This is a genomic window from [Pseudopropionibacterium] massiliense, assembly GCF_900607225.1.
In the GTDB taxonomy this organism is placed as follows: domain Bacteria; phylum Actinomycetota; class Actinomycetes; order Propionibacteriales; family Propionibacteriaceae; genus Arachnia; species Arachnia massiliensis.
In genome coordinates this window covers 3,099,773-3,149,129 of sequence record NZ_LR027842.1, presented here as the reverse complement: position 1 = coordinate 3,149,129, position 49,357 = coordinate 3,099,773, and the positions used below count along the sequence as shown (strand labels likewise).

At 64.3% G+C, this 49,357-nt stretch carries 35 protein-coding genes and 1 pseudogene; 30 read left to right on the top strand and 6 right to left on the bottom strand.

Annotated features, from left to right (window positions below; genetic code table 11):
- The first annotated feature begins 116 nt into the window (after nt 1–116).
- The 13 genes from E0E39_RS14050 to E0E39_RS13990 all read left to right on the top strand — a co-directional run bounded on the left by E0E39_RS14050 (nt 117) and on the right by E0E39_RS13990 (nt 17,149).
- Entirely contained in the window at nt 117–1,613 is a 1,497-nt protein-coding gene (locus E0E39_RS14050) for an IS1634 family transposase (protein WP_425470697.1), read from the top strand.
- A 19-nt stretch (nt 1,614–1,632) separates the two neighbouring features.
- Nucleotides 1,633–3,189: a sugar ABC transporter ATP-binding protein gene (locus E0E39_RS14045; protein WP_130875310.1), complete on the top strand. Its 1,557-nt coding sequence runs from the start codon at nt 1,633–1,635 to the stop codon at nt 3,187–3,189.
- Nucleotides 3,189–4,196 carry an ABC transporter permease gene (locus tag E0E39_RS14040; protein WP_130875309.1) on the top strand — a complete coding sequence of 336 codons (1,008 nt, stop codon included), beginning with the start codon at nt 3,189–3,191 and terminating at the stop codon, nt 4,194–4,196. The genes E0E39_RS14045 and E0E39_RS14040 overlap by 1 nt, the downstream gene beginning before the upstream one ends.
- 59 nt (nt 4,197–4,255) lie before the next feature.
- Nucleotides 4,256–5,221 (top strand): ABC transporter substrate-binding protein, encoded by a 966-nt coding sequence (locus tag E0E39_RS14035; protein ID WP_130875308.1) that lies wholly within the window; start codon nt 4,256–4,258, stop codon nt 5,219–5,221.
- 129 nt (nt 5,222–5,350) lie between these two features.
- Nucleotides 5,351–6,619 (top strand): ATP-binding protein, encoded by a 1,269-nt coding sequence (locus E0E39_RS14030; RefSeq protein WP_130875307.1) that lies wholly within the window; start codon nt 5,351–5,353, stop codon nt 6,617–6,619.
- Between the two features lie 688 nt (nt 6,620–7,307).
- A complete protein-coding gene (locus tag E0E39_RS14025) occupies nt 7,308–8,051 on the top strand; it encodes an ABC transporter ATP-binding protein (protein WP_130875306.1) in 744 nt (247 codons plus the stop codon).
- The gene (locus E0E39_RS14020; protein ID WP_130875305.1) at nt 8,044–9,405 is read left to right on the top strand and encodes an FtsX-like permease family protein; all 1,362 of its coding nucleotides are present in this window, start codon (nt 8,044–8,046) and stop codon (nt 9,403–9,405) included. Before E0E39_RS14025 ends, E0E39_RS14020 begins: the two co-directional genes overlap by 8 nt.
- A gap of 8 nt (nt 9,406–9,413) precedes the next feature.
- Nucleotides 9,414–10,601 (top strand): prolyl oligopeptidase family protein, encoded by a 1,188-nt coding sequence (locus E0E39_RS14015; RefSeq protein WP_130875304.1) that lies wholly within the window; start codon nt 9,414–9,416, stop codon nt 10,599–10,601.
- A gap of 13 nt (nt 10,602–10,614) precedes the next feature.
- Nucleotides 10,615–11,232 (top strand): prolyl oligopeptidase family serine peptidase, encoded by a 618-nt coding sequence (locus E0E39_RS14010; protein WP_130875303.1) that lies wholly within the window; start codon nt 10,615–10,617, stop codon nt 11,230–11,232.
- A gap of 8 nt (nt 11,233–11,240) precedes the next feature.
- Nucleotides 11,241–13,814 (top strand): class III lanthionine synthetase LanKC, encoded by a 2,574-nt coding sequence (gene lanKC / locus E0E39_RS14005; protein ID WP_130875302.1) that lies wholly within the window; start codon nt 11,241–11,243, stop codon nt 13,812–13,814.
- Nucleotides 13,811–15,136, top strand: coding sequence for an MFS transporter (locus tag E0E39_RS14000; protein ID WP_130875301.1), 1,326 nt, complete (start codon nt 13,811–13,813; stop codon nt 15,134–15,136). The genes lanKC (E0E39_RS14005) and E0E39_RS14000 overlap by 4 nt, the downstream gene beginning before the upstream one ends.
- 117 nt (nt 15,137–15,253) lie before the next feature.
- Nucleotides 15,254–15,910, top strand: coding sequence for a response regulator (locus E0E39_RS13995; protein ID WP_130875300.1), 657 nt, complete (start codon nt 15,254–15,256; stop codon nt 15,908–15,910).
- Between the two features lie 306 nt (nt 15,911–16,216).
- The gene (locus E0E39_RS13990; RefSeq protein ID WP_165444817.1) at nt 16,217–17,149 is read left to right on the top strand and encodes a sensor histidine kinase; all 933 of its coding nucleotides are present in this window, start codon (nt 16,217–16,219) and stop codon (nt 17,147–17,149) included.
- 314 nt (nt 17,150–17,463) lie between these two features.
- On the opposite strand, the gene yaaA is transcribed toward E0E39_RS13990, so the two are convergent.
- Entirely contained in the window at nt 17,464–18,234 is a 771-nt protein-coding gene (gene yaaA, locus E0E39_RS13985; RefSeq protein ID WP_130875298.1) for a peroxide stress protein YaaA, read from the bottom strand.
- 305 nt (nt 18,235–18,539) lie between these two features.
- On the opposite strand from yaaA, the gene E0E39_RS13980 reads away from it, so the two are divergent.
- From E0E39_RS13980 to lanKC (E0E39_RS13935), 10 genes are all read left to right on the top strand, one after another.
- Nucleotides 18,540–19,727 carry a glycosyltransferase family protein gene (locus E0E39_RS13980; protein ID WP_130875297.1) on the top strand — a complete coding sequence of 396 codons (1,188 nt, stop codon included), beginning with the start codon at nt 18,540–18,542 and terminating at the stop codon, nt 19,725–19,727.
- On the top strand, nt 19,724–20,917 hold the full coding sequence (locus E0E39_RS13975) for a glycosyltransferase (protein ID WP_130875296.1): 1,194 nt from the start codon (nt 19,724–19,726) through the stop codon (nt 20,915–20,917). The genes E0E39_RS13980 and E0E39_RS13975 overlap by 4 nt, the downstream gene beginning before the upstream one ends.
- A complete protein-coding gene (locus tag E0E39_RS13970; RefSeq protein WP_130875295.1) occupies nt 20,914–22,044 on the top strand; it encodes a glycosyltransferase family 4 protein in 1,131 nt (376 codons plus the stop codon). Before E0E39_RS13975 ends, E0E39_RS13970 begins: the two co-directional genes overlap by 4 nt.
- Entirely contained in the window at nt 22,037–23,839 is a 1,803-nt protein-coding gene (locus E0E39_RS13965; RefSeq protein ID WP_207302513.1) for an ABC transporter ATP-binding protein, read from the top strand. Before E0E39_RS13970 ends, E0E39_RS13965 begins: the two co-directional genes overlap by 8 nt.
- A complete protein-coding gene (locus E0E39_RS13960) occupies nt 23,836–25,080 on the top strand; it encodes a phosphotransferase family protein (RefSeq protein WP_130875294.1) in 1,245 nt (414 codons plus the stop codon). The genes E0E39_RS13965 and E0E39_RS13960 overlap by 4 nt, the downstream gene beginning before the upstream one ends.
- On the top strand, nt 25,077–26,081 hold the full coding sequence (locus tag E0E39_RS13955; RefSeq protein WP_130875293.1) for a phosphotransferase family protein: 1,005 nt from the start codon (nt 25,077–25,079) through the stop codon (nt 26,079–26,081). The genes E0E39_RS13960 and E0E39_RS13955 overlap by 4 nt, the downstream gene beginning before the upstream one ends.
- A gap of 13 nt (nt 26,082–26,094) precedes the next feature.
- Entirely contained in the window at nt 26,095–27,402 is a 1,308-nt protein-coding gene (locus tag E0E39_RS13950) for a UDP-glucose dehydrogenase family protein (protein ID WP_130875292.1), read from the top strand.
- A gap of 114 nt (nt 27,403–27,516) precedes the next feature.
- Entirely contained in the window at nt 27,517–29,004 is a 1,488-nt protein-coding gene (locus E0E39_RS13945; RefSeq protein WP_245988343.1) for a sensor histidine kinase, read from the top strand.
- Entirely contained in the window at nt 29,001–29,666 is a 666-nt protein-coding gene (locus E0E39_RS13940) for a response regulator transcription factor (RefSeq protein ID WP_130875290.1), read from the top strand. The genes E0E39_RS13945 and E0E39_RS13940 overlap by 4 nt, the downstream gene beginning before the upstream one ends.
- Before the next feature lie 904 nt (nt 29,667–30,570).
- Nucleotides 30,571–33,360 carry a class III lanthionine synthetase LanKC gene (gene lanKC, locus E0E39_RS13935; RefSeq protein ID WP_130875289.1) on the top strand — a complete coding sequence of 930 codons (2,790 nt, stop codon included), beginning with the start codon at nt 30,571–30,573 and terminating at the stop codon, nt 33,358–33,360.
- Nucleotides 33,361–33,560: 200 nt separating this feature from the next.
- On the opposite strand, the gene E0E39_RS13930 is transcribed toward lanKC (E0E39_RS13935), so the two are convergent.
- Together E0E39_RS13930 and E0E39_RS13925 are read right to left on the bottom strand one after the other, a co-directional pair.
- A complete protein-coding gene (locus tag E0E39_RS13930; RefSeq protein ID WP_130875288.1) occupies nt 33,561–33,755 on the bottom strand; it encodes a hypothetical protein in 195 nt (64 codons plus the stop codon).
- 210 nt (nt 33,756–33,965) lie between these two features.
- Nucleotides 33,966–34,160 carry a hypothetical protein gene (locus E0E39_RS13925; protein ID WP_130875288.1) on the bottom strand — a complete coding sequence of 65 codons (195 nt, stop codon included), beginning with the start codon at nt 34,158–34,160 and terminating at the stop codon, nt 33,966–33,968.
- 313 nt (nt 34,161–34,473) lie between these two features.
- Between E0E39_RS13925 and E0E39_RS13920 the strand changes: the two genes are divergently transcribed.
- The 3 genes from E0E39_RS13920 (at nt 34,474) to E0E39_RS13910 (ending at nt 40,187) form a co-directional block, all read left to right on the top strand.
- Nucleotides 34,474–36,462, top strand: a complete 1,989-nt coding sequence (locus E0E39_RS13920; RefSeq protein ID WP_130875287.1) for an ABC transporter ATP-binding protein — start codon at nt 34,474–34,476, stop codon at nt 36,460–36,462.
- A 158-nt stretch (nt 36,463–36,620) separates the two neighbouring features.
- Nucleotides 36,621–38,549 carry a prolyl oligopeptidase family serine peptidase gene (locus E0E39_RS13915; RefSeq protein WP_165444816.1) on the top strand — a complete coding sequence of 643 codons (1,929 nt, stop codon included), beginning with the start codon at nt 36,621–36,623 and terminating at the stop codon, nt 38,547–38,549.
- 225 nt (nt 38,550–38,774) lie between these two features.
- Complete coding sequence (locus E0E39_RS13910) at nt 38,775–40,187, top strand: DUF222 domain-containing protein (RefSeq protein ID WP_130875285.1); 1,413 nt, start codon at nt 38,775–38,777, stop codon at nt 40,185–40,187.
- 104 nt (nt 40,188–40,291) lie between these two features.
- Here E0E39_RS13910 and E0E39_RS13905 read toward each other — a convergent pair whose 3' ends face one another.
- On the bottom strand, nt 40,292–41,944 hold the full coding sequence (locus tag E0E39_RS13905; protein ID WP_130875284.1) for a hypothetical protein: 1,653 nt from the start codon (nt 41,942–41,944) through the stop codon (nt 40,292–40,294).
- A gap of 486 nt (nt 41,945–42,430) precedes the next feature.
- The gene (locus E0E39_RS13900) at nt 42,431–42,889 is read right to left on the bottom strand and encodes a hypothetical protein (protein WP_130875283.1); all 459 of its coding nucleotides are present in this window, start codon (nt 42,887–42,889) and stop codon (nt 42,431–42,433) included.
- Nucleotides 42,890–43,234: 345 nt separating this feature from the next.
- Between E0E39_RS13900 and E0E39_RS13895 the strand changes: the two are divergent.
- From E0E39_RS13895 to E0E39_RS13880, 4 genes and pseudogenes are all read left to right on the top strand, one after another.
- Nucleotides 43,235–44,729 (top strand): annotated as a pseudogene (locus E0E39_RS13895) (CoA-acylating methylmalonate-semialdehyde dehydrogenase).
- Nucleotides 44,730–44,925: 196 nt separating this feature from the next.
- Complete coding sequence (locus E0E39_RS13890; RefSeq protein ID WP_130875282.1) at nt 44,926–45,450, top strand: glycohydrolase toxin TNT-related protein; 525 nt, start codon at nt 44,926–44,928, stop codon at nt 45,448–45,450.
- The gene (locus tag E0E39_RS13885) at nt 45,443–46,822 is read left to right on the top strand and encodes a glycohydrolase toxin TNT-related protein (RefSeq protein ID WP_130875281.1); all 1,380 of its coding nucleotides are present in this window, start codon (nt 45,443–45,445) and stop codon (nt 46,820–46,822) included. The genes E0E39_RS13890 and E0E39_RS13885 overlap by 8 nt, the downstream gene beginning before the upstream one ends.
- Nucleotides 46,822–47,358 (top strand): Imm61 family immunity protein, encoded by a 537-nt coding sequence (locus E0E39_RS13880; RefSeq protein WP_130875280.1) that lies wholly within the window; start codon nt 46,822–46,824, stop codon nt 47,356–47,358. Before E0E39_RS13885 ends, E0E39_RS13880 begins: the two co-directional genes overlap by 1 nt.
- A 385-nt stretch (nt 47,359–47,743) precedes the next feature.
- On the opposite strand, the gene E0E39_RS13875 is transcribed toward E0E39_RS13880, so the two are convergent.
- Nucleotides 47,744–49,240, bottom strand: coding sequence for an IS1634 family transposase (locus E0E39_RS13875; RefSeq protein ID WP_425470697.1), 1,497 nt, complete (start codon nt 49,238–49,240; stop codon nt 47,744–47,746).
- Nucleotides 49,241–49,357: the final 117 nt, after the last annotated feature.

Genomic DNA, 49,357 nt, shown 5'->3' with positions numbered 1-49,357 from the left:
CCTGACTTGGCTCATGTTTGGTGTTTTTGGGGTTGGAGGGGGTGTTGGCTAGGGGTTTTGGTTGGTGTGGTGTGCACTAATCGGGGGTGTTCTAGCCTGTTGGGGTGAGTCCGTATGTGAGGACGGTGAAGACCGCGTCGGGGGCGACGGCGGTTCAGGTGGTGTGGTCGTCGTCTCGTGGATCGCGGTCGATGGATCACATCGGGTCGGCACACACGCCGGAGGATGTTGAGGTGTTGAAAGCGGTGGCGCGGCAGCGCATGATCGCCGCTGGTCAGGACGAACTCGATTTCGGGGACGGGCAGCCACGACGGCGGGCGCTACCGATCCGGCGGTCGCGGGCAGAGCACTTGTGGAATGCCTTGTCGGTCGGGTTTGAACGACTCGGGTTCGATACCGCCAGTGGTGGTGACGAGGTTTTCAAGCAGTTGGTGCTGGGCCGGTTGATCGAGCCGGCCAGCAAGTTGGAGACCTTGCGGGTGCTCGAAGAGATCGGGGTTCGGCCTTGCGGCTACGCGACGGTGAAGCGTCGGCTCGCCGTGTATGCCGAGCCGGCGTGGCGGCAGCAGATAGCGTCCGCGTGCGCTTGTCACGTCGGGTTGGGGCCTGCCACTTTGGTGTTGTACGACGTGAGCACGCTCTACTTTGAGACTGATGTTGGGGACGGGTTCCGGGAACCCGGATACAGCAAGGAACGCCGCTTGGAACCCCAGATCACCATCGGGTTGTTGACCGACGCGCGGGGGTTCCCGTTGATGGTGGAGGCGTTCGAGGGTAACCGTGCGGAGACGACCACGATCATCCCGTCGCTCCAGGCGTTCCAGGCCGCTCACGCCCTGCCGGAGGTGACGGTGGTGGCTGATGCGGGCATGTTGTCTGACGGGAACCTGCGGGCGTTGTCCGGGGCGGGGTTGCGGTTCATCGTGGGCCAGAAGATCCCCGAGGTCCCCTACATCGTGCGGGAGTGGCTGAAGACCCATTCCGGTCAGCAGCCCCCTGACGGGCTGACCCTGACTCAACCCTGGTCGAGGGGCCCGGCCGGGGCAGCAGTGACAGAGACGATCTACTACCAGTACCGGGCCGACCGAGCACGCCGTACCCTACGCGGTATCAGCGAGCAGGTCAGCAAGGCCGAACGCGTGGTCGCAGGGAAGATCCCGGTGAAACGGAACCGGTTCATCACCCTCACCGGCGCACAGAAATCGGTGAACCGGGACTTGGAGGCCAAAGCCAAAGCGCTGGCTGGCTGGAAGGGATACATCACGAACCTGGCTGACCCGAGGCCGGAGTACGTGATCGGCGCCTACCACCAGTTGTGGCAGATCGAGAAGTCGTTCCGGATGAGCAAATCCGATCTGAAAGCCCGCCCGATCCACCACCACTTGAAAGACTCGATCGAGGCCCACCTCACCATCGTGTTCGCCGCCCTCGCCGTCGCTCGCTGGTTGGAGGCCACCACCAAAGTCAGCTTGAAGACCCTGGTCAAAACACTACGCCGCTACCGAACCATCGACATCCAAGCCGGCGACGCCATCGTCACCGCTGAAGACCCCATCCCCAACAACATCCAAACCTGGCTCGACGCCATCCACAACACCCGGGAACGACACTAAATGAGCCAAGTCAGGATACATGACCACCACCGAATCTGGTCCCGAGGCCAGTTCCCGTCTCGGGGAGGTCCTGCTCGAGGCCCGGGGCGTCAGCAAGTTCTTCCCGGGGGTCCGGGCGCTGGAGGGCGTCGACTTCACCCTGCGCACCGGGGAGGTGCACGCCCTCGTCGGCGAGAACGGCGCCGGCAAGTCGACGCTGATGAAGGTCCTCTCGGGGCTCTACCAGCCCGACGAGGGCGAGGTCCTGATGCGGGGCGAACCCATCACCCTGCCGACCCCGCTCGCCGCCCAGCAGGCGGGCATCAGCGTCATCCACCAAGAGTTCTTCCTGATGAACCACCTCACCGCGGCGCAGAACATGTTCATCGGCCGCGAACCCCGGCTGCCCGGCGGCCTCCTCGACCACAAGAAGCTCAACAACGACGCCGCCGAACTCCTGGAGCGGCTCGGGGTCAGGATCGACCCGCGCATCCAGGTGGGGAAACTGACCGTCGCCTCCCAACAGCTGCTGGAGATCGCCAAGGCTCTCTCGTTCAACTCCAAGGTCCTGATCATGGACGAGCCGACGGCCGCCCTCAACGACGCCGAGGTGGAGACGCTGTTCCGGATCATGGACGGCTTCATCGGGGACGACACCGGCATCGTCTACATCTCCCACCGCATGGAGGAGATCCGCCGCAAGTCCACCCGGATCACCGTCCTGCGCGACGGGAAGTTCGTGGCCAGCCGCCCGAGCTCCGAGGTCACCATCCCGGAGATCATCCAGCTCATGGTCGGCCGCAAACTGGCCTCCGACGTGCGACCCGAACCGCGCGAGAACACCGAGACGGTCCTCGACGTGAAGAACCTGTCCACCGCAGAGCTGCTCAAGGACGTCAGCTTCCACCTGGAGAAGGGCGAGATCCTCGGTTTCGCGGGGCTGATGGGCGCGGGCCGCACCGAGGTGGCGCGGGCCCTCATAGGCGCCGATCCCCGCACCGGCGGCGTCGTCACGGTCGGTGGCGAACAGGTGGACATCCACAGCCCGAAGGACGCCGTCAGGATCGGCATCGGCTACCTCTCCGAGGACCGCAAACGCTACGGCCTGGTGCTGCAGCAGGACGTCGCGGCCAACACCGTGCTGCCGTCGCTGAAGAAGTTCTCCACGGGCGGGCTGCTGCAGGACGGCAGGATGCGCCAGGCCGCCGAGAAATGGGTGAAGACCCTCGCCACGAAGACCCCCAGCGTGCGCCAGCAGGCCCGCAACCTCTCCGGCGGCAACCAGCAGAAGGTGGTGCTCGCCAAGTGGCTGGAGCGCGACTGCGACATCCTCATCTTCGACGAACCTACCCGCGGCATCGACGTCGGCGCCAAACAGGAGATCTACGACCTCCTCGACGAACTGACCGACCAGGGCAAGTCGATCATCATGATCTCCTCCGAGATGGAGGAGGTGCTGCGCATGTCCGACCGGATAGCGGTGATGTGCAACGGCCGTATCACCGGATTCCTCCCGAATGCCGAGGCCACCCAGGAGAAAATCATGGAGTTGGCCACCCAGTTCACGACAACCGAGACCACGAGCGAGGCCAACTGATGTCCACCGCCACCGCCGCCCCCACCACCGTCCGGTCCAGGGGTATTCCCGAGCAGTACAAGGCGATCCTCCAGCAGATCCTGGTGGTGGCCGTCCTGATCCTCCTGTCCGTCTTCTTCACCATCATGAAACCGGCGTTCGCGGACTGGAGCAACATCTCGTCGCTGCTGCTGGCCTCCGTCGTGACGGGCGTGCAGGCGCTCGGCCTGTCGTTCGTGATCGCCACCGGCGGCATCGACCTGACCCCCGGGCTCGGCATGGCTGCGACGTCGGTGTTCGCGGGGGTGCTGATCGCCAAGTCGGGCGGTTTCGGCCTGCCCATGTGGGTCGGGGTCCTCGGTGGCCTGGCGGCGGGCGCCCTGCTGGGGCTCATCAACGGGGTGCTGGTGGCCTACATCAAGATGCAGCCCATGATCGCGACGCTGGCCATGATGATGGTCTGCTGGGGCGCGGCCCTGGTGATGGCGGGCGGCAAGAACATCTCGCTGCGCAACGTCGAGGGCTACAGCGGAATCGCGGTCGGTGAGATCATCCCCGGCGTCTACAACAGCATCCTGATCCTCATCCTGCTGGCCGTGGTCGCGGGCGTGCTGATGAACCACACCGTCGTCGGGCGCTACTCCCTGTCCATCGGCTCCAACGAGGAGGCCACCCGCATCTCCGGCGTCGACACCCACCGCTGGAAGGTGTTGGCCTACGTGATCTGCGGCCTGTTCACCGGTATCTCCGGCATCCTGATGTCGTCGCGGCTGTCCGCCGCCCAGCCGACCCTCGGGCAGGGCTACGAGATGTACGCCATCGCGGCGGCCGTCATCGGCGGCACGTCGCTGCGAGGCGGCCGCGCCTCGATCTTCGGCGCCGTGATCGGCGCCGTGACCATCCAGACCATCTTCAACGGCCTGACCATCATGGGCGTCCAGGACCAGTGGCAGAAGGTGGTCCTCGGGGTCGTCGTCCTCATCGCAGTGGTCGTCGACATCGTGCGCAGGGGCGGCAAGGAGGAGTGATCCTCGCCCTCCCATCCCACAACGTGCAGTGCAGCACAACCCCTGAATAGGAGAAAACAATGAAGAAACTGCTCATTGCCGGGCTCAGCGCAGCACTGGTCGTCGGGTTCAGCGCATGCTCGAACCAGTCGACGAACTCGGGCGGGAGCTCGGGGGGCGGCCGCGTGGCGCTGGTCGCGAAGGCGAACTCGGCCGAGTACTGGGTGAAGGTGAAGGAAGGGGCCGAGGCCGCCGGCAAGGAACTCGGGGTCGACGTCAGCTTCAACGGACCCGACACCGAGTCCGAGGGCGACAAGCAGCTCAACCAGCTGCAGAGCGCCATCAACGACAAGCCGCTGGGCATCGGGTTCGCGCCCCAGGACGGCGCCCAGGACGGCGCTCCGGCGCTGATGGACCGGGCGAAGGAGTCCGGGGTGCCCGTGGTCATCTTCGACACCCCGCTCAGCGGGTCCGACGTGCCGGTTGCCACCGTCGCCTCCGACAACAAGGGCATGGGCGCCCAGGCCGCCGAGAAACTGGTCGCCCTGACCGGCGGCACGGGCAAGGTCGCGATCATCGCCCACGGTGAGGTCGGCACCGCCGCGGCCCGTCGCGACGGTTTCAAGGAGTACCTGGCCAAGAACGTGCCCGAGTTGCAGGTCGTCGACGTGCAGAACGGCGAATCCGACCCGGCGAAGTCGCGCGACAAGGCGCAGGGCATCCTGCAGGCGCACCCGGATCTGGTCGGTTTCTTCGGCACCGACGACGACTCGACGATCGCCATCGCCGACGAGGTGTCCGCGAAGAACCTGCCGACGAAGGTGGTCGGCGTCGACTCCTCGCCCGACGTCATTTCCCTGTTGGAGCAGGGCAAGATCAGCGGCGTCGTGGTGCAGAACCCCTACGGCATGGGCAAGAAGACGGTCGAGCTGATCGTCGCCGCGTCGAAGGGCGAGAACCCCGCGGAGAAGAACGTGGTCTCCGAATCGGTGTGGGTGACCACCGACAACCTCAAGGACCCGGACATCCAGCAGATCGTCAACTGACTGGTCCCCGGCGTGGTGAGGGGCGGTCCCGATCGGGGCCGCCCCTTCCGGCATCCGACCTGCGAATCTGTAGCGTTTTGATCTGCGAATCTGTAGCGTTTTGACCTGCGAATCTGTAGCATTGGCGCGATGGAATACTCGGAAAGGGCGATTGACAAGGAGCTGGATGAGCTGCTGCCTGAGCTGCCCGCCATCGCCCTGGACGGCCCGAAAGGGGTGGGCAAGACCGAGACCTGTCGACGACGTGCCGGCGGCGTTGTGGCCCTGGACCGCGACCGGGACCGGGAGGTCTTCGTGGCGGATCCCGAGCGCATCACGAGAATCACCCCGCCCGTGCTCGTCGACGAATGGCAGCTCGCTCCGAGCTCCTGGGACGTCGTGCGGAGAGCCGTCGATGACGGCGCCCCTGCCGGTTCCTTCCTGTTGACCGGCAGTAGTACCCCGCTGGCGAAGGGTCCCGGACACAGCGGGGCGGGACGCATCGTGTCGCTGCGCATGCGCCCCATGTCCTTCCCGGAACGAAACCTGGAAAATTCCACGGTTGGCCTGGGAGAGCTCCTCGGGGGAGGCGCCCGGATAGCGGGGGAATCCGGGCTGGGACTGGTCGACTACGCGGAGGAGATCACCCGTTCGGGATTGCCGGGAATCCGTGGCCTGGGGGAACGGGCCAGGCGTCTTCAGCTCGACGGGTATCTGGCCCGCATCACACGCCGGGTCCTGGACGGTGACGGCGAGGGCATGGCTCCCCGAGGCGAATCGCTGGGGAACTGGCTGCGGTCCTACGCAGCCGCAACCTCGACCACCGCGGCCTTCGAGGCCATCCGGGACGCGGCCACCCCGGGGGATGCCGACACCATGGCCCGCACCACCGCCATCCGGTACCGCGACTGGCTGGACGCGCTGTGGCTGCTCGATCCGGTGCCCGCCTGGCGGGCACCCGGTTCCGTTCTGCGTCGCCTGTCCGCCGGACCCAAACACCACCTGGCGGATCCGGCACTCGCGGCGCGAGCCCTCGACGTGGACGTGGACCTGCTCCTCGACGGACAGGGCCGGGTGATCTCCGGGCACGGGACCCTCCTCGGAGCCCTGTTCGAATCCCTGGTGACGCTGACGGTGCGGGTACTGGCCCAGGGTCTGGAGGCGCGCGTCTGGCACCTGCGGACACACCGGGGAGAACACGAGATCGACCTGCTGGTCGAGGGACGTGGCGGTGTGCTGGTGGGGGTCGAGGTGAAACTGTCGGCGTCGGTCACGGATCGGGACGTCAAACACCTCCTCTGGCTCCGCGACCAGCTCGGCGACAAGGTCAAGGACCTCGTCGTCGTGAGCACCGGCCCTACGGCCTACCGTCGCGGGGACGGGGTGGCGGTGGTGCCCCTGGCGCTGCTGGGGCCGTGACGCCGGGGCCGGGGCTCCGCGATCCAGCCCTGTGATCCGCCGCAGCGAGCATCCCTCCCGCTGCCCCCTTTCGCGACCACCACCCGGTTCTGCAACCGTGCAGCACACGCCGCACCAACAACCCCCTCCCTGACAAGCACTGTTGCCACGACCCCATGACACCGCCGAGTGACCGGCCGTAGCGGATGGAGGCCGAGGGGTCCTTGACGGATCGACGACTCGGAGACTGGCCAATTGGACAGTCCCATTTCGTCCGCACGACGGTATTGCGCCTCCTGAGATCCACGTAGATTTATTCCTGTCAAGACGACCTGACGAGAAACATCAACGAAGGAGGCGAAAAAATGATCAACCTGCTGGACTTCCAGGAACTCGATGCTGGACAGACCAACGAGGCCGAAGTTGCTTGGAGCATCTTCTCCATCGTCTGCTGACTCAACCCAATCACCAATCAACAACCAACACAAAAAGGAGTAAAACCATGACCGACGTCCTCGCCTACCAGGATCTCAACACCCAGAACACCAACGAGGCCGAAGTCGCCTGGAGCATCTTCTCCATCTTCTGCTGACCCGGCATAACGAACACATGATGAGAATTGACGTGACGCCCGCGTCAGTGGGTATCCATATCCGAAATTCACGCCGGGCGTCACGTCTATTCTACCGAAAGTCCATAGGAGAACAGCATGTCCCCCACCTCCGGTTTTGTTTGCGAATGTCGCAACCTCTACGTTTCACACAACCCTCAAGCCGAGAATCCCAACATGGTACTGCAGGATGTAAATCTCGCGGTCGCTCCTGGTGAAATGGTGTCGATCGTGGGGCCGTCCGGTGGCGGCAAGTCAACTCTCCTGTACACCTTGGCGGGATTCACCCGCCCCTACCATGGGACGACGGAGCTGCTTGGGAGGTGCACCACAAAAGCAAACCAGCGGCAAATCTCCGCTATTCATCGAGCTGGCGTGGGATTCGTTTTTCAGCAGTACAACCTGATCCCATCGCTGCCGACAATTGACAATGTCACCCTGCCCCGTAGATTCGCCGGTCAACGCATTGACAAGAAGTACGCGTCACTCCTTCTGGAGCAGATGGGCCTTGGCGCCGAGATCACAAAGCGAACTGGCGACCTCTCTGGCGGACAGCAGCAACGCGTGGCAGTCGCGCGTGTCATATACTCCCAACCGTCGCTCGTCTTCGCCGACGAGCCGACGGGCGCCTTGGATTCCCACAACGGATCGATCATTCTCGACGCACTGAAGTCCCTGACACAAGCCGGCAGCGCCGTCCTCTTGGTGACCCACGATCTTCAAGCGGCTGCCCGCGCTGATAGGGCCATCACGCTCCGCGACGGACAAGTGCAGCGAATATTCGTTAACCCGACGGCGGATGAGCTGTTCGCCGGAAGCCTGTTAGGTGGCCAACATGTTTGATCTCGCAATCCGCGATACCGTGGAACACCGAAACGTCTGGGCCGGGGCTTTCCTGGTCACAGCCGTGACCGCCATGTTCACGGCTTCGTGCAGCTATGCAATTCTCCTGGGGATGCTTGGCCCTGACAGCGCCTTCCTCACTCCCACGGCGCGCGACGCCCTGCAAGAGGCATCCGCAAACCTGATGGTGCTGTCTGGAATCCCTTCCGTCCTGGTGCTTGGCTGGGTGCTGAACACGCTTGTGTCACAGACTCGTCACACACACAGCTTGTGGCGCCTGGCAGGGGCCAGCCCCCAGCAAGTTGTGCGGATCTTCAGCACCCAGGTAATCCTCGTCTCCGCTTGCGGTGCATTGGCTGGGGCCGTGGCTTCGGTCCCGCTCCATCACACTGTGGCATCCCTGCTGGGACGAGGCACGATCGACGCTTCCCAATCACCGCCGGAGTCCGCCAGGTACTTGGGAATCCTGATTTCAGTTGTAATCGTCGCCGCGTGGGGAATCTTGGCTGGAATTCGGCCCGGTGTTCGCGCATCTCGCACTTCCCCCTTGGCGAGTCAAGCGCCGGATACAGAGGCCCCGGTTCGCGCACGACGCCTTACCAAGCTTCTTCTGTTCGTGGTCCTCGTCCAAGTTCCGCTCCTCTCGCCAATGTTTGCCGTCCCCAGGTCGCAGGGACTTGCCGCGGGATTTGTCACCCTGTTGCCCGCTACTCAGGCTCTGGTCCTCACAGTCGCCCTCGGCGCCCCATATTTCCTAACCCCGCTCATGCGAGCTTGGACATGGCTTCCTGGGCTCACTCAATGGACATCATGGGCTATTGCTCGTCACATCGCCATCACCCGGGTGAACCAATCAAGCGCGACGGTTACTTCCCTCATGGTTGGCATCGGCCTCTTCGGCAACTTCAACATGGTGGTGGCAGCAGCATCGAACGCGCAAGGGACTCCTATCAACACGTTTGACGGCATTCTCATGCTCACCCCTATTGCCATGATCGGCGCTATCGGAAGTACCGCTGTCGTGTTCATGGCCTCCCGTCGCCGGGCGCATGATCTGACATCTCTTCGCATAGCCGGCGCTTCCCCGTTCGCAAGTGTTGCAGTGTTCATCTGCGAAGCTGTCATGTACGTTGTCACCGCGGTCCTGATCGCTCTCATGCAATCGGGCATCGTATTCCTGATACTGACGGCATGCGCCAGCCGTTGGCAGACATCCATCGATTTGAGTGGCCTCGACTTGACCGGAGCCACGGCCGTAGTTCTCCTGGGCGGCTCAGGTACCGTCATGATCATGCTCATGGGCGGGCTTGCCGCTTGGCGCCGACCACTCTCAACCTGCCTGGTAAACGAATGAGAAGAGTGATGATCGAACAACATCACATCGCTACCAGCAGGCCCACCGGGCTCACCTCCGCTCTCCCAGTGGAACGATTGCTGCGCGATGCCTTGGAAACGAGCAACTCCAGGGTCACCCACTTCGCCCGAGAGTCAGTGATCCACAAAGTGGATTTCAATGAAACCGGACGAGCCCCGATCAGCCGTCGAGTGGGCAACCAGTGGGAGTTCCTCGGCGATCTTCTAGCGACGGCTTTCGGCGACTCTGACGGCGATACGCGCGTCCTCGGCGTTCTCCCCTCTCCCTCCGGAGGAGCCCTCCTCGTCCGCGCTTCCCGCCTCGGGGCAGACCATGCCATGACCCATGAAGTGATTGTCAACGGCGCCGACCTGGAAAAAGGCTACTTTCAAGCCGCCGCCAGCAAGGGAGGGCTCCAATGGCAGGACGAGGACACGGTTCTGGCCTTTGTGGCCGCAGATGAGTCAGAATTGACTCGTGCCGGACACCCCCGTGTCGTCCGCCTATGGCGTCGAGGAGAGCCGCTCTCCGAGGCCACGGTGATAGCGGAAGTCCCACAGGATGCTGTGACGGTCATGGCCGAGCATCTTGGGAACGACGCCTACCTCATCACGGAGCAAACTATCTCCGGGCGTCGCTGGCACCTGCGCAGCAGCCGAGAAACCCGAGCTCTGGACCTGCCCCACGGGTCGCAGGTTTGGGCTGGGCGCAACGGTGTCTACGCGAGCCCTGCTACCGGGAGTCACGCCGCTTTCAAGGCTCAGGGGCTCGTCTTCTTTCCTGCGGAGGAGCCCTCGCGCTCAGAGGTCGTGCTTGAGCGCGCGGTCGTGGTCAGCGCAGCTCCCTTTGAAGACGGTATCGCCGTTGTCGTCGTCCGCGACGGTCAAGAATGGCTCATGCATGCACGTCGCACCGACCGGAGCTGGGCGATCGATGATCTCGGACATTGGGGCGGGGCCTGCACCATCATCCGAGCAGACCGGGACCAGGTCGTCACCTCGTTGTCCAGCCCGGCCACGCTGCCGCACACCGTGACCTGCCGGGCTGCTGAGCCCATTCGCGACGTTGCTCCGCGACTGGAGTACCGCGAACTCGGAGAGGCGGCTTACCACTTGTGTCGGACCTCCGGTGCTCCCGCCCCCACGCTGGTGTGCGTCTACGGTCTACGGCGGCTTCGGAGTGAGCGTCAGGCCTGAGTATCGCCCTGAAATGTACGCAGGATGGGTGGCTCACGGGTTCAACCTAGTCCTCGCTCATGTGCGAGGCGGTGGGGAGAAGGGAGTTGCCTGGGCCCTCGCGGGGCAGAAGACGGGGAAGCTCCAAGCCGCTGACGACTTGGCTTCGATCCTGCAGGACCTGACCGATTCGGGCATCTCTGACCCGGCCCATCTGGCCTGCCTGGGCAGTTCCAACGGGGGCCTCCTGGCAGCGCTGACCTGCATACGCCATCCCGACCTCCTGCGGGCGGCGGTCCTGAACAACGCCTTGCTGGATCTATCCGTCATGGAATCCACCTCGGCCGGCCGTGGCTGGCTCGAGGAGTACGGATCGTGGTCGAAGGATTCCGGAGACATGCACGCCTACTCACCGATCCACCAGCTTCCAAGTGACTGCAGCTCGCTGCCGGAGGTTCTGGTCTGCTCGCAACGCAATGACGACAGGATCCCCTTCCAGCGTGCAAGGGCCTTCGTCGACACCCTCACCGGTCGTGGCGGTCAAGCCACGCTCTTGGAAGGTCGCGGTAGCCATCGCGGCCCGACGGATCAAGCCGCAGGCATCGACCTGTTGGCAACAATTTTCCGCTTCCTACATTCCACCATCACCTAGGAGATATCATGCTGAGTGCCGTTGCCCACATGTCCAAACTGGATGCCTTCTACCGTGAGGCATCACAGAAACCCAGCAGCCCATTCACCGTCACTGTACCGGTCGGCTGGCACGTAAAACGGACGGCCGACTGGGTGTTCTACGCGCCCTCGGGTTCCGAACTCCCTGCTCAAGGGTGGAAGGTTCACGTCAGCGCTTGCGCCAGCAAGGCTCAGCAAGTCCTCGACGCCACGGCGGCCATCGCAGTCGACCTCGGCGTAGCTTTTAAACACCTGCCGGACGAGGACAAGTTCCTTTGGCGAAACGGCAAGAATTGCGATCGCCGCCACTCGGGGAAGTTCATAGCGCTCTTCCCGTCCGAGGAACAACTTCCGCATCTTTTGTGCCGGCTGGAGAGTCGCCTCGCCGGGCTGGAAGGCCCCTACATTCTCTCCGACCGGAGGTGGGCACAGGCACCTATCTATCTCCGCTATGGGCTCTTTCGTCCTCACTCGGTAGACGCTGGAGTGCCAGATACTCACCTGCGTGACCCCAACGGAAATGCCATACCAGATGACAGGGCGCTGTCCTTCTCGGTTCCTGGTTGGGCTCCGGTCCCGGATGTCTTGGAATCCTGGCTCCAGGAAGTCTCGGCGGCAAGCCAGGTCGCGTTGCCCTTCACGATCGACAGTGCGCTCACTCACTCGAACGCCGGAGGCGTGTATCTCGGCCGATACGGCGATACACCCGTAATTGTCAAGGAGGCGCGTCCCCACGCCGGTCTCGATCTGAACTGGGCAGACGCAGTGGATCGGCTGGACCGCGAGCGGGAAGTCCTCGAAGGCCTCGAGAACCTGCCCGGGGTTCCGAATGTCCTGTACAGCGGTCGGCACTGGGAGCACCTGTACTTGGTTGAGGAGTACCTCCCGGGGGTCCAGCTCCAGGACTGGATTCACTACAACGAGCCCCGCCAGAGGACTGACCCTCGAACCGGTGACCAGTGGGCTGCATCGTGTCACTCGGTGCTCGTTGCGCTCAGAACTCTCCTGAACACGCTGCACAGATCAGGTTGGGCACACATGGATGTCCACCCAGGAAACGTGCTGATCAATCCCACGACTCTCGACGTGTCCCTGATTGACTTTGAAAACAGCGTCCCCTCCACCGCCCAGCACAGAACCCAGATCATGGCTGCACCGGGTTACGGGCTCCAAGGACTTCACTCGCCCCGGCGGCACGACCTGTACGGGTTGAGCCGGATCGCGGCGTCGATGCTCTGGATCTCCCGCTCGGAGAGCGCGGTTGAGCCCAATCACCTGCACACAGTGCTTGACCTGGCACGACACGATCACGATCATCCGTGGCTGCGCCCAGGTTCCTCCGCCACCGATGCCCTGTTGGACGAGATCGAGGATATCTCGCGCGAGGTGGCCGGAATCGAGGGCTCAGTGATCACACCCATTGCTCCTGTGTGCGCCTTGAACCGCGTCCCGGATCGTTCCTGGACGAGGGAACTGAGGAACGGCCTCATCGCGGCAAGTGCTCTTCACCATCAGACGGGCAGGATCTATCCCGTTCACTATCGAGGCCTCGAGGAAGATTGGACCGGCATAGCCAGCGGCGATGCCACCATCGCACGGGTTCTTGGTGCCTCGCTGCCCAGCTTCCCGACCCCCAACGCCCGCCATCTCGGTCTCATGAACGGTCTGGTTGGCGACCTGCTGGCCCTGGAGAAGGACTTTCCTCACGAGACTGCCGAGGTGGTCCGCACCAAGCTCGAGGCTCTCCTGGCATCGGGGAATCACTCCGTGTTCTCAGGACTTCCGGGCATCCTGCTGGGACTCACACGGCTGCGTGTGGTCAAGGAGGATGGAGAGCTATCCACCCGCGTCGCTGAGGCGGTGGAGTCGCTCGCCCGCCGGTACATCGCAGATCCGGAATTCATCGTCGTATCGAAGATGAATCGAGGCAACGATCCTCGCATGCAGAGCACAGGCCTGCTGTACGGCAATCTCGGTCTCGCCTGGGTGTTCAATACCGCCCTTCGCCAGCCCGGTTTCCTGAGAGAAGTCGACCTGCTGGAGAAGGCCTGCACCACGGCCCTGGCTCGCGAGTTGGCGTCCTACATCGAGCAGGATGGCAGCTTCCTCGCCGATCAAGGGACGAGGGGCTTGCCATACCTCGCAACCGGCAGCGCTGGCTTCGGGGTGCTTCTCCCGCGAGTTCGAGAAGACCTCTGGCCCGAAGGTCTCAGGTCGTGTCTTCCAGGGCTTCGCAAGGCTTGCGACGCACTGGGGTCCATGTTCGCGGGGTTGTTCAACGGTTACGCGGGCCTGCTGCTCGGATACGCCGGCCTGACTCGGTTGCTGGATGAGAACCCAGCCGCCGAGCAAGCTCAGATGCGGCTTCGGAGGAGTCTTGAACGCAACGCGGTCGGCCTGACCTCTGCCACCGACTCACCCGCCGCAATGATCTGTGGGGATGGCTGGCGCCTCAGCGGGGATGTGGCCACCGGGACAGCGGGCGTACTTGTCGCGTTGCGGGCGCTGGAAAACGCCGATGAGGACCTGCTGGGCTGGATTTTCGAGGAGGATCCGCGATGACAGCCGCACCGGCACGCGCCTACGACGGGGATACCAGCACAATTCTCATGACGGCCTCCGCCGCCGGTTATTCCACGCCGAGGCGCTCAGCTGTCAAATCACAGTCCCCGCGCCACGACCCACTCTTCCGACTTTGGTTCGCCGCGGACACCTCACAGTTGGCGGCACGGGTGCTCACGTCAGTCGCCCTACCCCTACTGGCAATCGCCGTGACCACTTCCTCCAGTGCCGCGAGCCTGGTAGTGGCGGCAGGTGCGGCTGGAACAAGCATGGCCCTCCTGCCCGGCGGGATGATGGCGGACCGACTCGAGCGTGATCGGCTTATCGGCACCTTGGCCTGCTTGACGGCAGTTGCGTACTGCCTGATCGCGGGGTTCGAGTCCTTGCGTTCATCTGTCAGCCTGGTCTGGCTCCTGGGCTTCGTCTTCTGTGCCGCGGTCTTCCAGTCCATGGCAACCCCCGCGTTCTCCGCGACGCTCAAATCGCTAGTACCGGCAGACCGATTCGCCGCTGCGGCAAGTCTCTCGGAAGGACGGTCAGCTGCCCTTGGCTTGGCAATTCCCGCGGCGGGCGGCGTTCTCTACACGTTGGGAAGCTGGGTACCCTTCCTGGCCGCGGCGCTCGCGTCGCTCTTGGCGGCCTACTTCTACCGACGGCTTCCACGACGAAATACCACCGCTGCGGCGAAAGTTCCAGCTGAACATCAAGGTTTCTGGTCGGGCATAGGCTTTGTGATCCGAACCCGCACTCTTTGTGCGTTAGTACTTACGGTCACCGTCGTGAACTTCGCTGCATCGGCGGTCATGATTGCCACGATCTTCCATCTGCGCTCGCAGGGAGTCTCCGCCGCCGTGGTGGGACTTTCCACCTCCGCTCTGGCGGTTGGGTCGATGTGCGGAGCGGTGGTCGCGGCCGTCGTGGTGCCCCGCGTCCGTGGTGGGGTGCTCATCGGATTCTGCCTGGTGTGGCTCACGGCGATGATCCTGCCGATCGGAATAGTTGCAAGCAATGCTTGGGCAGTGATCGGCCTCATGGCCCTGGCAATCCTTTCCGCACCCGTCCTCAACGCCGTGATCGGCGGCTACCTGGTGGCGAAGGTTCCATCAGAGCTCCAGGGCCGGGTCGACAGCGCAGTGTCATTCCTTGGATCCGTGACGACACCCTTGGCGCCTCTGGTTGCAGGTTTCGCCCTGGACATCGCTGGATACCCGGGCGCCGTGGCATTCTGCGCTGTCCTGGTCCTGGGGGCAGGCATCCCAGCGCTCACCTGCCGGGGCGTTCGCAGCATCCCTCGCCCCGAGGCGTGGGGCTCGCTCAGCTGATTCCGCCTGTCAAACCTACCGAGGAGTTTCCCGGCAATCCCTCCGATCAGCGTTGCAATCAGCAGCTGCTGGGTTAGCATGTGATATGGGTCAGGGTAACCACATGGGAGGCTAACGGTGGCATCGCTTCAACCTCATATCACGGTTGGTATCGTCGACGACGAGGCCTTCGTTCGAAGTGCACTACGGGTGTACCTCAGTAACACTGAGGATATTGAGGTCATCGGCGAGGCGGCCGGCGGTACCGAAGCACTCTCGATGGTTGAAAGCAGCAATCCCGACGTCTTGCTCCTCGACCTTCAGATGCCTGACCTTGATGGAGTCGAGGTCACACGCCGTCTCCGGGAAAAGGGGTTCACCACACGGATAGTTGTGGTCACCGCGCATGTCGATGATCAGTATGTCACCCCAGCCCTGCTGGCCGGGGCCAGCGGCTACATCGTCAAGGACTCCGAACCACAGAAGATTGTCCAGAGCGTGTGTGACGTAACGAGAGGGGAACTTGTCATCGACCCACAAGTGATCCGCTACCTGATCGACGCTGCAAGCCGTTCCACCCCAGCAAAACACTCGGGCGTCTCCGCGGTCACCGAGCGCGAGAAACAGGTACTGCAGGAACTTTGTGCAGGCAGCAGCAACAGCGAAATGGCAAGCCACTTGTTTCTCTCGGAGTCCACGATCAAATACTATCTGTCAAATCTCATGAGGAAGTTCCAGAGTCGAGACCGTGTGCAACTGATAGTATCGGCATTTCGTGCAGGGTTGGTCGCGTGAGAATTAGGACTTGACATGGCGCTAAGTGGCGCATCGCCTGGGCTGCGCTTTCCGCGTTCCCTGCTCCACGATCCGGTCCACCAGCTACCACGTAAGATGTCGTGGGCTCTGTCAGTCATCACGGCGGCCGGAATGCTGGATGACGCCAGGTCTCTCTTGACGGACGTGATGACGGGAGTCTCTCCCTCCTCGGCACTCATCCGCCTGTTCATCCTCGTGGGCTGCGGGGGAACCGGTTTGGTTCTAGCTTTCAGACCCTCCTGGGCTCCGGTACCATTCGCCCTCCTGGTGGGCGGAACAGCCCTGATGCCCAACTCCAACAACCTGAATCTCGTTGCACTCTTCCTGATGGTACTGGCAGCGATGCTGCTCGACTGGATCAGGTTGCTCAGCATGGTCCTCCCGTATCTGGTGATGCGAGTAACCTTCCACGCCGATGCGAGCGCCTTCTGGGAACCCGTCGTCGGAATCGTCTCAGGCATCGCACTCGGCAGAATCGTGTGGGTTCTCCTCACCCGCAAGGAGCGCTCGGAGCGCGAAAACGAGCAACTGATGCGCGAAGCGAAGGAACGAGAGGAAGCCGCAGCCATACGTGCCGGGCTCATGGAACAACGTTTCACCGCGCAACGCCGGGAATTGACACGGGAGCTGCACGACGTCGTGGCCCACGAACTCACCAGAATCTCGATGCTGGCAACACTCGCCCAGACAACACTCTCCCCAGAAGAAGCCGGCCCTGCTTTCGGGGAGATAGCAACTGTTGCTCGTGGCGCCCTGGGGGAGATGCGACATCTGGTGTCGATCATCAGCGTGGATGAACCCCGAGGACAGCGACAGGACTCACCCCCCGCGCCGGAGCTCGACCTCGACGAGCATCTCGCGCGTGCGGAAACATACTTGAAGGACGTGGGATTTCGTGTCGAGGTTTTCCGTGATCTTGCGGATGATGTACCCGGTTCCCTGCGCCACGCAGTCGGAGCAGTGCTCCGAGAGGCCAGCACCAACGTCGCCAAACACGGCGCCCCGGGTGGCACTTGCAACATCGCACTGTCGACCCGTGACGGGCGGCTCCACGTCGAGGTCCAAAACCAGGTGGCCTCGTCTCCCGATGTCCCCCGCATGCCCGATTCGGGGCTCGGGATCGATCTCCTCGAGGCCCGTGTGGCAGCCTTGGGTGGCAGGCTGGAGACCGGCAGCCGGGACGGTGTGTGGACCTTGACCGCGGTGTGGGAGCGGTGATCCACCTCGTCACGTTGTGTCAAACGTGTGGTTGTTCAGTGCATGGAGGCTTGTACACAGGTGGGAGCATCGGCCAGCGCAATCCTCCGGTGAGGGGATTGCGGCCAAGGGCACGGAGGCCCTGTGCGTCCCGAACATCAGCGCAGCCGGAAAGGCGAGGCAGTGGGCCAGCGCACCAGTCCAAGATCCTGCGGGTTTTGGCCTGGGCCGGCTTTTCTGGGCGTTCGCGTCGGCTGTCACCGCCTGATACCCGCAATTCCCGGCGTTGAGGTGCATCCCTTGAGACACCACAGGCACCGATTCACACGATCCGGTCAGCGGATGAAGACGGGGGCATCGGGTGTTGAGCGCTGCTCGTCGTAGGTGTACCCGTTCTCGGCGAAGCCGGGGAGTTTTGCTGCGGAACGGACCCGGTTGCGGACCAGCCAACCGGCCATGGCGCCGCGGGCGCGCTTGGCGTGGAAACTGACCACGCGGACGGTGCCGTTCCGGTCGCGGTCCTCGAAACGCGGGGTGATGATCCGCGCGCCGAGACGGTCGGCGTCGACGGCGGCGAAGTACTCCTGCGACGCCAGGTTGACCAGCACCTTCGCCCCGGGGGAGGAGGCCAGGTCCTCGCGCAGCAGGTCGGTGATGCGCCCTCCCCACCAGTCGCGGAGGTTGCGGCCGCGGTCGGTGGCCAGGCGGGTGCCCATCTCCAGGCGGTGCGGCTGAATCAGGTCGAGGGGACGCAGCAGCCCGTAGAGCCCGGACAGGATCCGCAGGCTCTTCTGCGCCTCGGTGAAGTCGCGGGCGTCGAAGTCGCGGGCGCGCAGCCTCTGGTACACGTCGCCGTTGAAGGCCAGCACCGCCGGGCGCGAGTCGTCGGGGGTGTGCGGGGCGGTGAAGGTGCGGTAGCGCGTCGCGTTGAGGTGGGCCAGGTCCTCGGAGATGCGCATCAGTGTCGCGATGTCGCCGGGCGATTTGGTGCGCATGATCTCGATCAACCCCTCGGCCTCGTCGATCAACCGCGGCTCGGTGTGCCCGGTGGCGGTGACCGGCGAGTCGAAGTCGAGTGACTTGGCGGGGGAGAGGACGCTCAGCATGCCCTCATTGTCGCCCATCCCCTCCCCGCTGGTTGAGCCGACCTGCTCGCTCTGCGAGCTGGTCGTGTCGAAACCATCCTGCGCGTGTCCGGGGTCTCGTGGTCGGGTTTGTTGTTCGGGTGTCGGGTGGTTTCGACTCGGGACGCTCGTTCCTCGCGTCCCGGCTCAACCAGCTTCAGGAAGGGTTATGAGAGCATTTTCAACAAGATGAGAAAGCTCTCACGTCAGCCTCATCGTTTGCTTCTTTTCGGTTGCGATGCTCTTCCCAGTCCCGGGAAACGGGACCGGAGAGAAAGGCAACGATCATGGCGGAAACCTACCGGGTGCTGCTGTACAGCCACGACTCCCAAGGCCTGGGGCATGTGCGACGCAACCTGGCCATCGCCCACAACCTGGCCCGGCGCCTGCCGGGAGCCGTCGACGCCGACGTCGCGGGGCTCCTGGTCACCGGGCTGGCTCCCGCATCACGCTTCCCCCTGCCCGAGGGCTTCGACTGGGTCACCATCCCCGGCATCACCAAGGGCCGCGACGGCTACCGGCCACGCAACCTGTCCGGCGCCACCGGCGACCTGATCAAACTTCGCTCCCGGCTGCTGCAGGCCACCCTGCTCGGTTTCAAACCCGACCTGGTAATCATCGATCGCCACATCTACGGCGTCTGGTCCGAGCTGCGGGAACCCCTCATGTGGCTTCGGGAACAGCATCCGGCCGTGCGGGTGGTGCTCGGGCTGCGCGAGGTCCTCGACGAACCCCGCGTCGCCGCGGCGGAATGGGAACGCCTCGGCGACCCCGACCGGCTGCGCGACCTCGTCGACGAGGTGTGGGTCTACGGCGACCCAGCCGTCCACGACCCCGTCGCCACGGGCGAGGCCCCGCCCGCCCTGGCCGATCGCATCCGCTTCACCGGCTACCTCGCCCACGACCGCCGCGTCAGCGACCACGGCGAACCGTTCAGCCCCGCACCCTTCGTGCTCACCACCGCGGGCGGCGGATCCGACGGCCACGAGCTGCTGCGCGCCGCCGTCGCCATGCGTGTCCCGGACGGGTACGAGAACATCGTCGTCACCGGGCCGCAGCTCGACGACGCCAGCTTCGAGGCCATCGCCGCGCAGGCCGCCCCCGGCACGCAGGTGCACCGCTCCTGGCCGGGCCTGGGTGGCCGGATCGCCGAGGCCGCCGCCGTGATCTCCATGGGCGGCTACAACACCGTCTGCGAGATCCTCGCCACCGACACCCCCGCGCTCGTCGTGCCCCGCGAGACCCCGAGGCTGGAGCAGCTGATCCGCGCCGAGGCCCTCCGCGACGCCCGCGCCCTCGACGTGATGCGCACCCCGCAGGTCAGCCCCGAAACCCTCGGGGCCTGGGTGAGAGGCGCCGTGACACGCCACGTGGACCGTTCCCACATCGCCCGCGACGGCCTGGCGGCCACCGCCGGTTTCGCCGCCGACCTGCTCAGCGACGCCGACCACGTGGAAAGGCAGGTCGTGGCATGACCCGCATCGGATACGTCCTCAAGGTTTACCCGCGCTTCTCCGAGACCTTCATCGTCACCGAGATCCTGGCCCGCGAGGCCCAGGGCGACTCCTTGAGCATCTACGCGCTGCGTCCCACCACCGACCCCCGGTTCCACCCCGAGATCGCGCGGGTGCGTGCCCGGGTCTCGTGGGTGCCGCGCCCCGCCAAGGCCAGCGAGTTCTGGGCGCAGCTCAGCGACTCCCTGCGCCACGAGGACCTGCGGCGCCGCTTCGCCGGGCTCGCGCCCGACATCGCCGGCCTGCCCGCCGACGAGGTGGCGCAGGGAATCTCCCTGGCCGCCTCCGTGATCGACGACGGCATCGACCACCTCCACGCCCACTTCGCCTCCCTGGCGGGCCGGATGGCGTGGCTCGCGTCCCGGCTGACGGGGGTGCCCTACACCATCACCACCCACGCCAAGGACATCTACCACGAGTCCGTGGACCGCGACTGGCTGCGGCGGATCTGCGGCGACGCCGACCGGGTGATCGCGATCAGCCGCTTCAACGAGCGCCACCTGAACGAGGTCCTCGACGGCACCGGGGCCAGGGTCTCCCTGCAGTACAACGCCCTCGAACTGGAACGCTTCCCCTACCGCGACCCGATCCAGCCCAGCCTTCCGCTGCGCATCGCCACCGTCGGGCGGCTCGTCCCGAAGAAGGGTTTCGCCGACCTCATCGACGCCGTCGCGGCCCTCGACATCCCCTTCGAACTGGACATCGCGGGCAGTGGCGAGCTGCACGACGACCTCGCCTCCCGCATCGAACGCCTCGGCCTGGGGGATCGCGTCCGCCTGGTGGGGCCGCTCACCCAGGACGAGGTCTCGGAGCTGATCCGCGGCTCCCACGTCTTCGCGGCCCCCTGCATCCCCGCCGCCGACGGCAACATCGACGGCCTGCCGACGGTGGCGCTGGAGGCGATGGCCCTCGGCACCCCGGTGGTCGCGACCTCCGTCAGTGGCCTGCCCGAGGTGGTGCGCGACGGCCTCACCGGCATCCTCATCGAACCCGGGGACGTCGCCGCCCTGACCCGTTCCCTGGCCGAGCTGGCATCGGGCCGGGTGCCCGTGGTCACCCTCGCCCGCAACGCCCGGGCGCTGATCGAGGAACAGTTCAACAGCCGCCGCCAGGCGGCAACGCTCTCCGCGTGGGAGGGAGGAAACCGATGAGAATCGCCTACGTCACCGTCGATCCCGGAATCCCCGTCTTCGGCACGAAAGGTGCCTCCGTGCACATCCAGGAGGTGGTGCGGGAACTGCTCCGCCGCGGACACGACGTCACCGTCCACACCACCCGCGCCGGCAGCGACATCCCCGACGACCTGGCCGGCCTGGAGGTGATCGAGACCCGCATCGACGCCGACGACCCCGGGGCCAGGGAACGCGCCCAGCAGGAGACCTCCGCGCGGATCGCGGCGCGCATCATCGCCTGCGGCGCCGACCTGGTCTACGAGCGCTACTCGCTGTTCAGCACCGCGCTCGCCGAGGTGGCCGACGCCACCGGGGCAGCCGGGATCCTGGAGGTCAACGCCCCCCTCATCGAGGAGCAGCGCACCCACCGCGTGCTCGTCGACGAGGAGGCCGCCGGGAACGCGCTGACCCGTCAGGTGGCGGCCGCCACCGCCACCGTCGCGGTCTCCGATCCCGTCCGCGACTGGGTGCGGGAACGCACCGGCTCGGAGAGCGTCCACACCGTCCCCAACGGCGTCAGCATCACCCGCATCGTTCCGCGGCCCGAGGACGTCGGCGACCCGGTGGTGACCTTCGTCGGCACCCTCAAACCGTGGCACGGCGTCGCCGACCTGCTGGCCGCCGCCGCCCTGGCCAAACGGCCCTGGAAGCTGCGGATCATCGGCGACGGACCCGAACGGGCCGCCCTGGAGAACCAGGCCGCGGCCCTCGGGATCGACGTGGACTTCCGCGGCGCCGTCGCCCCCGCCGACATGCCGGGGCAGCTCGCCGGATCCGCCATCGGAGTGGCCCCCTACCCCGATCTCGGCGGCGAACAACAGCAGTACTTCTCACCCCTGAAGGTCTACGAATACCTGGCGGCCGGGCTGCCGGTGGTGGCCTCCGCCGTCGGGCAGCTGCCGCAGATCCTCAGTGAGCTGGGCACCCTGGTGCCACCCTCCGACCCGGCCGCGCTGGCCGCCGCCATCGACACCCTCGCAGCCGACCCCGTGCTCCGCGGCAGGCTGGGGTGGCGGGGACGAATGCAGGCCGAGGAGAAACACAGCTGGGCCGGTGCCGTCGACCGCATCCTCGCGCTGGCCGGCGACGGGAACTCCGATGGCTGACCGCGACAAACCCTCGATGCGGCGCAGCCTGAAGCTGGTCGCGCCCGACGTCGCCCCGCACCGCACCCTGATCCTGTTCGGGGTGCTCGCGCTGCTGCTGGAGGTGGCCTTCCGGGTGCTGGAGCCGTGGCCCCTGAAGATCGTCGTCGACGCGGTCACGGCGTTCCGGGGCGCGAAGGTCTCCCACCAGCCCGCGAGCGTCGAGCTGCTGATCGGGTGCGGTGTCGCGCTGCTGCTGATCGTGGGGCTGCGTGCCCTCAGCAACTACCTGGCCACCATCTGTTTCGCGCTGGTCGGGTCGCGGGCCGCCACGTCGCTGCGGGCCCGCGTGTTCCGGCACGTCCAGGGCCTGTCCCAGCAGTTCCACGCCCGCAACCGCAGCGCCGACACCGTGCAGCGGATCGTCGGGGACGTCGCCCGGATGCAGGAGGTCGCGATCACCGCCGGGCTGCCGCTGATGGCCAACGTCGCGACGCTGCTGGTGATGGTGGTGGTGATGTTCGTCCTCGACCCGCTGCTCGCCGGCGTCGTGCTGGTGGCGATCGTCGCATTCGCCGTGACGTCGGGCCCGACGTCGCGCAAGATCACCGACGCATCCCGGCAGACCCGCAAGGGTGAGGGGCAGCTGGCCAACACCGCCCAGGAATCCCTCGCCTCGATCCGCGTGGTGCAGGCCTACGGGCTGGAGGGCATGGTGGAGCAGAACTTCACCTCCGCGAACCGCACGTCGCTGCGGGAGGGGGTGCGGTCGCGCCGCTACGCCGCCCGGCTGGAACGCGCCACCGACGTCATCGTCGGCCTGGCGACCGCGATCGTGCTGGTCGGCGGCGGGCTGCGGGTGATGCAGGGCGCGATGAGCCCCGGCGACCTGGTGCTGTTCACCACCTACCTGCGCACCACCATGAAACCGCTGCGGGACATGGCCAAGTACACGGGCCGCATCGCCCGGGCCAGCGCGTCGGGGGAGCGGGTCGCCGACCTGATGGAGATCACCCCCGACGTCGTCACCCCCGACATGCCGGTGCGGCCCGGCGTCGTGACGGGCGCGGTGCAGTTCGACCGGGTCGTCACGCAGTACGACGGCGTCGAGGTGCTGCGCGGCCTCGACCTGGACATCCGGCCCGGCGAGCGGGTGGCGATCATCGGGCCGTCCGGGGCGGGCAAGTCCACCCTCGTGTCGCTGCTGGTGCGGGCCATCGACCCCGTCTCCGGGTGCGTGCGGCTCGACGGGCACCGCCTGACCGACCTCGACCTGACCCAGCTGCGCGCCAGCGTCTCCCTGCTGCACCAGGAGGCGGTGCTGTTCACCGGAACCATCCGGGAGAACATCCGCATGGGCCGCGCGGACGCCACCGACGCGGAGGTCGAGGACGCCGCCCGCGCCGCCAACGCCCACGACTTCATCACGGAACAACCCGACGGCTACGAAACCGTCGTGGGGGAACGCGGCGGCACCCTCTCCGGCGGCCAGCGGCAGCGGATCGCGATCGCCCGGGCGCTGCTGCGCTGCTCACCCGTCGTGGTGCTCGACGAGGCCACCACCGGCCTCGACCCCGAGGCCGCGAGCCTGGTGCTGGACGCCATCGACCGCCTCGCCGCGGGCCGCACCACCCTGGCCGTCACCCACGACGCCGAGGTGGCGCTGCGGGCCACGCGGGTGGTGTGGATCGAGGACGGTCGCATCCGGCTCGACGCCACCCCGGAGGAACTCGTCGCCACCAGCGACGTGTTCCGGGCCTGGGTGCAGGCCAGCGGCCGCGACATGGACTCCATCAGGATCGGAGGTTCGCGATGAACACCGGACAACTCGTCGCCCGCGTGCTCGACCCCGGCTGGCTCAGCGAACAGGCGGGACGACCCGTCCGGGCCGCCCGGCTGCGGATCAAACCCCGCACCTCGCTGGTCGTCGGCCTCGACGACACCGCCGGCCAGCCGGCCGGCTGGCTGCGTTTCCTGTGGCCCATCAGCCACAACAAGGCCGCCCGGACCCGCCGGGAAGCCGGTGAGCTGGGCCTGGAAACCGCCGAACACGAACTCGGGGAGCTGCTGGTGCAGACCGGCCCGCTGCCCGCCGACCCGAAACTGCTGACACGCATCGCAGCTGCCACCGCGGCCGGGAAACTCGGGGCCCGGGAGGCGTCACAGGTGCTGCGCTACAACCCGCTGCGCCGACTCGTGGTGCGCGACGGGACGCGCGTGGTGCGGGTCGCGACCAGCCGGGACAGGGGGGTGGCCTTCGACCGTTTCGTCGCGGGGGTGGTCGAGACCCCCCTCCGTCTCGACGACGGCACCCTGGAGGGCGTCAGCGTCCACGCCTTCACCGGCGACCAGGACCTGGCCGGCCTCCTCGCCGGAAACCCACCGCGCCGGCCCTCTGACGGAAGCCGGTTGAGCCGGCCTGCGAGTGATTCTGATGGAAGTTGGTTGAGCCGGGCTGCGAGCGAAGCGAGCGGCCCGTGTCGAAACCATCCCGCCACTGACCGCGATCCTACCCAAAGCACCCCCGATCCCATCCGCGCCGCAGGGGCGATGCTCGCCCGGCTCCACGCCGCCGGGGTTCCTGACGACCTGGCCCGCTCGCTCGCTCTCCGCGCCCCCGACCCCGTCGCCCAGGGCCTGGCCCACGCCGCCCTGCTCGACGAACTGGCCCCCGGCCTGGCGGAGCGGATGCGCCGGGTGGTCGCGCGGTTCCCTGGGGCGGCCTCCGCGATACCGGTGCTGTCCCACGGCGACCTGTCACCCGACCAGGTGCTCACCACCCGCACCGGCGACCGGGTGTGGCTCACCGACTTCGACCGCGCCTGCCTGGCGCCCCGCGCCGTCGACCTGGGCTCCTTCCTCGCGGTCCTGGGCGACGACGCCTTCCTGGACGGCTACCGCGACGGCGGCGGCCAACTGCCCCCCGGCGACCAGCTGCGGCGAGCGGTCGCGGCGTCGCTGATCCTGCGGGCCGCCGACTCGCTGAGGCGCGCGTCCCGCGACTGGGAGCAGGAGATCTCGGCGCATCTCGATCGAACACTGGAGGTTGTGACGTGAAGGCCCTGTCAACGGTTCGTGCGCTCAACGGAATACGGCGCGCCTGGCCGGGACGCAACGGCTCGATCACCTTCGAACTGGCGGCCCCCGCGGGCAAGCTCCGCGCCGGATCGGCCAACCGGGCAGGGGAGGTGTGGATCACCGGCTACGCCTCCGACCCGAAACTCCCGGAACTGACCCCCGACCTCGTGGGCAGGCTCGTGGTGCACCGGCTCCACCGCCGCGCCGTGGTGCTGACCCACGACCGGGCCGTCAAGTTCACCCGCCGGGGACGCGCCAACGCCGTCGCGGTGCAGTCCTCGCAGGTCGCGGAACTGTGCGACGGCTCCGGGATCGCCGCGGCCCGGGTGCTGACCCACTCGCCGTCGCGGGTGGAACTGGCGCTCCTGCCCGGCCGTACCCTCCACGGTCTCGGCGGCGATGCGCTGCCCGGGTGGCGGCGTTTCGCCGAGACCTGGCCCGGCCTGGTTTCGCGGCCCGCCGGGCTGCCGGAACACACCGGCGCCGACGAGGCCAACGTGCTGTGGCAGTGGTTCGAACGCGCCCGGGAACACCGGGCGCTGCCGCTGCTGGACCGGCTCGGGGCCGAGGTCGTGGGAACCTGCCAGCAGCTCACGTCCGGTGACGACGGCACCCGGGTGCTCACCCACCGCGACCTCCACGACAAACAGCTCCTGTGGGACGGTGACGCCCTCGGCCTGCTGGACCTCGACACCGCGGCCCGCGGCGAAGCGGCCCTCGACCTGGGGAACCTGTGGGCCCACGTAGAACTGCGACACGCCCAGGGAAGCCTCGGCGCGCAGGATCGCGACCACGTCCTCGAACTGCTGCTGGGCGACCTGGCCGCGTCCCTGCCCGCCACGCCGGGTCGCCTCGCCGTCTACCACCGGGCCGCGCGGCTGCGGCTCGCCTTCGTCTACGCCTTCCGGCCGCGGTCGGCCGGCTGGCTGCCCCGCTGGGTGGAGGAAACCCTCGCGGCCTCCGACACCATCCCCTCGTGAACAGGAGAAAATCATGAAGATCTCGGTTGTCGGCTGCGGCTATCTGGGAGCCGTTCACGCCGCATGCATGGCCGAACTCGGACACGACGTGCTCGGCATCGACGTCGACGGGACCAGGGTGGCGGCGCTGTCCGCGGGCCGGGCGCCGTTCTACGAACCCGGTTTCGAGGAGCTGCTCACCCGTGTCCTCGCGACCGGCAGGCTGCGGTTCACCACCACCCCCGGCGACGACCTGGCCGACGTGGATCTGCACTTCATCGCCGTCGGCACCCCCCAGTCCGCCACCGGCGCCGCCGATCTGCGCTACGTCGACGCCGCCATCGGCACCCTGCTGGCCGGGGCCGCCCCCGGGTCGGTGGTGGTGGGCAAGTCCACCGTCCCCGTCGGCACCGCCGCGAGCCTGGCGGACCGGCTGGCGGAACGGGACATCGCCCTGGTGTGGAACCCGGAGTTCCTGCGCGAGGGATTCGCCGTCGCCGACACCCTCCGCCCCGACCGCATCGTCTACGGCCTGCCCGCCGACCCGGCACGCGCGGAGGTGGGACGCGCCCGGCTCGACGAGGCCTACGCCCGGCTGCTGGCCGACGGCATCCCGCAGATCGTCACCGACTACGCGACGGCGGAACTGGTAAAGGTGGCCGCCAACTCGTTCCTGGCCACCAAGATCAGTTTCATCAACGCGATGGCGGAGCTGTGCGAGGCCACCGGCGGCGACGTCACCGCCCTGGCCGAGGCCCTCGGACACGACGACCGCATCGGCCGGCGGTTCCTGGGGGCCGGGGTCGGGTTCGGCGGCGGCTGCCTGCCCAAGGACATCCGCGCCTTCGTCGCCCGCGCCCAGGAACTCGGCGTCCACGACGCCGTCTCCTTCCTCCGAGAGGTCGACGCCATCAACCAGCGCCGCCGCGACCGGGTGGTCGATCTGGCCCTGCGCAGCCTCGGCGACCAGCTTCCCGGGTCGAGGGTCACCGTGCTCGGGGCGGCGTTCAAACCCAACAGCGACGACATCCGCGACTCGCCCGCCCTCGACATCGCCCACCGCCTGCACCTGCTCGGCGCGCAGGTGAGCGTCACCGACCCCAGGGCCCTCGACGCCGCGGCCCGCCGTCACCCGGACCTCGTCGCGGAACCCGACACGCGACGCGCGCTGCGGGACGCCGACCTGGTGCTGCTGCTCACCGAGTGGGACGACTACGTCCAGCTGGACCCGTCCGAGGCCGCGACCTGGGTACGTCGCCCCGTCATCATCGACGGCCGCAACGCCCTCGACCCGGCCCGCTGGCGCGCCTCGGGCTGGAACTACCACGGCCTGGGACGGTGAAGTTGGTCGTGTCGAAACCATGGTGACCCGGGCTGGTTTCGACTCGGACTGATCTTTCGTCGCGACCCGGCCCGACCGGCTTTCAGGGGATGATGAATGGGCGAGAATGAGGGGATGAGGAGGTTTCTGCGTCGCGGCGGGTTCACGATCCGCGCCAGGTTCATGGTCGCGCTCGTGCTGGTGGCCGGGATCGCGCTGACCATCTCCGGAGCGATCGTCGGGATCCTCCAGAACCGGTATCTCTGGGAGACCACCAGGAACCAGCTGGAGCGCGTGGAGGGAGAACTGGCCGCGTTGGTCACCAAGGGGGTGGACCCGGACACCGGGGAACCGTTCAACTCCGCCCCCAAGGTGTTGGAAACCTTCATGAGCCGCAGCGTCATCAGTCCCGACTCGGGGGAGGCGGGGTTCATCGATGGTGTGCACCAATTGGTCGCCCCCTCGGACGTGGAACTCAGACCCGAGCAGGATCCCGAGCTCCTGGCGGCCGTCGCGGACAACCTGTCGGGGGGAGACAACGTCATCAAGTTCGTCCGGACGCCCATGAGGAGCTACAGGGTGCTGGTGGCGAGCGTGATCATCGGCGATCACCGCGCCACCCTGCTGCGCGTCATCGACCTGGATCGGGCGGGGGCCCAGCTGCGGCAGTCCATGGCGTTCTACGCGGTGGCGGCGGTGCTGACGGTGGCGTTGCTGATCGCGCCGACCTGGTTGATCGTCGGCAGACTACTGCGGCCGATCGGGGAGCTTCGGACCGCCACCGATCAGATCGATGAACACGACCTCACCACCCGCGTGCCGGTGCGGGGTCGCGACGACCTGACCGCCCTGGCGAGGGCCGTCAACCGGATGCTGGACCGGGTGCAGGGCGCGGTCGAGGGGCAGCGCCGGCTCCTCGACGACGTCGGGCACGAGCTGCGCACCCCGATCACGGTGGTGCGCGGACACCTGGAGCTGATCGACCACGACGACCCCGCCGACGTCATCCAGACCCGGGAACTCGCCATCGACGAACTCGACCGCATGGGAGTGCTCGTCAACGACCTCCTCACGCTCGCGAAGGCCTCCCAGAGCGATTTCGTGACCCCCACCAGCTGCGACGTCGCCGAACTGACCGATCAGGTGCTGGTGAAGTCGAAGGCGCTGGGGAACCGCGACTGGCAGTTGGAAAACGTCGCGATGGTTCGGGCGGTGCTGGACCCGGTGCGGATCACCCAGGCGTGGCTCCAGCTCGCGGCCAACGCCGTCAAGTATTCCGACGAGGGAACCCGGATCGGCATCGGGTCGCGGGTGGAGGACACGTCGGTGCTGCTGTGGGTGCGCGACCAGGGCATCGGCATGACACCGGAGGAAACCAAGGCGGTGCGGCAACGGTTCGTCCGGACGACGGCCGCGGTGCAGCGGGCATCGGGGTCGGGGCTGGGCCTGAGCATCGTCGACAGTATCGTGGAAGCTCACGGCGGGCATCTGGACATCGAATCCGTGCCGAAGGGCGGATCGGTGTTCACCCTGCGGATTCCGATGAATCCCGCAAGCCCCCACGCAACGCCCATCGGGCCACTCCCGGAGGGTGCTCCCGAACCGAGGGGACCACAACAGTGAGCAGCATATTGATCATCGAGGACGAACCCAGGATCGCTGGGTTCATAGCCAAGGGGTTGAAGTCGGCAGGATTCACCTCCGAGACCACGCCCTCCGGTGAGATGGGGGCCACGCTGGCGGTGCACGGCAACTTCTCGCTGATCATCCTGGACGTCGGGCTGCCGGACATCGACGGGTTCGAGGTGCTGGAACGCATCCGCGGCCAGGGGGTGGCGACGCCGGTGATCATGCTCACGGCCCGCTCGTCGGTGGCCGACCGGGTGGCGGGGCTGGAGGGCGGCGCCGACGACTACATGCCGAAACCTTTCTCCTTCGAGGAACTGCTGGCCCGGATCCGGCTGCGGCTCAGGACCGAACCCGAACCCGCGAGAACAACGGTCAACTACCTGGAACATCGCGGCCTGGTGCTGGACTACCGCACCCGTCGCGCCCAGGTCGACGGCCAGTGGGTGGACCTGTCGGCCCGCGAGTTCACCCTCGCGGAGGTGTTCCTGCGCAACCCGGGCCAGGTACTCAGCCGCGAACAACTCCTGAGCAACGTCTGGGGCTTCGACTTCGACCCCGGCTCGAACATCGTCGACGTCTACGTCTCCTACCTGCGCAACAAACTGGGCAGACAACGCTTCGAAACAGTCCGAGGGATGGGCTACCGCCTGGTGTGAGGAGGTTCCCAAGCTGGCCGTGTCGAAACCTTCTTACACCAAGCTGGTCGTGTCGAAACCATGGTGAGGGTGTCTCCGCGGAGAGATTGTCGATGCTGTTGTCGGATGAGTCTTCGATGGGCGAGCAAGGTCCTTTATAATCGTATGTATATTCGATATAGCTCCTGGGGTATGGCACGGCTATTGCCGCGTTTGGCGGAGCGAATTGTCGTGCCTGCGTCGTCGAGGTTGCCCGGACGTACAGTGCCGGCCGCAGCGTTTGCATTGACTATTGGCCACTCGCGTGACTTTGAGATGCCCCTGAGTAGTTAACGAGTGTTAAGGTACTTGTATGCATTTCGTGCTCAGCTGAACAGCCTTCTCGGGACAAAAGGTGATGTCCCGGTGCTATGATCATGTTGCGCAGTGAAGGGTTGATCGCCAAGTTGATCATTGAAATCAATTTGATGAAATTTCAATGAAAAGATGTGTGGTGACCCGTAAACTCCTAGTCAGGACGATTCGCCTGGCTGGCGATTATTTGTTAAGGGTAGTGAATAAGGTGCTGTGGGCGGGGTGGAGTCGGCAGGAATCTTTCCTGAGTCATGGGCGACCTTGGTGTGAATTTGGCTCAGTGGCCTCGCAGGGGTTGACATGGGCTTGTAGAGTGTGTTGTTGTGAAGAAGCAAAGCTGAGCAAGGGGCTCCGGGCGTAATGCGTATGATGCTTTCGCCGGGGCAAGATGAAATATCAACCATGAGGAGGGCTGTGGAAGTATGGAGATATCTAGCGAAGTCTGAGTGATCCCGGGGCGAGTTGCTCTTGACGGCTCCGCGGCGGATGACATGAGTTTGCAATACGTGATTCGCTACTAAGAGACAAAACAAATGCTCGGAGGCCGTCCGGGCTGTGTAGGCAGGGTTCCATGTCAGGTCTGGAATTGAGTTGGTCGCGTGAAGAATCAAATTGCTTGTTTCATTTGATTCGCCCGGAACTTGACGGACCAAGCTGTCTGGATAATCGTCAAACTTACTTGGAAGGCAATAGAGAGGAAATATCTGTGGCTGTGCGTGTTGAGCACCTTCAGGGTGCGACGAAAGGGTCGCCTTTTTATGGTCGCCCGAGGCCGCTTGCTGAGATGCAGGTTGGTTTGTTGGATCGGCGGTTGCAGTCGGTGGAGTTGCCGGCTGGGTGGTTGGTGCAGTGCTGGGATGGCTGGGAAGGGTGGTCGCCTCGGGATTGGGAGCCTCGGTTGCAGGGGTGGAAGGTTCATGTGTCGGCGACTCCTGAATGTGCGGTGGAGACATTGGCGCGGACCACGAGAGTGTGTGTGGATGCTGGGGTTTCGTTTAAGTTCTTGTCGACGCTGGCGGAGTTGCGCGGATCGTCGTCGAAGAATCAGGCTCGTGGTGCGGCGGGTAAGTTCATTACGATCTATCCGGATGATGATGGCCAGCTAGGCGAGTTGCTGAGCGTTTTGGCCAGCGCGCTGAAGGGGCAGGAGGGGCCCTATATCCTGTCTGATCTTCGGTATGTCCCGGATGCTCCTGTGTTCGTTCGGTATGGAGCGATTATGGGTGCGCGGGTTCCTGATGTGTATGATGAACCGGTCGATTCGATTGTCGATCCTCGTGATATGCGGTTGATTCCGGATCATCGTGATCCGCGTGTTGTGATTCCTGATGGAGTGGAGGTTCCGGAGTTCCTTCGGCCTGCGTATGAGGCGTCGCAACAGTCGTGTGTGTCTCGGTTGGATGATTTTGTGAGTATCAAGCCCTTGAGTTTCAGTAATGCGGGTGGGGTGTATCGTGCGGAGTTGCCTGATGGTGAGGTCAGGATTTTGCGGGAGGCCAGGCCGCATGCTGGGTTGGATGGCAGGAATCGGTGTGCGTTGCAGCGTCAGTTAGTTGAAGAGGAGGTGCTGCGGGATCTTGTTGGTGTGGAGGGTGTGCAGCAGCTTCGGGGGGTGTTTACTGCGTGGGAGCATCGCTATTTGGAGGTGGATTATATTCCTGGTGTGACGTTGACGTCGTGGATGTCGCTGAACACCTACCTACGGGAAAGTGATCCTGTGGAGTATGCCCGTCAGGTGGTGGGTATTGTGGACCAGATCGTCACGACTGTTGAAGCAATTCATCAGCGTGGGTGGGCGTTTGGTGATCTTCATCCTGGGAATGTGCTGGTCTCTGATGACGGGACGGTGACGATGCTTGATCTGGAGGATGCCAGCAGGTTGGATTCCAAACGTGAGCTTGGTGTCAGGGTGTTTGAGTATTGTGCTGATGAAACAGCGGATGCTGGGCAGGCTGACTGGTTCGCGGTGGCGCGTTGCATTATGCTTTTGTATTGCTCTGATTTTGAGATCGAAGCGGTGTCGCCGGCGTTTTGGGAGCGGTGTCGCCACAGGGTTCGTGATGTGTATGGTGCACGGGCGGCTGAGCAGTTGGCGTTGGTGGAGAGTCGCTATGCAGCTGGTATTCGTCCGGTGACGGCCAGTGATGTCACTGTGGGTGTGCCATCACAGCGGCTGAGTGTGGATTCTGGGATTTCCGGGTTGTTGAGTGGAATTGAGTGGTCGCGACAGTTTGGTCCGGATGGGGCGTTTCCTGGTGATGTCAGCCAGATTACGGCGGGTGTTCATGAGGTGATCACGACCGGGCGTGCCGGCGTGGTGTTGGCTCAGCAGCGTGTTGGTGTTCAACCTGCCGATGGTGATGTGGATGCGTTGCGTAAGACCGCTCGGGAATGGCCGGGGCAGGAGGCTCCGGGTTTGTTGAACGGTGTGGCCGGTGTTGCGTTGACGCTCAGTGAGGTGGATGCCCAGCGGGATGATGTTCAGCGGGATGCTGTGGCTGCTGCTGGGAAGGCGCTTGAGTCGGCTTTGGGGCGTCGCAGGTTGGATCTGGCTGCGGGTCAGGCGGGAGTGATCCTGGCTGCCTTGGAGGTCGCGAAAACGGTCGGAGACTCGGAGTTGATGGATCGTGCGGTTGCGGCCTACCACAGGTTGGATGCCTGCCTTGTTCCGGACGGATCGGCGTGGACTGCGTTGTGTCGTCGTCGGGGCTTGTTCTGGGGATTGACCGGGGTTGCGTTGACGGACCTGGTCGCCCATGCCGTCACCGGCGCTGAGGAGCCTCTTGCCAGGGCGAGGGTCCGGTTGCGTGCGGATCTAGATGCGTGCGTGACTGTCCCTTCTACTGGTGAGGTGATGATCGATGATCGAGGAGCGAACCGGGTGCTTCCCTACACCGAGTGGGGATCTGCAGGTGTGCTGCTGATCGCTTCAGCGCTTGAACGCGTCACGGGTGAACCGGTACTGACATCGCAGGAACGTGACGGGATCATCGAGGCCTGTTCGTCGGAGTTTTACATCTACCCTGGTTTGGATCACGGTCGCGCTGGCATCCTGGTCACGCTGACAGCTGCCGGCGATCAATACCGGGCAGAGGCCGATCGGCAGGCGGGTTTGTTGCTCGACAGCCTCCTGACCCATGACGAGCACGCCCTGGTGATCGGTGACGGGCTGATCCGTCTCAGTTCCGACCTGGGTACCGGCGCTGCTGGGGTCGCGCTGGCCCTGCACGCCTACCGGTCACAACAGCCCTACCTCGGCCTGCCGATCAGCGCCTGTACCGCCAGCCTGTTACAGCAATCGGCAATTTCACAGCTTGGCTCGGAAACACGCGACCTCGTCGGGGTCGTACCGAGTCACTAGCTCCCCATCCCTCAACACGAGGGATGTGGCGAGCTACCCAATCCAACACTAAAACCCTGTGAGAGGAGGTGACAACCATGGCTAACGTTCTCAATCTTCAGGCTGACGCCGTCGAGCTGACCCAGGAAACCAAGAGGTCCACTGACTCGAGCATGGTGTGGTGCGTTAGGTCGAAAGTGAGCTGGGTCTGCTGGGGGTGATCACCACAGTTGTATCCATGTGCGCCAAGTAGATAGCAGATAGAAATCTGCTTCTAGACGCTTGGTTAAGCCAAGTAACGGTATCTGCTGAAAATCAGTATCTATCCCTAATGATTTCTGTTTTTGGCAGATGATGAGCAGGAGGGGGTGGTAAAGATTGTTTGCCGCCCCCTCCTGCCCCAGTTCAGTGAACACTGCAATGAGTTGATTGATAAGGAAATAAGTTTTCGCTGAGCGTAGCATAAATCAGCACTCAAAGCTAATCGTAAGGAGTTGACAACTATGGCTAACGTTCTCAATCTTCAGGCTGACGCCGTCGAGCTGACCCAGGAAACCAAGAGGTCCACTGACTCGAGCATGGTGTGGTGCGTTAGGTCGAAAGTGAGCTGGGTCTGCTGGGGGTGATCACCACAGTTGTATCCATGTGCGCCAAGTAGATAGCAGATAGAAATCTGCTTCTAGACGCTTGGTTAAGCCAAGTAACGGTATCTGCTGAAAATCAGTATCTATCCCTAATGATTTCTGTTTTTGGCAGATGATGAGCAGGAGGGGGTGGTAAAGATTGTTTGCCGCCCCCTCCTGCCCCAGTTCAGTGAACACTGCAATGAGTTGATTGATAAGGAAATAAGTTTTCGCTGAGCGTAGCATAAATCAGCACTCAAAGCTAATCGTAAGGAGTTGACAACTATGGCTACCGTTTTGAATCTTCAGGCTGGCGCCGTCGAGGCGTCAAATAAGCGCTGCTACCCATCGTCGCGAGATGCCAGTCTTGTCTGGTGTATGCCGTCGTGTACTAGTTGGATCTTTTGCTGAATTCTGTGGTGGATTGGGCGGCGAGAGTGATGTTTCGCCGCCCAATCAACCTTCAATGAGCGACATTCTAAAGATTGTTCAGTTGATTTGAGGCGGAGTGATGGGTAAGGACAGGGGAATGGTTGCTGCTTCGAGTTTTGCGAAACGTCTGGACCCGTTCCGTGTGGACTCGTTTGGCCGCGGCCTGGTTCCCCGGCGCGCTATGTCTGAAAATTCCCGGAATCCGCCGGAATCTCGAATTCCATCGATCGAGGAATCTTGGAACTCAGCTCCCAACAAGCAGTCGCGTGGTCGTTCTCAGGGTGATGGGCCAGTCGCAATGTTCCTTGCCGATCCACCAAAGAGCCGTCTTCGTCGTTTGGTGGGGGTTTTGCGGTTGGAGCCGGGGGCGTTGGTTCTGATTTTTGTTGGTACGGTTTTGTCGTCTCTTGTGTCGTTGGCGCAGCCTTTGTTGGCGGGGTCGATTGTGGGGGTGTTGCAGGGTGAGGGGTTTTTGGCTGCGCTTCCGTATGGGCTGGTTCTGGCTGGGTTGGCTGTTTTTGCTTCCGGGATTACGGCTGTTGTGAATGTTGTGGGTGCGAAGGCTGGTAATCGTACGGTTCGTGTTTTTCGGGATGAGTCTGCTGCGATTGCGTTGCGGGTTCCTGCGGATAAGCTTGTGCAACATCCGACGGCTGATTTGGTTGCTCGGTGCAGCATTGATTCGGAGCATTTGAGTAAGGTTTTCAGTCAGGGGCCTGTGCAGGCTTTGGGTGGGGTTGTGATGGTGGTGGGGGCGTTGTTCCAGATGGCTGTGTTGGATCCGGTGCTCACTGTTTCTGCGGTTGGTTTGACGGTGGTGTGTTTGGTTTTCATCATTGTCATTTCGAATAGGTTGACGTCGTTTTCGTTCCGTCGTCAGGAGGCTCAGGGGGCGTATGTTGCGGAGGTGACCAGGGCGTTGGATTCGGTGTTGACGTTGAGGGCTTTCGTGGCTGATAGGTTTGCTGTGCGGCGTTTGGATAAGTCGAGTGGTGAGCTTCTCGAGGCGTCGAATCGAGGTGCCAGGGCACATGCTTTTATGTCTCCGGTGGTCACGATTTGTGTGCAGGCGACGCTCTTGGTGATTGTGTGTATCGCGGTGGTGCGGGTGCAGGCGGGGGTTTTGTCTGTTGAGCAGCTGGTGTCGTTTTTCATGTACATGATGCTGATCATCACTCCGATTACTGGGAGTGCGGGAACTGTGATGGATATGGCAGAGTGTTTGGGGGCTTTGCAGCGGATCATCGACCTGCGCGCCGTGACCGATCAACCCGCATCCCGGATCCAGATTAAGCAGCCAGTTGCCGCCCAGGTTGGTGGTGTGCCTGTGAGGGCTGGTTTGGTGGGTGAGGTTGGTTTCCGTGATGTGTCGGTGCGGTACCCGCAAGCGGGTGGGAATCGTGAGTACGCGTTGGCGGGGGTGACGTTCAGTGTTCCGGCTGGTTCGTGGGTGGCGATGACTGGTTCGTCGGGTTCGGGTAAGTCGACGGTATTGTCGTTGTTGGAGAAGTTCATTGTTCCTACTGAGGGGGCGATCATGGTGGATCGGGTGCCGCTTGGTGAACATGATGATGATGAGTACCGGCGTCAGGTCGGTTACATCGAGCAGGCGTGTCCGTTGTTCAGCGGAACCGTGCGTGACAACCTGTTGTTGGGACGCGACATTGATGATGACCGGTGTTGGGAGATCATTCATCAGGTTGGTTTGGGTGAGACGATCAGTGCTCGCGAGGGCGGGTTGGACACCCCGGTGGGGGAATCGGCGTATGCCTTCTCCGGTGGGGAGCGGCAGCGATTGGCGATAGCCAGAACCCTTGTCGGTCAGCCACGGATGCTCCTGCTGGACGAGATCACCTCCGGGCTCGACGTCCTGAACCGGGAACAGATCATGAACCTCATCCGAACCACGATGGGAGGGATCACCACCTTCGCTGCCGGACACGGCCACTTCGGCATGAACATCGCCGACCTGGTCCTCGTACTCGACAAGGGGCGGTTGGTTGAGTTCGGACCGCCCGCCGAGGTACACCGACGTTCCGCACTGTTCCGCTCCCTTGTCGCAGCCTGATGAACAAGGGGGGTGTTGTTCACGGGCAACCCTGAGCGTGTCGTGGTCAAGGAATTCGCTGGTGAATGTGTCGATGAGTTGTGACGTGTGAGAGGGATGTGATGGATATTCCTGTAGGTCCGGTTGTGGGTGGTTCTTCCTCTTCGTGGAGTCAGTGGATGGAAGTTGATGACGCCACGCTCATGCAGTTGCTGACAGAACACGGCCAAGACGTCACCACACTCGAGAGCAACCAAAACGGTGACGATACACAAGTCCCTGAGGATCATGTTGAGATGGTTCCATTGCCTGGGGGCTGGTTGCGTCTGAGCATGGGAAGTGGCGGGGACGTGGTCGGACAGTTGATCTCGGATCCGGTGGAGCAGCATCCGGTTGATGCACCTGTGGTTTTTGCGGAAACCGATATCGAGGAGCTGCCGGGCTGGGAGACAGAGAATCGTGACATCTTTCCGATGTTGGGGTGGTGGTGTCGTCTTCTGCGTGACCCCGAACGGGAACGCTACGCGGTGGCCGTCCATGAGTGTGACGTTGTTGAACCGAGGCTCGTGATCGCTGGGGTGTATCCCGAAGCAGTGTTGTGTCAGGCAGAATCGCCGGTTGTAGTGTTCGTGGAACCGCATCCCAGCAAGCCGGGCAGGGCCAGGGCCCGCCTGCTGCCGGTCACCACGACCCGTCTGGATGATCCTCCGCGGGTACTTGCCGAGGGACCCGCCGCCGGAGTGAAAGTCGAGGCGTGCTCTGTGCGGCGTTTCGTCAAAGTCGGTCACGGCGTTCGCAGCAACAGAATCTGGCAGATCTTCGACCTCGCCAATCCGCAGGAGCCGCAGACTATACTCACTCCTGTTCCAGCGCATGTCTCCGCTCTCATTGACGTCGCGCTTCTCGATGACAAAGCAGTGCTGGTCCAGGCAACCAATGAAGGTGAGCAGTGGCACATCGATGTCAGTGAGTTCACGCATGGCCGAGTGCAGGAAACGCGGCGAGTGGCAATAGGGCAGGGAGAAGTTCGTCGTGTCATCGGCAGCGACGGTTCTTTGCTGGCGCATATAAAGCATGCCGATGCGCACGACCGGATAGAAAGCCTCTGTCTGGTGCCGATGGCGAATTCATCGCAGATCTTTGAGGAACCTGAACCCGTGCTCAGCTCGCCGGGAACATTTGCCCTGAACTTGAATATCTGTGCGTCATCGGTCGGCTTTGCTGTCGCAGAACTGAGAACAGGGGCACCGCCTGTCATCTGGTATCTCGACCCCACCGGACGGGTGCTCAACCCGTCGAACAAGATTGGGGTGGACGTTCACTTCGCCCGTGAACGCATCACATCCCCGGACGGATACCAGTTCGACCTCGACATCCGATGGCGCGGAGAATCAACCACCTTCCACGGACCGGTCATCGTCATGGTCTACGGAGCCTATGGAATCGACATCGACCTCGACGCCGACCCAGAACTCAGCCACTGGCTGGACCGCGGCTACGCCGTAGCAACCCCCCACGTCCGAGGAGGAGGAGACCCCCAACGCCACCACGCCGGCTCCCAGGACAGACGCGACCGCTCCCTACTCGATGCCGTCACAGCAGTTGAGTGGTTGCGCTCGGGACGAGGAGCAGCAACCGCCACCACAATATGCGTCATCGGCGCATCAGCCGGAGGATTCCTCACCGCATCACTGCTCGCCGATTGCACAGCGCCCATCGACGCCGCCGTGATCGTCAACGGCTACATAGACCCCCTCGAATCGCTCCTCCGTCACCCCTCGCTCACCGAACAAGCCGATCGAGACGAATGGGGCGACCCCCAGCACAACCCCCACCACCGACACGCCCTCGAGAAACTCTCCTACGCAAACTCACCACCACCCCCCCCCAACCCTGATAGTCATCTCCGCCAAAGACGCCCGCGTCAACCCCCGCCAAGGACTCACGTGGGCGCTTCGCTCCCGAACACTCGGCGGAAACACCACCCTCTGGTACGACCCCAACGGCACCCACGACACCGGAATCCGCACCAAAACCAACCCCATCACCACCTGGGTCACCAACACACTCGCACAACAATAAATGGACTGACATGGTTTTGTGGGTAGCAATGAGATATCTGAAATATGGTTCAGGTTTACTCACAGCTATCTTCAAGTGTGTCTTGACCAGGGATTTTGCTGACAGGCGCGCCGCCCGTGAACAAGGCCTGGTGGCGTATCGAGCGGGTCGTGTCGAAACCGCGGCGACCGCAGTCCAACCCTGAGAGAAGTTATCGAACTGTTATCGAACATATCTTCTATGTGTGGGTGGGGTTGGATATAATCGTATGTATGTTCGAGATGGTTCCCGGGTGTGTGGCGGAGGCTTTTGCCGCGCTTGATGAGGCGAATCGCCATGCCCGGGCCGCCGAGGTCGCCGCGATGGTGGCCGTGGCGAAGGCCGCCGAACTCTACGAGGTTGATCAGGAAGCGGTGTTCGAGGGCATGGAGCGCGTGATCTTTCCCGGTCACGCGGGCACCCCCGGGGTGGGGGAGTTCCTTGCCGCCGAGATCGCCGGGATCCTCGGGATCTCCACCGGCTCGGCGTTGCAGAGGATCGCCGACGTGCTGGATGTGCGCTTCAGGTTCCCGCGGCTGTGGGAGGCCTTCCTGGGCGGGGAGCTGCGGTGGTGGCAGGTGGTTGACGTCACCAACCGGGCCGCCGTGCTGGGCGTGAAGGCGGTGGAGTGGCTGGATCGGCAGCTTGCCTGGGCGATGAAGGTCTGGTCGTGGCAGCGGATCCTCAAGCACATTGATCGGTGGATCGTGGAGGCCGATCCCGCGGTCGCCGCGGAGCGGGCCGAGGCGGAACGCCACCGCCGGGACGTGGAGGTCTCCGGGATCACCGATGGGCACTGCACGATCTGGGGGATCGTGGACGCCGCCGACGGTGTCGCGTTCGATCACGCCCTCACTGCTGTCGCCCGGACCCTGCCCGCGGAGGAGGGTGACCTGAGGCAGCGGCGCGCTGCCGCGGTCGGTGTTCTGGCCCGGCGGGTGAGCGGTCAGGACGCGCTGCCCGCGGCCACCGTGGTGGTGCACGTGAACGCCACCGACCCCGCCCTCAGGCTCGTGGAGCCGACGGAGGAGGTCGGCGGGATCGCAGGTTCGAGTCCTGTCGCATCGGGTGCAGCCGTGGTGGAGCGCTGGGGGGCGCTCCTGACCTCCCGGCTCCCCGGGTTCCTGGCCGGTTCGCGGGTGACGGTCCGGCCCGTCGTGGATCCCTGGGCCATCAGCCCCGAGACCCCGCACCGTCCTTCCGTGTCGCTGCGCACGGCGGTCGAAACCCTCATGCCGCACGACGTGTTCCCCTACGGGGCGACGCCGTCACGGAGCTGCGACCTGGACCACACCATCCCCTACGCCGACGACGGCGGTCCGGGACAGACCAGGTGGGGAAACCTCGGCCCGTTGTCGAGATTCACGCACCGGGTGAAAACCCACGGCGGCTGGCACCTGACCCAACCCGAACCGGGCATCTTCCACTGGATCTCCCCAGCCGGATACCAGTACCTGGTCACCGCGCAGGGAACCATCCGCATCGCATCCCCCACCCCGGCCCCGGGATCCCGAACCCCCGCCCGAGTGGGAGGACCCACCCCCACCCGAGGCGGAGCGGTCGCTGGAAACCGAGGCCTGGGCCGCCGCGGCATGGGTCCTCGCCACCTGACCGGCGCCCCGGGCTGCCCGCACGAAGCCGGTTGAGCCGGGGGCGAAACCGGCTGAGTGGTTCGTGCCGGTTGGAAGCTGGTTGAGCCGGGCCGTGAGCCCCTGGGCGAAAGCCCGTGCCGAAACCGAAACCGCCCGAGCTATTCCTCCCGGTCCGGGAGATCGAGGTCGCGCCATTCCTCGAAGTCATCCAAGGCGCTCGTATCGCCGTTCCGCAGCGCCTCGGCGACCGCCCGGGCGAGCTCGTACCGGGGGTCTTCCTCCTGTCTGAGGCGTTCCAGGTTCCCCTCAAACGACCAGTCGCCGGTCGTGACCCCATCGGCCAAGAGGGCCTTGAGTGCCCGCCCCGACGTGATCCGGTGCCGCGGGGAGTGCATGAATAAGTAGAAGTGACACTCCGCACACAGCGCTTCTTCACCCTGCTCAGCAAGTTCCAGTGCGCGCTCCGCAAACTCCACCCCCTTCTCGTCCTGCTCTGTCATGAACATAAGGTGGGCGTAGTTTCTGAGGGTTTTGGCTTTGTTGAAGTCGATAGCGAGGGCTTGTTTGTATAGTTCCTCACCCTGCTTGTTCTTATGCTGAATTTTTCTGAGCTTCTTTGCGTTTTTCAGCTTGATGTTGAGGCCTCTTTTGTAGAGTTCTTCTGCGCGGTCGTGGTCGTGGCGAATGTTTGTGAGGAAATTAGCGTAGCTGTGGAGGGTGTCGGTGTTTTCGGGGTCGGTTTTGATGGCGTATCGGTAGAGTTCATCTGCGCGGTCGTGGTCGTGGCGAATGTTTGTGAGGAAATTAGCGTAGCTGTGGAGGGCGTCGGTGTTGTTGGGGTCGGTTTTGATCGCTTGTTTGTAGCGGTTTTCTGCGCGGTTGTGGTCGTCGTGAATATTTTTAAGCAAACTAGTGGCGAAAGGATTTGCGGAAGTAGGTTGCTTCAAAAGCTTTGCTATTTCCTGCAAGAGGCTTTCTGTTGCTCTATCCCCTATGGACAGGTTCCTGGAGAACATTTCAAAAACCAGGATCACGGCTTGGAGTGCTGTGTGCGGGCAGGTGGCCATGGTCGTCAGCGTGGTCTCGGTCAGGGGCCAGTCCGCCTCCTCCGCTATGAGGTCCAGGGCTTCCCAGGAGTCCTTGCCGGTGCGCAGCACGAGTGGCGCATCGGTGGTTTTGCCGATCACCCAGGACCATTCTGACTCCCAGTCGGGATCCTCCCAGAGATCGTCGTCGTAGGCTTTCGCCAGCGTGAGGAGGGCCTCTTTGCTCGCGGACCCCAGGCCGACGCGGCTCCAGTCCGCCGCGGCCTTCACCAGGCCGGCCCGCCCCTTGTGGCTGTCGAGCGCCGACGTGAACCGTCGGCGTATGTCCTCGGCCCTGCCGAGCACGCGACCGAGCCCGAGCTGCTCAATGGATGCCAGATCCTTGGCGTAGCTCGTGGTTCCCACCGCCTCCAGTTCGTCGTCGGACAGCTTGGCTTCGAGGGGGAGCGGGCGGAATCTATTGACGATCTCCCAGCCGGGGAACTTGCTGTCCAGCTCTGCGCGCCATCTGGTGTAGTTCATGCGGGTCGTGGTGGCCACCACGGTGCAGGAATCATCGGTCCACGTGTTCAGGACCCCGAGCGTGAACTCCTCTTTACCCAGGAAGCGTTCCAGTTCGTCGAGGAAAATGATGGCGCCGCGAACGGGTCTTCGCCACTTTTTCAGCAGCTTCTCCACGTCGTCCTCGCTCTTGGGGAACAGGACGCGGGCGTCGGACCAGCCCGCGCGGAGCACCTCGACCACGAGGCGGGTCTTGCCCGCCATGGACGGGCCCTCCACCAGGACGGGGCGCGTTCCTTCACAAGATCGTGAAGCCGTTCGTGCGCATCGCGGCGGACGTACTCATCGATTTTCCTGTCGGACCTGTGAATGCGCAGCGAGTTCAGGTCTGCTTTGCCGATCGGGCCGGAATCCCCGGACACATCGGCGATCCATGCATTGAGCGCCCGCGTCGAGATCCAGGTCCTGACCGGCGGTGTGAAATCCGCGACAACGCCTGCGGCGAATCCCAGGGCGAGCGCGATCCACGAACCGCCGAGGAGGGGGATCGTGGAGCCTGCAACGGTTCCGACGAGCGGCGGAAGCAGCCACCACGCCGACGTGCCGGGGTCGAATGATCGCGTGGACCGTTTCGACATCCTTGGCTCCCTCCGGCGCTGCCCTGACAACAGGATAGTGGGGCCGGTGAGGCGTGGAGCTTGTCTCCGAGTCCTTGATCCCGGAGCAGGAGCGGCGAACCGGGATCAGCGGTCAGTCGTCGTCCCGATCGTCGCCATCGTCGTCGCTGTCCCTCGTGGTCGTCCGCGTCGTGGTCTTCCTGTCGTCGTCATCATCGTCATCGTCGCTGTCGACCTTCTTCGGGGTCGCGGGCGCCACCGTGGTGGTCCTCGTGCGGCTCGTGGTGGTCGGGTTGCTCGTGGTCCGGGTCGTTGCCGATGACGTACTGTCGCCCGATGACGTGGTGGCCACGGTGGTCTCCGTCGCGGCGGGACCCGTCGGTTCGAGCGAGGAAGCCTCCGCAGGCGACGGGGAATCGCCGGGCGACGGCTCCGGTGATGGGGTGGCGGCCCCGGAGGAGACGACGATGGCCGGTGAGGTCAGCTCGGGTTCCGTCGGGTGCGCGAGCTGGAACAGCAACCCCGCCGTCAGCAGCCCCGCGGCGCTTATGCCCACCAGGGTGAGGGTGAGACGGGTTCGTTCCGACTTCATTTTGCTTCTCCTTCCGCGTGATTCAAGTGAACCCCATGTGGATGAGGAATCGCGCAGACCTTCATGAGGAAGTTCTCATGAAAAGCCACGCCGGTTGTCAATACAAGTTTCTACGATCCGCGACGGCGATCCGCCCGGACCCGGCCCGCCCCGGCGGCCCCGATCGCGGCAGGCTGGCGCATACCGCGCGGGAGGGTTATTGTATGTACAAAGCTCCCGGCGGTTCCGGCCGTCGGGCCAGCGGACTGGACGGACCCAAACGCGGTGCAGTCGGCACTGCTGCCGGTGGGGGACGAAGCAATCCGCCGGACCAGCCTGAACGCCCCAGAAACCAGGGAGAGGTACATGACCACAATCACCCACTGGATCGACGGCGCCCCCTACGAGGGCCAGCCTTCCCACACGATCCCCGTCGAGAACCCCGCCACCGGCAAGGTCGTCGGTGAACTGATATCCGCCAGCCCGGCCGACCTCGACCACGCCGTCGCCAGCGCCAAGGCGGCCCAGAAGAAGTGGGCCAAGGTTTCCCTCGCCAAGCGCACCGCCATCATGTTCAAGATGCGCGAACTGGTGCTGGCCCACCAGGACGAGCTGGCCAAGGCGATCGTCGAGGAGCACGGCAAGGACTACTCCGACGCCATCGGTGAGATCCAGCGTGGCCGCGAAACCCTCGACTTCGCCTGCGGCATCAACGTCGCCCTGAAGGGCGAGTACTCCTTCGACATCTCCACCGGCGTCGACATCCACACCATCCGCCAGCCCGTCGGCGTGGTCGCCGGCATCTGCCCCTTCAACTTCCCCGTCATGGTGCCGATGTGGATGCACCCCATCGCCGTGGCCGCCGGCAACGCCTTCATCCTGAAGCCCGCCTCCCACCCCCACCGCGTCGCTGATCATCGCCCGCCTCTACAAGGAGGCCGGCCTGCCCGACGGCGTGTTCAACGTCCTCGCTGGCGACCGCAACCTGGTCTCCAACATCCTCACCCACCCCGGGATCGACGCCATCTCCTTCGTCGGCTCCACCCCGGTGGCGCACGTCATCCAGGACACCGGTGTCGCCCACGGCAAGCGCGTCCAGGCCCTTGGCGGCGCCAACAACCACGCCATCGTCCTGCCCGACGCGGACCTCGAATTCGCCGCCCAGCACATCTCCGCCGCCGCCTTCGGTGCGGCAGGTGAACGCTGCATGGCGCTGCCCGTCGTGGTGGCCGTCGGTGGCATCGCCGACAAGCTCGCCGAACTGGTCGCCGCCAATGGCGCGAAGATCAAGGTCGGTTTCGGCCTCGACGAGGGCGTCCAGATGGGTCCGGTCATCACCGCCAAGGCCCGCGACCGCATCGTCGGTCTCATCGACGACGCCGAGAAGCGCGGCGCGAAAGTGGCGCTCGACGGCCGCGGCCTGAAGGTCGAGGGCTACGAGGGCGGCTTCTGGCTCGGCCCCACCATCCTCACCCACGTCCCGCTCGACGCCCCCGCCTACAAGGAGGAGATCTTCGGCCCGGTGCTGTGCATTGTCGACGCCGAGAACTACGCGGAAGCTATCGAGATCGTCAACGCCAGCGAGTTCGGCAACGGCGCGGCGATCTTCACCAACGACGGTGGCTACGCCCGGCGTTTCCAGCTGGACGTCGAAGCCGGCATGGTGGGCGTCAACGTGCCCATCCCCACCCCGGTGGCCTACTACTCGTTCGGCGGCTGGAAGGAATCGCTGCTGGGCGACACCCACATCCACGGCCCCGAGGGTGTGCACTTCTACACCCGCGCCAAGGCCATCACCACCCGGTGGCCCTCGGAGTCCGGCGCGTACGCCGCGACGATGAGCTTCCAGCGCGAGGAGTGACCACCCCGGCCTGAGCCGGTGACGACGGGCCCCGACGACCAGGTAGGTCGCCGGGGCCCGTCATGTGTGAGCATCCACTCGGTCTTGCCCTGAGCATGGGGCCACGGGTTGGTGCGTGGTCCGCGAATCCGACTCCATGCGATGACGCTACTGTTGTGTGGTCCCCCAGTTCCGGAAAGACGAACCCTGGAGAACCATGAAGGACAGCTCTGGTTTGATCGACGATCCGCGGTGGCACTTCGGTGCCGGAGCGGAAGGCGAGCCTCGCTCCTACAACCAGTGGATCGCCGACTGTCGCGACGCCAACGGCGACAGCATCTGGCCCTACGAGGGCGATGGCGCGGTGAGGGACGGCATGGATCCCGCGAGCGTTGAGACTTTTTGGCGGACCGGGGAGTACGTGGAGAAATACGGGTCCCGGATGGACCGCGTCGGAGAGCCACGCGGCGCGTACCTCTTCGGGGTCGACGCTCCGCGCCCCGTCGTCTTCGCGGAACGTTCCCTCGAACCGACCGCGACCGGGCTGCCCTACCACCGGTACCGATTGACCGGTGAGGAACTGCCACCCGCGTGGCGGATCGAGACCGGGCGGGTGGTTCCCGCCCATGGGGCCCGTGGTGGGGGGCGCCAGGTGCTGTTCCGCGACGCCGGGAAAGACCTGCTCAGCGTCGAGGAACTGCTGGAAATGGGTCTCCTGGAGGAGGTGCGGGAACGTGCCTGATTGCGTGGAGCGCCTGAGCCGTGCCCTGAACGATGTGGGTGTGCCGGTGCACGACCGTGAGGATGGTCTGCTCATAGGGGGCGAACGAAACGCTCGTACCGTCATGTTCTGGGAGGACGAAGGAGCGTGGCACGTCGGTCATCTGGACCGAGTGGATCAGAAGCGCGTCGCTGCCCTGATCACTGCGGATCGTGATGTGGCGCTGCGGTGGTTGGTCTGTCGCGTCGCCAACCGGTACCGCCGTGAACAGGGATGGCCGTGGCTGCTTCCGCTGCGGGCGGCACCGGCAATCGCATGGGGGTGGGGTGTTGAGCCGGTTCCGGAGCCATCAACCTCTGAGACCGCGAACATTCGGGTGTGGGCAAGACCGGTTCGTCCGGGCGGGGAGCCGGTTGATGTGCGAATGCTCACCGCTCTTCCGGACGCCGTCGAGGTGGCGGTTCTGTCCCACCTGATGGACCTGAGCCCCGACCAGGTCCTGGACTCCTACCTCGCCCCGAACGGCGGTGCCCTGGAGCACGTGGCGGGGACGGGGGACCCGGCGGCGATCACGGAAGAGGCCTTTCAACACATGGTGACCGCCCGTGGGCTCCGGATGGTTCCTGACGAGGACGGTTTTCACGCCACGGAGATCGGATGGGTCTCCCACCTCTGGATCGAGGACGGCTGCTGGTGCTTTGGCCACACCGAACGTGGCGAGCAACGCACTGCAGAAATCGTCAGCCCTGAACTGGGCCTGGTGCTGCGGTGGATGGCCTTCGGGTGGTTGAACGATGTGCGGCGTGGCAGGGGTTGGCCACAGATCATGACCGGACACTGGGAAGCGGGGACGGCACCCGGCTGGAGCCGGCAACAGCTGGGAACCCACGGGATCCTGACAGGGTTCACGGGGTCTGGAACCGAATTGATCCTGCGCGGGCACCGACCTCACGCGCTGGACGTGCTGTCGCATCTGATGAACCTGAGACTGGACCAAGTGGTCGATTCCTTCCTCTCCGAGGACGGTGGGTTGCTGTGCGAGGCCGTCGACCCCGGACCCCGGCGCCACAACCCGGCCGTGCTGGAATACGTCGCGCAGTACGGCGATCGTCTCGATCAAGTGGGCGACCCGCGTGGTAGTTATTTCTGCGCGGTTCCCGGTCCGAAACCTTATTCCTTCGAACAACGCTCCCTTCCACCCGATGTGGTGAAGGAACCTTACTACCGGTATCGGCTGTTGGATCTGCCGCCCGAGGTGAGGCTGGTGACCAGCATCGTTCCCCCCTGGTTCGGCCAACCTGGTGGTGCCCGTCAGGTGATCTTCCAAATCGGTGAAGTTCTCTTGACGGCCGAAGAATGCATTGACCTGCGCATTCTGGAAGGAGACGCCTGATGTCCATCATGGAAGAACTGGTTGCCTACGCATCCGAAGCCGGAGCTCAGGTGGCGGAAACCTTCGGTGGAAACTCCATGACGTGGAATGGCGGATTCTACTCGCACCACCTGTGGAACGTGGACGATGAATGGTTCTACGGGTACGGTGAGCGAGGCCGTGAACGCGTTCCAACCATGTGGAGCCCGCATGATCAGCTCGTCTACAAGTGGGCGGCCAGCCGGATCGCGATCGATGCCCGAGCGGCGCTGGAGCTGCCCCCGATCGTTCTGCCCGATGCCATCGAAACTCTTGGCCCCGAGTGGAAACTTGTTCAACGGACCGCACTGACGGGAAGCCTGATCCTGGAAGGCGAACAGATCCCCATGACTTTGAGAACCGTTTTTCCGCAGTGTCGGACCCTCGTTGAGTACTCCCATCTGATCCGCCTGCCCTACGACGAAGTACTGGCTTCCTATCGAGCACCTGACGGAACCCCACGACTCGGGTCGTTCATGTCATGGAGGCTTATTCATGGTCTCTCCGAAGCTGGTTGAGCCGGACCGCGACGGAGGAGCAGTCCGTGTCGAAACCACCCCATAGGTGTCTGAGGAATCCGGGGTCCGAGTGTGCTTCTCGGCTGCGTGGTGGTTTCGACACAGCCGTTCGCTGGCGCTCACGAGCTGGCTCAACCAGCATCCTGTGAATAAGCCTCAATGGTGCAGATCTACGGCGAGATCGGCCTGAACTACGGGTCTCAATGAAATCCGGTCTGGAAGACCGGAACAATCAATCCGGCTCTGCGCAGAGCCTTTTGTGGCGTGCGGGTGATCTCAATGAAGTCCGGTCTGGAAGACCGGAACAATGGCTCGCCTCGGAAGGCGGTCCTGACAAGGAACTTTACCAGCCTCTGCGAGCGCTCCGCCTCCTGACTTGGCTCATTTAGTGTCGTTCCCGGGTGTTGTGGATGGCGTCGAGCCAGGTTTGGATGTTGTTGGGGATGGGGTCTTCAGCGGTGACGATGGCGTCGCCGGCTTGGATGTCGATGGTTCGGTAGCGGCGTAGTGTTTTGACCAGGGTCTTCAAGCTGACTTTGGTGGTGGCCTCCAACCAGCGAGCGACGGCGAGGGCGGCGAACACGATGGTGAGGTGGGCCTCGATCGAGTCTTTCAAGTGGTGGTGGATCGGGCGGGCTTTCAGATCGGATTTGCTCATCCGGAACGACTTCTCGATCTGCCACAACTGGTGGTAGGCGCCGATCACGTACTCCGGCCTCGGGTCAGCCAGGTTCGTGATGTATCCCTTCCAGCCAGCCAGCGCTTTGGCTTTGGCCTCCAAGTCCCGGTTCACCGATTTCTGTGCGCCGGTGAGGGTGATGAACCGGTTCCGTTTCACCGGGATCTTCCCTGCGACCACGCGTTCGGCCTTGCTGACCTGCTCGCTGATACCGCGTAGGGTACGGCGTGCTCGGTCGGCCCGGTACTGGTAGTAGATCGTCTCTGTCACTGCTGCCCCGGCCGGGCCCCTCGACCAGGGTTGAGTCAGGGTCAGCCCGTCAGGGGGCTGCTGACCGGAATGGGTCTTCAGCCACTCCCGCACGATGTAGGGGACCTCGGGGATCTTCTGGCCCACGATGAACCGCAACCCCGCCCCGGACAACGCCCGCAGGTTCCCGTCAGACAACATGCCCGCATCAGCCACCACCGTCACCTCCGGCAGGGCGTGAGCGGCCTGGAACGCCTGGAGCGACGGGATGATCGTGGTCGTCTCCGCACGGTTACCCTCGAACGCCTCCACCATCAACGGGAACCCCCGCGCGTCGGTCAACAACCCGATGGTGATCTGGGGTTCCAAGCGGCGTTCCTTGCTGTATCCGGGTTCCCGGAACCCGTCCCCAACATCAGTCTCAAAGTAGAGCGTGCTCACGTCGTACAACACCAAAGTGGCAGGCCCCAACCCGACGTGACAAGCGCACGCGGACGCTATCTGCTGCCGCCACGCCGGCTCGGCATACACGGCGAGCCGACGCTTCACCGTCGCGTAGCCGCAAGGCCGAACCCCGATCTCTTCGAGCACCCGCAAGGTCTCCAACTTGCTGGCCGGCTCGATCAACCGGCCCAGCACCAACTGCTTGAAAACCTCGTCACCACCACTGGCGGTATCGAACCCGAGTCGTTCAAACCCGACCGACAAGGCATTCCACAAGTGCTCTGCCCGCGACCGCCGGATCGGTAGCGCCCGCCGTCGTGGCTGCCCGTCCCCGAAATCGAGTTCGTCCTGACCAGCGGCGATCATGCGCTGCCGCGCCACCGCTTTCAACACCTCAACATCCTCCGGCGTGTGTGCCGACCCGATGTGATCCATCGACCGCGATCCACGAGACGACGACCACACCACCTGAACCGCCGTCGCCCCCGACGCGGTCTTCACCGTCCTCACATACGGACTCACCCCAACAGGCTAGAACACCCCCGATTAGTGCACACCACACCAACCAAAACCCCTAGCCAACACCCCCTCCAACCCCAAAAACACCAAACATGAGCCAAGTCAGGA

Excerpts from the sequence above, each read along its gene's own strand:
- E0E39_RS14020 (WP_130875305.1), top strand. The coding sequence starts at position 8,044 with ATGTTTGATCTCGCAATCCGCGATACCGTGGAACACCGAAACGTCTGG.
- E0E39_RS13950 (WP_130875292.1), top strand. The coding sequence starts at position 26,095 with ATGAAGATCTCGGTTGTCGGCTGCGGCTATCTGGGAGCCGTTCACGCC.
- E0E39_RS13975 (WP_130875296.1), top strand. The coding sequence starts at position 19,724 with ATGACCCGCATCGGATACGTCCTCAAGGTTTACCCGCGCTTCTCCGAG.
- E0E39_RS13920 (WP_130875287.1), top strand. The coding sequence starts at position 34,474 with ATGGGTAAGGACAGGGGAATGGTTGCTGCTTCGAGTTTTGCGAAACGT.
- E0E39_RS14010 (WP_130875303.1), top strand. The coding sequence starts at position 10,615 with ATGTACGCAGGATGGGTGGCTCACGGGTTCAACCTAGTCCTCGCTCAT.
- E0E39_RS13890 (WP_130875282.1), top strand. The coding sequence starts at position 44,926 with ATGAAGGACAGCTCTGGTTTGATCGACGATCCGCGGTGGCACTTCGGT.
- E0E39_RS13965 (WP_207302513.1), top strand. The coding sequence starts at position 22,037 with ATGGCTGACCGCGACAAACCCTCGATGCGGCGCAGCCTGAAGCTGGTC.
- E0E39_RS14035 (WP_130875308.1), top strand. The coding sequence starts at position 4,256 with ATGAAGAAACTGCTCATTGCCGGGCTCAGCGCAGCACTGGTCGTCGGG.
- E0E39_RS13960 (WP_130875294.1), top strand. The coding sequence starts at position 23,836 with ATGAACACCGGACAACTCGTCGCCCGCGTGCTCGACCCCGGCTGGCTC.
- yaaA (WP_130875298.1), bottom strand. The coding sequence starts at position 18,234 with ATGCTGAGCGTCCTCTCCCCCGCCAAGTCACTCGACTTCGACTCGCCG.
- E0E39_RS14040 (WP_130875309.1), top strand. The coding sequence starts at position 3,189 with ATGTCCACCGCCACCGCCGCCCCCACCACCGTCCGGTCCAGGGGTATT.
- E0E39_RS13945 (WP_245988343.1), top strand. The coding sequence starts at position 27,517 with ATGAGGAGGTTTCTGCGTCGCGGCGGGTTCACGATCCGCGCCAGGTTC.
- E0E39_RS14000 (WP_130875301.1), top strand. The coding sequence starts at position 13,811 with ATGACAGCCGCACCGGCACGCGCCTACGACGGGGATACCAGCACAATT.
- E0E39_RS13915 (WP_165444816.1), top strand. The coding sequence starts at position 36,621 with ATGGAAGTTGATGACGCCACGCTCATGCAGTTGCTGACAGAACACGGC.
- E0E39_RS13900 (WP_130875283.1), bottom strand. The coding sequence starts at position 42,889 with ATGAAGTCGGAACGAACCCGTCTCACCCTCACCCTGGTGGGCATAAGC.
- E0E39_RS13905 (WP_130875284.1), bottom strand. The coding sequence starts at position 41,944 with ATGGCGGGCAAGACCCGCCTCGTGGTCGAGGTGCTCCGCGCGGGCTGG.
- E0E39_RS13970 (WP_130875295.1), top strand. The coding sequence starts at position 20,914 with ATGAGAATCGCCTACGTCACCGTCGATCCCGGAATCCCCGTCTTCGGC.
- E0E39_RS14045 (WP_130875310.1), top strand. The coding sequence starts at position 1,633 with ATGACCACCACCGAATCTGGTCCCGAGGCCAGTTCCCGTCTCGGGGAG.
- E0E39_RS14015 (WP_130875304.1), top strand. The coding sequence starts at position 9,414 with ATGATCGAACAACATCACATCGCTACCAGCAGGCCCACCGGGCTCACC.
- E0E39_RS13880 (WP_130875280.1), top strand. The coding sequence starts at position 46,822 with ATGTCCATCATGGAAGAACTGGTTGCCTACGCATCCGAAGCCGGAGCT.
- E0E39_RS14030 (WP_130875307.1), top strand. The coding sequence starts at position 5,351 with ATGGAATACTCGGAAAGGGCGATTGACAAGGAGCTGGATGAGCTGCTG.
- E0E39_RS13980 (WP_130875297.1), top strand. The coding sequence starts at position 18,540 with ATGGCGGAAACCTACCGGGTGCTGCTGTACAGCCACGACTCCCAAGGC.
- E0E39_RS13910 (WP_130875285.1), top strand. The coding sequence starts at position 38,775 with ATGTTCGAGATGGTTCCCGGGTGTGTGGCGGAGGCTTTTGCCGCGCTT.
- E0E39_RS13990 (WP_165444817.1), top strand. The coding sequence starts at position 16,217 with ATGCCCAACTCCAACAACCTGAATCTCGTTGCACTCTTCCTGATGGTA.
- lanKC (WP_130875302.1), top strand. The coding sequence starts at position 11,241 with ATGCTGAGTGCCGTTGCCCACATGTCCAAACTGGATGCCTTCTACCGT.
- lanKC (WP_130875289.1), top strand. The coding sequence starts at position 30,571 with ATGTCAGGTCTGGAATTGAGTTGGTCGCGTGAAGAATCAAATTGCTTG.
- E0E39_RS14025 (WP_130875306.1), top strand. The coding sequence starts at position 7,308 with ATGTCCCCCACCTCCGGTTTTGTTTGCGAATGTCGCAACCTCTACGTT.